Consider the following 57,671-nt stretch of genomic DNA (forward strand, 5'->3'; position numbering starts at 1 on the left):
AGTGCAATCGTTATTAGCTACGATATACGCCCTTCTTTTTACTGGGTAGTCACTGGGGCAATATATCTTGACCCAGAAAATTTATGGCTTACCCCTTCTGAGCGTGACAGTATTAATGAAGCACCTGATTATCGAAGTGATTTTGGTAATGATTTGCAGTTTTTAATGCCTTGGCGTTATGTAAAAAACAATCAATATGCATATTCATCATATCCCTACGAAAACCGCAGTAATCGCACTATTGAAGACTTTACACCGCGATTAGCCTCGTTGCTTTATCATGAATTAGCCCATGCTAATGATTTTTTTCCGCGCAGTGTTCATGCTGATATTCAAGGCCCGACATTATTAGATGATTTTTATAAGCGTACCAATAACAAAGCACTAATATCTGATCAGCTTAGTAATTTATCACCTCTGCAAAGCAGCGAAATGTATGGTTTAGCGAATGTCAGCTTTAAAGGTGAAATAGCCAATGCAACCCAGAAATCATATGTACCAAGTGACGTAACTAGCTTCTTTAAACCTGATCACGCTTCAGACTATTATGCTTATTCTTCAACAAGAGAAGATGTCGCCATGTTATTTGAAGAAGCTCTAATGAGTCATAGATATACTATTTTACGTGATGTTGCAGTTACCGATGCACCTGAAAATGCATCAGGATCGACGATAACCGTTAATTGGGGGCAGCGGGGACGAATTGGCGAATCAACTATCAAACCTCGAGCCGAATTTGTCATTACAGAAATACTACCTGAAGTGGATAGCGCTAACTTAATAAATAATTTGCCTGCACCTTTAGCACTCACTCCTGGAAGGTCATGGCTAGAGAACTTAACTTTAATATCAAATAATGGCTTTGCACCACAAAAAGTCAATCACGTTCAACAGGATATAAGTTTGCACGAAAGACCGTTAGAGCTTAGCGGCAGTCAGCATAGATAGTATATAAGGAAGATGATATCAATGGATAACCTAACCCAGTAGGGTTAGGTTATTACAATCGGAGCATTTCTTTAATAAAAGGTATCGTTAATTTACGTTGATGTACCATTGATGCTTTATCTAATTTATCAAGTACGTCAAATAGTGTTCTCAAGTCTCGCGCCATGCGTGTCAGTAAGAATCGCCCGACTTCATCAGATAACTGTAAGCCACGCATTGCTGCACGTCGCTGCAAGGCAACTAATTTTTCATCATCAGCCATTGGCTGCAAATGATAAATTAACCCCCACTGCATACGAGAGACTAAATCAGGTAACGCAAAACTTGCTTCTATTGGCGATGCACTCGCACTCACAATTAAGCGGCAGTCTTGTTGTTCTGCTATCCGATTATATAAATGAAACAGCGCTTCTTCCCAAACTGGATGACCAGCAACCGCATCGATATCATCGATACAGATTAAGTTTAAGGCCTCAACACCTTCAAACAGTGCGGGTGAAATACTGGCATGAATACCTAATGGCACATATAGAGAACGTCGGTCTAAATCATTAGCATGTGCACATGCAGCATGCATCAAATGCGTTCGACCAGATTTTTGCGGACCATATAAATACAAAGATGAGGTCAGATTTCCCTCAGCACAAGCTTGAAGCTTTTGGATCAGTTCATCGTTACCTGACGCAGGATAATAACTATTAAAAGTTTCATCATCAGGTAAATAAACGGGCAAAGATAATTGTCGTGGAGAGGATTGGGTCACTCAAATTTCTCAAAAATAAACACAAAGCGGCTGTAATCATATCATAAATGCACCCGAGGTAAAAACACTAGGGCCTGTTGATCTTTGCTGATTGAGTTTTGTTCGAGTTAAAAACGTTTTAATTGAAGCGAATGGATTGATGCCAAGTCATCTAAGCACTCTTTGTTCGCCCAAAACTCATTCAACAAAGAGTAAAACGTTTTTAGCCGAACCCTTCAGGCCGCATTTGTTGGCCATTTGTACTGCGTTATCGACTTATTATGTAGAATAACTACACCACAAATTCTCTGCCTTGTATAAATGACCAACAATTCGCTGCAAAAATAACCTTGAAAAATCAACAGGTCCTAGCGACTATTGGCTTTTCCATTCATAAATTAATGATGCATTATCATTTGTTTGCGGCGTTAAATATGAGTTAGCATCGCCCAGTGTATCTATTTGAGATAAACGAGTATCAATACTAAGTAAGCGCTGTAAATCTTCCACACTGCTAAATAAACCCAGTTTGTAGGTAATGGTCTCTTTACTAAGTTGACTAACGGCAACCTCTTTTACTGCACTGAGTTGTTTGAGATATTTTTCAATTTCAACAATCTGTTTCATGCTAGAAACACCAGTAAAACTCACTGACGTTTCAAGATTATTTCCCGAAGATGCTATTGCATATTGGCTAATATAGTAATCGGCGAGCAAAGTAACAATGCGTTTGGTTGCAGCAGTGACATCCACAGCTTCGCCTTGTTGCATGATAATTGGCTGTAATAACGTGCCTGAATGCGACTTATTATATAAAGCGAGTTGAAATCTTACTTTGTCTGGAGATTCACCAATATCGACCATGGCAAAATAATCGGCTTGATAACGACTAGACGCGATATTAACAGGATTAATAAACATGCCTTTGACATCGGTTGGCGTTACAGCCATTAAATCGTCTAAATCCATCAACGGCAGTAATACTGGGATCCCTTTATTGCTCGACTCTGTGGCAAAGTCGTTTCTTAAAGGGTTTTGGCTTGAATCAGACAAAATCACAGTATCGTTATTTTCAGCCATTGTGACCCATAATAACGTCAGTGGACGCTGAGCACCCCATACAGGCAGATTAGCCTGACGCAGAATATTAATCACACCTTGGTGATCAAAACTAGCTTTGAATACTAAGTCTTCATTTACCTGACTGTAACCGTATTGAATCAATAGCGCTTCAGGGTTATCAATTTGTGCTTTAACCATAGGGTTCATTACCACGCTAGGGCTTCCAGAGTTCTTAAGAAAGACACTTGCCAATGCCTCCTTTAAGGCACTAGAACGAGCACTATCTGTACGAGAAGCGACCACAATATCGGCTTCATCAAGTTTCAATACCTCAGCAGCAAATGCCTGAGCATGAGAAAAAGACAAAGTCATGAATATAAAAGTAAGTAATTTTTTTAGCATTAGGTGACGTAAACGCAATCAAAATAAGTGGTGAAAGTGTAACATAATAAAAATCTATCGAGTATGGTCTTTAGTCACTCTTTTTATCTGATTCTATTAGCATAAAAATCAGGCAACGGGACAACTCGATAGACATAATAAATATAATGGAGTTTACCTTATGAATCGCTTGTCAATCCCACTACAAGGTGCACAAATGCTATTTGTGGCCTTTGGTGCCCTTGTACTCATGCCTCTACTAACCGGGCTAGATACCCGTGTAGCCCTATTCACGGCAGGTATCGGTACCCTATTGTTTCAACTCGTTACAAAACGCCAAGTTCCCATCTTTCTCGCATCTTCTTTTGCATTTATAGCCCCGATTTTATACGGGGTGCAAACATGGGGGATCCCTGCGACCATGGGGGGACTGATGGTGGCGGGATTTGTTTATGTATTATTAGGCCTAACGGTAAAAATAAGAGGCATTGGTTTTATTAATAAATTACTGCCTCCAGTGGTAGTTGGCCCGGTGATCATGATTATCGGATTGGGCTTAGCGCCTATGGCCGTTAACATGGCAATCGGAAAAACCGGAGATGGTTCAATTGAATTAATTAACTCAAATACTGCGTTAATTATTTCATTAGCTTCTTTATCGACCACTATTTTAGTGGCAACTTTTGCTAAAGGTCTTGCTAAATTAATGCCTATTTTAGCGGGTATTATCGTGGGTTACGGTTTGAGCTTATTGTTTGGAGTGGTTGATTTCACCCCTGTTCACCAAGCCGCTTGGTTATCGATACCTGATTTTGTTGCTCCTGAATTTCACTGGCAAGCAATTTTGTTTATGATCCCGGTGGCGATAGCCCCTGCGGTTGAACATATTGGTGATATTCTTGCCATATCCAATGTCACGGGTAAAGATTACATGAAAAAGCCTGGCTTACATCGTACTTTAACAGGTGATGGTATTGCGACTATGGCGGCATCGGCATTTGGTGGCCCACCAAACACCACTTATTCAGAAGTCACTGGCGCGGTCACGTTAACAAAAAGTTTTGATCCACGCATTATGACCTGGACTGCGATAACAGCCATTATTCTAGCCTTTGTTGGCAAATTAGGCGCACTGCTACAAACTATCCCTGTGCCAGTAATGGGAGGGATTATGTGTTTGCTATTTGGCTCTATCGCTGCCGTTGGCCTTAATACCCTCATTCGAAATCAAGTTGATTTATCTGAGCCAAGAAACCTCAGTATTGTTGCGGTCACATTGGTATTTGGTATTGGAGGAATGGCATTTGGGATCGGTTCATTCAGTTTAACGGGTATCAGTTTATGTGGCATCATAGCTATTTTAATGAACTTAGTACTACCTAAAACCCCAGAAGATCATCATTCAGCACATTAATTTGTATGCTAGCCATCCTTGGTGATGGCTATTGTTCCAATTATCTATCAAGCCATTAAAACTTAAATGGGCGTTGACGATTTAACGCCCTAAACTGTAATTCGGTTAGTAGCAAAAATTTTTGTTCATTCGTCATGGTATGCCAACCTAGGATTTCATCTAATGTACGATGGCAACCCAAACAAATATCTTGCTCATCTAAACTGCAATGACGGATACAAGGAGAAACAACATCTTTGGATTCAGCCATGACGATTACTCAGACCACACCGCATATTCGCTTCCATTAATATCAAGAAACTGAAAACGCCTCCCACCGGGGAAATTAAATATTGGTTTATTAATGTGTCCGCCATGTTCAATCACACGACTTTGCGACTGCTCGAGTGATGAACTGTATAAGACGATCAAAGGTGAGCCTTTTCCAGTTGTAAACACTGTGTCTGACTCAAAGAAGCCTCCAGTGATACCGACATCCAAAAAACAGCTATATTTCGGTCCATAGTCTTGAAATTGCCAACCAAACACATGGTTGAAAAACGTTTTTGTTCTAGCAATATCTTTAACCGGAATTTCGAGATAATTAATATGATGATGAGACATGGCGATAACTTTCAATAAAAAAGGTTATCCACAGTATAGCGAATAACCTTATTTTACCCAATTAGCCGTGGTTAAATTCGATCTGAGTAACAGCTAATGATCTACGAGATCTTATTGATACATATAACAGGGATGATTTTTATTAACTGATTAATGCGGCAAATGCACCGATTAGCCCACCAAATACGCCCCCCCAAACCACTAACCACCCAAGATGTTGTTTGATCATTTCTTGAATAATTTGTTTCACTAACTCCGGAGTTAATTCATTCAATCTTTGGTCAACAATATTAGCGACTTTAGCTTGAATGTCAGCAATCACATTAGGCTGCTCTAATTCGTTCAAGAGTATTTGATTAAACTGTTCACTTTCAGACAACTCAACTAATGATTGCTTCATCTTCTCAATAAAAGGCACTTTTAATGGCAGTAATGCTTCAGTGCCACCAAACATGGCGAGCATCGGACCAAGCGACGATTTTTCAACGGTAGACACTAACGCATCGAAAGAAGGTGCCAAATCCACTTTATCAATCACAGGGGCTAAATTAATGGCTTTACTGTCACTTACGGTGAGAAATCTATCGATATTTTCCTCCGTAAAAAACTGCACCATCATAAGATGTTTTATTCCCGCTTTGAATTCTTCAAAACGATTAGGCACAACACCTGAACCATATAAACCAGGCACTTTTTCAAATAACATGTAAACAGCCAGCCAATTGGTTACCGCACCTGAAAGCGCAAATAAACCAACCGTTAATATCAATGGTTGCGTCATAAAATAACCCACAACAACAAATGAAGCGGCAATCATGTTAGTTAACAAACTCTTATTCAACCTATCATCTCCAGATACCAAAACCCCCAGTATTTTAACAGTAAAATACTGGGGGCCGTAAACTATTCGTTGAAGCGTAAACCTAAACTCGCAAGCTTTGCTCGCGATGCCCATCAATTAATTTTACCTGAGCACTTTTTGCAAGCACACCAGCACGAGCAATCATTTGGCTAGCAATACCTTGGTTTCGATACTTTGGTAAAACAAACGCATCTTCAAAATACCAGACAGGTTGTAACATTAATGAAGAAAAAGAAGGATAAAGTTGAATAAAACCGAGAATAATTTCACTTTCAAATGCAACAAAAATAATTGAATCATTTTCAGATAAGCGCTGACTTAAAAAAGTATAACATCCATTTATATCACTAGGATGGTCACAGGATTGGCGGTAATGATCGAAAAGATGACTCAGTGGCTGTAAATCAGCATCGACAGCAAGACGTATGTGCATATTTCATCCTTGAATTACATATTGATTGGCTTATTTTGTTAAATCTACACTCACAGCTAAAAACCATAAACTTATTAAAACCATGAATTACAGAAGTTTACATGTAAATAGTACAAATGTCTATTTGTTGACTATTGGAAAAATAACAAAGAAAAACCTCTCAATCATGCTCATTTTTGGTTAAAATAGTACTATCTTCTTTTACGGCAAAGAGCACCGTATGGCTTCCCTATATTCTCATTTTTCACAACGCCCCCTTTATCAAAAGAGCCTATTTATCGCCTTTTGCTGCTATGCACTATTTTGTTTGATTTTGGGTTTACTTGCTCCCTATATTGCACTTAAAAAAGTACCAGAGCTTATCACAGGGCAAACCGGCCGAGAGAGCCAAATTGAAGATATTCGGTTTAACCCTTTTACCTTCGAGCTGATAGTTGACCGCCTATTAATGGCAGAGAAAGATCCTCAAAACACCTTTGTTGGCTTTGAGAAACTCTATGTCAATTTATCGCCATGGGAGTCTTTGCTTAACCTCGATGTCAATGTGCAAACGATTAAGATTAATAAACCAACTATTAATCTGGCACGAATCACCGAACAGGAATTTAACTTTTCCGATATTATTGCGTTCATCGAAAATAATGCAACGCCGCAATCACAAACTCCTCAGCCGGAACAAACAGGCCTTCCATTTGGGATCCGTATAGATAAAATTGCCATTGAACAAGGTGCAATTTCACTTAGCGATGCTGTCAGTAATAGCCAGGTTGTCTACCCTAGTATTAATCTAGAATTCAATCAATTTGATAGTTTAGCCAAAGTGGTTAAGTCGGCCGAAAACGTGCTTAACAAGATGAATAACTACAAATTAATTCTTAATGACGAACATAATAGCCAGTTAACTTTAGCAGGTCAGTTTCAATTATTTCCGTTTACATTAGACGTAGAACTTGCGCTGAGTGATTTCAACCTTGAGAAATATTGGCAATTTATTGATGAGCATTTCGATATTCAACTCAATCAAGGCAAATTGAATGTCGTGAGTCATATTGCATTAGCAATCGATCCGACCGTCGAAACCCCTTTGCTATTCAACGTATCTAAAACAAACATCGATTTGTCTGGCATTGTCGCTTCACATGCAAATGAACAAAAAATTGCCATCGGGGCAATAAAGCTAAATAACCTAGAAATAGACAGCCAAAGCAAGCAAATTAACATTGCCAGTTTTGAAACTAACCAGGGTGAAATTGCATTAAAGGTTTCACCGACTGGCGCAGATTTAATGACCCTGTTAATGCCCAAAAACCTTACTGATTTAGCAACCGACACAACAGATTCCACCATTGAGCAACCTACTGGGGAGCCAGAATCGCCTTGGCTGGTTACCTTAAGTAAAATAGACATTGCAGAGTATGAATTACACCTAGGTGAGTCTATTGCCAGTGAAAATGTTATTTTATGGAAAATGGATAAAATCAATATTGAAACCGGTGCAATAAAATCAGACTTATCCATACCTTTAACTTATCAAATTTCAGCTCAAATAAATCAAAGCAGCTTGCTAGATTCATCGGGGATATTCAATCTAGAGACTCAATCTTTGGAGGCTGATTTTAGCTACCAGAATATGTACTTACCTAATTTACAGCCTTACATTGAACCCTTTGTAAATATCACCATTGAAGATGGCGTTTTCAATACTAAAGGTAAGCTGACTGTAGATAGTGAAAAGAACTTAATTTATCAAGGCGAAGCTTGGCTTGATAAATTAAATATCAAAGATAATTTACTTAAGCAACCGCTGGTGAGTTGGAAGAGTATGGCAATCAATTCATTGGAATTTGATCGTCAAAAAAGCCAAGTTAATATAGATGAAATTTTATTCGATGAGCTATTTTCTAGAATTATTATCTCAGAAGATAGAACTACTAATATTTCACATTTATTAAAATCTTCAACCACTAATGCTTCAGCGGATAACAGCACAAAACCAAATGCTGATTTAACTGCAAAACAAGAACAAAAATCTGAAAACGTCAACCTTGATATCGATAGTACAGAAACCGCAAATGTCAGCCCAAGTATTGAAATTAACCGTATATCCTTGAAGAATAGTTCTGCATTTTTTGCTGATAATTCATTAACACCTAATTTCGCGTCTGGAATCGAATTACTTAACGGCCACATCAGTAAGCTCTCCACAAACCCTGAAACAATCGCTTCGGTTGATTTAGCAGGTAAGATTGATAAATATGCACCAGTCACCTTAAAAGGTGACATAAATCCTCTATTAGCACAGCCCTATTTAGACTTAAATCTTATCTTTAAAAATGTTGAATTGACCTCGGTTAACCCTTATTCGGGAACTTATGCTGGTTACTACATTGATAAAGGGCAAATTTCATTAGACTTAACCTATAAGCTAAAAAATAATGCTTTAGTGGGTTCAAACCATGTCGTTATTGATCAATTACAGCTTGGTAAACCAAGTAACAGTGACTTAGCAACCAGTTTACCAGTGACATTAGCAGTAGCATTATTACAGGACCGACATGGAGTAATTGATTTAGGCGTTGATGTAGAAGGAGATTTAAACTCACCAAGTTTTAGTTTTGGTAGCATAATTTGGGGGGCGCTCGGAAACATCATTACTAAAGCAATCACAGCGCCATTTAGCTTGCTAGCCAATCTGATAGGTTCTGACGAACCGATGAATAACGTCACCTTTGAATACGGTGATAGTAAGATTAGTGACAGCCAAGGTAAGCATTTATTGGCGTTAACTGAAGCGTTAATCGATCGCCCGCTGCTCATTGTCAACGTTAAAGGTGATATAGACGCTATCAATGATAGCCAAGCTCTTGCTGAACAAAGCTTAAAAATTAAACTTGCCAAAACATCAGCAATCGACATTACTGAATTTCCAGCAAATTTATCAGCAAGTCAATTCCCTACCTCAGGCCCGTTAAGCGACGCACTGCATCAGCTATACAGTACTGAAATGGGGCAAGACCCAGACGAGGTAAGACAAAGCATCATTACTGAAAGCCAAACCAAGTTGCCAAAAGAAGACTTAACGGATAACGAGGTGATGATTCGTTGGCATATTGCTTTATACAACTTACTTAAGAATTCACAAATTGTTGATTCTGCAGATTTAGGTATTTTGGCTCAAAAAAGAGCCAAAGCGGTTAAATCATTTTTAGTAGACCAAGGAAAAATAGAAAGCCAAAGAATATTCGTTATGGAAAGCCGTATTAATGCCAAGCAACAAGCGGCGCAGGTTGAGCTAGAGCTTCAAGCAAACTAAGTTGAACTTGGTTTAAAAATCTATTTTCAGCGACTATGGTCAACGCTAACTGCGTAGGATAGCATTGCAATTGCCACATAAACTTTCCTTGTTAGCGATGCAAAGATCATATTTAACGGGTAAATAGATGAAAGTTAATTTTCTCAATCCGGCTAATTCATCAATTGACCTGATAGAGGTTAACTAAAATAGTTAAAAGTGACATTAATGATAGAGGGATTCTTCACTAGCGCCTTTTATCTGAATCTCCAATAAAGTAAAATTACATTTTACTGATATGCCAACAGTATTTTTACACACCAATGAGGTTTTTATGTTTGTAGTACGCTGGATTTTGGGTCGAATTATTCTTTTACTCAATTTTATTTTTGCCCCAAAGAAACGTCAACGGTCTTTAGATGACCAACAACAAGTTGACAAAAAAGCACAATCTTTGAGTCTTTATCAGTACAATGCCTGCCCTTTTTGCGTTAAAGTTCGCCGTGAGATGCGTCGCCAGAATTTAAATATCAATTTAGTTGATGCAAAACAAGATAATAATAAGCAGGAATTAATATCAGAAGGCGGCAAACTACAAGTGCCGTGTTTAAAAATTAGTAACAATGGCAAAGTTGAATGGTTATATGAATCAAAAGCCATTATGAATTATCTTAATTCAGAGTTTGCTTAATTTTGTAAATGAGTAAAGTGAAATATTATTCGTCTTAACTCTATTTTACTTTGCAAATCACTTAAGTCTTCCCAAACAATCAATGATATTTGTTGTTGAACTATAAGGTCATTTCAGTGTTTAAAATTTTTATGTCGACTTCCATAATCCTTCTCCTGACAGCTTGTAGCGCTAAAGCCATCGATCCGATGGAGTTTGCGGGTCAGTTTAAAGATAAATTTAGCACCGAAATTAAAGGAGATGGCATAAAGCTGTTTGTTTATAGTGCAAAATTAGCTACCGCAGCAGACCGTAATGTTACCGACGCCTCAGCAAACCGACCACCAATTGATCGTCGTAAACAAGATGCTCGCAGTTATACGCAAGAAATGCGTGATAAACAAGAGTTTCTTGAACTGTGGACTCAGCAGGTGCAAGTTGGATTAGACAAAACCATTGCAATGACAGGTTATTGCAAGCAAGGCTTTATCGAGTTAAGCCGCTACATTGAACCTGAACGAGGTGAGATTCGTGGTGAATGTAATGATGGCGCCACGGATGAAGATATCAATACATTTGGACGTTAGGGGTTTTAGCCAACTTAGGCTAAAATGACGTTATGAATTTTTGCGATTGCTTGAAGCTATCGAATATCAGCCATTGAAGATGTATTATGAATAAAAAACAGCAAATGATTAAAAAATTGGCCAAGCGTGCCAAGGCGAGACAAAATAAAGTTGTTCCAGACAACCCAAGCTCCAAGCCAAAAGAACGCTATATCTCCAAAGCTGAGCGTGCAAAATTAGCATTAGAACAAGAGTCACCAGCAGAAACCCTTGTTGAAACCCAAACAGCTTCAGCTGATTAGTGATTGAATGTCTAATAAAAACGCCAATCAAATGATTGGCGTTTTTATTTTCAAAATATAACTTGAGACTTAACTATTGTCATGCGCAATTTCTGCAGGCATATCATCTCGTAATTTCTGCCACATTTTGCCGCTTTCAATACCGTTTAATCGCATCAATGCTGGTACGGCTTGATAATTCTTATCGCGAGCAAGTTTTTCTAATTCAACATAAAAATTAAACGCTAATTTACGTGCATCTTTGCTTGAAAAATAATAACGCCCTACTCGGCTATAAAGGCCTTTAAATCCATTCAAAATTAGAACGTATAGCGGATTTCCAGAGGCGAAAGCTAAAGTATGATGTAGGCGATAATCAAAATCTGCATACGCTTCTGCATCATCCGATAAAAGATGAACTGTCGATAATATCTCTTGCGCTTTTTCAGGGTTATGGCGGAATGAGGCTCTAAAATAGATAGTGCTAACATTGGCGCGAGCAGACATCAATTGATCAACCAATAATGGAAAGCCATCTGGGTTTAAATCAGCAATCGTTTCTAAAATATTTAATCCTGAGGTTTCCCAGAAATTATTAACCTGTGTTGGCTTGCCATGTTGAATTTTCAACCAACCATCACGTGCTAATCTCTGTAACACTTCACGAAGTGTTGTACGAGTAACACCGATAAGTTCTGAAAGCTCACGTTCCGCAGGCAATATTGAGCCTGGTGGAAATTTGTTGTCCCAAATTGAACGAACAATGTATTTCTCTGCAAAACTTGCAGGACCTTTGGCATTGATAATCATCAGCCTAAATTTCCTATACTTAACTTGGCGGTTGTAGCTGACAAGCTACTTGAATTAAAACTGATCATACCAGAGAAGTGGAAAATAAAAACATTTGTTTAATCACAACACATTCGATGGCTATTTAATAACCAGCTACTTGTTAAGATGTCTTGAAAATTCAACTGTTTTTATGATGCAGCTCAAGCTTTTGAATTACAATTAAGCTTTATTTAAGCTAAACTAGCGCGAAATTACAGAACCGAATTAAGAATTAATGCCTTACTCGTTAAGATAAAGGTATTTAAATAAGTTCATTATGATGAGTTTAACGTTACTGAACCACAGCAGAACTCAGTCAAATTAATACCCGTTAATTTAGCGTGTTAAAATATTTGACTGCAGAAAAAAACATCCGCTTTGTTATCAGTTTTACATTACGCCAAAGCTTAATGATGCTTAATTTGGGCAAAAAAATCATAACATAACAATATCGGAGTGGCGAATATGCCAGCAACCCAAGCTCAAGCGATGTTTAGTAACTTTTTAGGTCACTCGCCTAAATGGTACAAACTAGCCATTGTGTCATTTCTTGTAATCAACCCATTATTATTTTTTTATGTCAGCCCATTTATCGCAGGCTGGGTATTAGTCATAGAATTCATTTTTACCCTAGCGATGGCATTAAAGTGTTATCCACTGCAACCTGGCGGATTACTTGCTATCCAAGCTGTAATTATCGGTATGACCTCCCCCTCGCAAGTATTACATGAAATAGAAGCCAACCTGGAAGTCTTGTTGCTGCTTATCTTTATGGTGGCAGGCATCTATTTTATGAAGCAATTATTACTATTCGCTTTCACTAAGATGATCACCAAGATCCGCTCTAAAATTGTCGTTTCTTTGATGTTTTGCGCAGCATCGGCATTTTTATCAGCGTTTTTAGATGCGTTAACGGTTATTGCCGTCATCATTGCTGTCGCTGTAGGTTTTTACTCTATTTACCACAAAGTGGCTTCAGGCAAAGACTTTAGCTCTAACCACGACCACACAAATGAAGAAAGCAGCCCGCAATTAAATAATCAAGAATTGGAAGATTTTCGCGCCTTTTTACGTAATCTACTGATGCATTCTGGTGTAGGTACTGCACTTGGTGGTGTTTGTACCATGGTGGGCGAGCCTCAAAACTTAATCATTGCAGCACAAGCACATTGGAACTTTGGTGAATTCTTTATTCGTATGGCTCCTGTAACTATGCCGGTACTATTTGCAGGTATCTTTACTTGTTTCATGGTTGAGAAATTAAAATGGTTTGGTTATGGTGCTCAACTTCCTGAAGCGGTTCACCGCATTCTCACCGACTATGCTAATTACGAAGACCAGCATCGTACAAGACAAGACAAAGCAAAATTATTCATTCAAGCTTTAGTCGGTATTTGGTTAATCGCAGGTTTAGCATTACACCTTGCTTCTGTGGGCTTAATAGGTCTTTCTGTGATTATTTTAACCACAGCCTTTAATGGCATTACAGATGAACATCAAATCGGTAAAGCATTTGAAGAAGCATTACCCTTTACTGCGTTACTCGCGGTTTTCTTTGCCATTGTTGCAGTAATTATTGATCAACATTTATTTGCCCCCGTCATTCAATGGGCTCTTAGTTATCAAGGCAATACTCAATTGGTTATCTTCTATATAGCCAACGGTTTATTATCTATGGTTAGTGATAACGTGTTTGTTGGTACGGTTTATATTAATGAGGTCAAAGCGGCGTTAGTTTCTGGGCAAATTACCCGTGATCAGTTTGATTTATTAGCTGTGGCGATTAATACTGGTACAAACCTACCATCTGTTGCCACACCAAATGGACAAGCCGCATTCCTATTCTTGCTCACATCGGCACTTGCACCGCTTATCCGTTTATCTTACGGACGTATGGTATGGATGGCTTTACCTTATACCATCGTATTATCTATAGTGGGTGTAACCATGATTGAATCAGGATTTTTAGCCGATATGACGACGTATTTCTATGATAATGCTTGGTTGATACATCACTCAGCTAAGGACATAGGCGGCGCCGTTTCAGGTCATTAACATCTGTTAATCGTAATATCTTAAGATAGACAATAATATAGAAATATTTTATGGTCTAACCCAACTTGAAACACCCTCTTTATGAGGGTGTTTTTATCTATCGTATACAGGGAATTATTTTGACAGCATTACAACGTTTTTGTCATCAGCGTACTTCATGGGCACTATTATTTGTTTCTGGCTTAGCGCTAGAGTTAGCTGCACTGTATTTTCAATATGTATTGAATTTTGATCCTTGTGTTATGTGTATCTATATTCGAGTTGCTGTCTTGGGGATCATGCTATCTGCTTTAGTTGGTTTAATAATGCCACAATATTGGATAGTTCGTTTTCTAGGTATGGGGGGATGGTTGGTCTCTTCGGTATGGGGAGTCAAGCTGGCGATTGAGCTAAATGAGATGCAAGTTAACCCTTCTCCTTTTTCTACCTGTTCATTTTTCCCAGAGTTTCCTAACTTTATGCCACTAGATAAGTGGCTACCACAAGTGTTCTCACCTACTGGAATGTGTGGAGAGTCCGTGTGGTCATTTATGTCAATTAGTATGGTGCAATGGATGATAATCGGATTTGTTGTTTACTGCTTACTCTGGCTAGTCATGGTGTTGCCTGCGTTAACGCCAAAACGCTAACGGGCTTATCGTCAAATAAAAAAAACAGACCTCATGGTCTGTTTTTATTTTAGTTTACCGCCGTTTAATCAACGTCTTGAAGTGGCCATAACACAATATTATCGTCAAGATATCTGACTTTCATTTCATTAACTGTTTTAGCCTTAACAGACATGCCCGCAAGATGCATGGCTTCTTTTGATCCAGTGATTAATGGATGCCAGCTTGGTAAGTCCCTACCTACAAATAAACGTCGGTAAGCACAGCTATCCGGTAACCAATTCAATTCAGGTAAGTTTTCTAAACTGATCACAGTACACTCTGGCACATAGTTAAACCGTTCAGGATAGCGTCGACATTGGCAACTATCGTCATCAAGAAGATGACAGGCGGCATTGGTGTAATACAGCTCTTCTGTTTCATCATCAATAATTTTGTTTAAGCAACACTTACCGCATCCATCGCATAAGGATTCCCATTGCTCGGATGTCATATCTTTTAAAGCTGTTGTTTCCCAAAATCGCATAGCACATTCATCTCTTAATACATATCAACAAATAAGCTGTTTATTACTTACTTTCAAAGTTGATACTGGCTTTATGTTGTTCAAGTAAGTTTTCTGTTGGAGGCGGAAGTTGTAAATAATAGCCTTTGGCTTTTAATTCACTTTTCACTTTATCGATATCAGCTAATGCTAAAGAATCCCTTTTAGATAAAGGTACTAACATCACTAATTTTGGCGTGCCGAACATTTCCATTAATGGTTGAGGAACTTCATCAAAAACATCACGTTTTTCAACAAAAAGGTATGTATCGGTCTTGCGACTGCTTTTATATACTGTACAAATCATTTTAGTGTAAATTTCCGCTGGTTGAAACTTGATAGTCCACTACGCACACTATAACATGGTGACCCAATAAAATAATTGTAATTCAGAATACAAGCATAAAAATTTGGAGAATCACGACGAGATGGCTAAACAAAATCTCGAGTTGAAAGCCACATCTTTTACTCTATCAGTGCTTTATATCAATAATGCAAATCTTGATATTATTGCTGCAGAACTTGATAAAAAACTGGCCCAAGCTCCGCAATTTTTTCTAGGCGCCCCCTTAATATTAAATTTAAGCGCTTTAGATGATACGCCGGTAGATTTAGCAGCATTAAGAGCATTACTTATTGAACGTCAATTAGTGATTGTTGGTATTACCGAAGCTTCTATTCCTTTTTCTGTTCAAGCAAAAGATTTAGGATTAGCTGTGGTAAAATCAGGTAAGCAGGCAGCCACTGCCGCAATACCACCGCGAGGAACTAAAATTGTTAAACAAAATATTCGCTCGGGCCAACAAATTTATGCCAAAGACGCCGATTTAATTGTTTTTGGTGCTGTAGGTAATGGCGCTGAGGTGATTGCTGATGGTAGCATTCATGTCTATGGGGCATTACGGGGTAAAGCTATGGCAGGCGCTGGCGGTGACACACAAAGTGTTATTATTGCAAGCTCACTTGAAGCCGAGTTGGTATCCGTTGCTGGACAATATTGGCTTGCAGAAAACCTGCAACAACATTGCCAAGCTCAAAGAGGTTGTGTGCGCCTAGAAGGCGAATCTCTCACTGTTGAACTATTGCCATAAATAAGGCAAATTTTAAGGATAAATATCATCATGGCACAAATTATTGTTGTCACTTCAGGTAAAGGCGGTGTGGGTAAGACAACCTCAAGTGCTGCTATCGCTACTGGTCTTGCGTTAAAAGGTAAAAAAACCGTTGTTATCGATTTTGATATTGGATTACGTAATCTCGATTTAATTATGGGATGTGAGCGCCGTGTTGTTTATGATTTTGTTAACGTTATCAACGGTGAAGCAAACTTGAACCAGGCAATGATAAAAGATAAGCGCTGTGATAAGTTATTTGTTTTACCCGCTTCACAAACCCGTGACAAAGATGCACTGACTAAAGAAGGTGTAGGTAAAGTTTTAGAAGATTTGGCAAAAGACTTTGATTTCATTGTGTGTGATTCACCAGCAGGTATCGAACAAGGTGCAATGATGGCACTTTATTTTGCTGATATCGCGATTGTCACCACCAATCCTGAAGTGAGCTCAGTTCGTGACTCAGACCGTATTTTAGGCATGTTACAAAGCCGCTCACGCCGTGCAGAGCAGAACCTTGAGCCGATAAAAGAGTATTTATTATTAACGCGCTACTCTCCTTCGCGTGTTAAAAGTGGCGAAATGCTGAGTGTTGAAGATGTTAAAGAAATTTTGGCCATTGAGCTTTTAGGGGTAATTCCGGAATCTCAGTCAGTGTTGAAAGCATCTAACTCGGGAGTGCCAGTGATTATTGACCAAGAAAGCGATGCTGGCTTGGCATACAGTGACACCGTTGATCGTTTACTTGGTGAAGATGTTCCAGTACGTTTTATCACCGAAGAAAAGAAAGGGTTCCTAAAAAGGATATTTGGTAGCTAATTATGTCCATACTTGATTATTTCAGAAGTACTAAAAAAACCAACACAGCCTCTTTAGCCAAAGAGCGCTTACAAATCATCGTAGCTCACCAACGTGGAGAACGTGACGCGCCGGATTACTTGCCAAGAATGAAGCAAGAAATTATCGAGGTGATCCGCAAATACGTGCAAATTTCCGATGAACAGGTCAGTGTTCAGCTTGAACAAAACGATGATAATTTATCTGTATTGGAATTAAATGTGACCTTACCAGAAGGTAAGTAATCTTGACCAATAAGATACTCAATAAAAAAGGATATGATTAATCATATCCTTTTTTATTTTAATTAGATGAGGTCTAATCGAGCATTCAAGGCTAGTTTGCAACTAAGTTCTACAAGTAAAAAAGCTACTCGGCTTTAAATACGATATCATCCAGCTTATTGCCAACTAATTCACCACGCCAGCCTTGCAGAACAAGTGGGTGTTCCCCTTGCTTATCATTAAATAGCCACAATAAGAATTGATGAATTAATCTTTTAGAACCAATAAACTCCAAAGGCACAAGCTTAGTTTCACTAATATCATTCATACGAGTTTTAATTGTTTTAAATGCAGATTTATAGCCAGACTTGAGTGCAATTACATCAACTTCTTCTGGCGGATTATCAATATCAGCAGTGGACAAGACTTTCAATAAATCTTTACCATGAAAACGTTTTTCCTGCTCAGTTAAATCGTTCAATTGATTGAGTTCTGCTAAGGTTTTAGGGGCTTTTTTGGCTAAGGCGATCAATGCATGATCTTTTATGACAAAACCTAATGCTAAATTTCTCGCCACGGCTTTTTCAAGTCGCCATGCCGCCATGACTTTTAAGCTGGCCAGCTGAGAGCGAGTTAATTGAAAAGCATTTTTTACTTTTAGGTAAGCTTCTTCAGGATCAGCGCCTAACAAGCGCCCTTCTGTTATACGCACACCTTCTTCGTATAACCAATCCAAACGATTCTGTTCGGTGAGCTTTTGTAAGATTTGCGGGTACAATTGATAAAGGTATGACACATCATTTGCGGCATATTGGAGCTGGGCATCCGTTAACGGTCGTTTCATCCAGTCGGTACGCGACTCGCCTTTATCTAGATCTATACTTAAACATTGCTCAACCAACTTAGCATAACCTAATCCGTGGCCCATACCGGCTAAACTAGCAGCTATTTGACTATCAAATAATGGCGTGGGTTGGCATTCACCATAGTGTGCAAACACCTCAAGATCTTCACTGCAAGAATGCAGTAACTTAATGATATTTTTATTGGTGAGTAATGCCCAAAATGGTGATAAATCTTTAATAGCCACAGGGTCAATTAGCGCTAATGTTTTACCATCATACGCTTGAATTAAGCCTAACTTTGCGTAATAAGTACGGGTACGAACAAACTCGGTGTCTAACACCAGTAATGGTGCTTGTTCATATTGGGCCACTAACGATGCTAATGCATTCTCATTACTTATATACTCAAACGCTAACACAGCTTACTCCATTTATTTTTTAGGGTAAAAAAAACCGGCTTATGCCGGTTTCAATATTACGCTTTTTTGGCTTCATCTCGAAGCTGACGGCGTAAAATTTTACCCACATTGGTCTTTGGTAATTCGTCACGGAATTCTACCAGTTTTGGTACCTTATATCCCGTTAAATGATGGCGACAATGCTCAATCAGATCTTTTTCAGTCAAAGACTTATCTTTTGCGACCACAAATATTTTAACTAATTCACCACTGGCATCATTAGGAACACCAACAGCAGCAACCTCAATAACTTTCGGGTGCAGTGCAACCACATCTTCAACTTCATTTGGGAATACGTTAAAACCCGAAACCAAAATCATGTCTTTTTTACGATCCACAATGAAGAAAAATCCCTTTTCATCCATATAACCGATATCACCAGTGGCTAACCAGCCATCTTTATCAATCACTTTGGCTGTTTCTTCAGGACGTTGCCAGTATCCCTGCATCACTTGTGGGCCTTTTGCGTATAGCTCACCCGTTTCACCTTGTGCTAATACCTTGCCATCATCATCACGAACTTGGATAAAGGTTGATGGAGCTGGAAATCCAATAGAGCCATTGTAACCATCTAAATTATAAGGACAGCATGTCACTAGAGGCGAAGCTTCAGTTAAACCATAACCTTCTAACAAGCGTGTTTTAGTAATCGATTGCCATTTGTCTGCAACCGCTTTTTGAACCGCCATACCACCGCCAATCGATAACTTTAACCCACTAAAATCGAGAGCTTTAAAATCTTCATTGTTGACTAAGGCATTAAATAAAGTATTTACACCCGTTAGTGCTGTAAACGGATAACGTTTCAGTTCGCCGACAAAAGCTGGTATGTCTCTTGGATTGGTAATTAACAGGTTTTTACTGCCTTTATGTAAAAACAGCAGACAATTCACTGTCAACGCAAAAATATGATAAAGCGGCAAAGCTGTAACAACGAATTCAGTGCCATCATCTAGTGCAGGAGAATAAGCGCCATTAGCTTGCAGAACATTAGCTACAACATTCCGATGCGTCAACATAGCGCCTTTAGAAACACCCGTTGTCCCGCCTGTGTATTGCAAAAATGCGAGATCATCACCGGTAACTTGTGGTTTGACATACTGTAAGCGTCGACCTTTGGATAAAGTATCTCTAAAAGAGCGCGCGTGAGGTAGGTCGTATTTAGGTACCATTTTCTTGATGTACTTAACGACGAAGTTCACTAGCGTACGTTTGGGTGCGCTTAATTGATCACCCAAGCGAGTAATAATGACTGATTTAACCGGCGTCTGGTCAACAACTTCTTCTAATGTATTTGCAAAATTAGACACCACGACAATGGCTTTTGAACCAGAATCAACCAACTGATGTTTTAATTCTCTTGGGGTGTAAAGAGGGTTTACATTGACCACCACCATGCCAGCACGAAGGACACCAAACAGGGCAATCGGGTATTGTAGTAAGTTAGGCATCATCAAAGCGACTCGATCGCCTTTTTCTAGCTTAAGATCATTTTGTAAATATGCAGCAAAAGCACGGCTTCTTTCTTCAAGCTTACGATAGGTCATCGTTGCGCCCATGTTGATAAAAGCAGGCTGATCAGCGTATTTCGCGACTGCATCTTCAAACATAGCCACCAAAGAAGGAAATTGATTTGGGTCTATCTCAGCCGGTACATTGGCTGGTAAGTTATTAATCCAAGGCTGGTCCACGGGTGTCTCCTATAATGGCCACTGTGCTAAGACGTGCATTCCCCGTCAGCGGCTAAAACGTATCACTATTAGTTGCTCTTGTTATGATTTGGCAATAATCAGTCTACGTGTTGTTATCGTTATCGCCTGTGATGAAAATCATACAAGCGTTTTAATTTTGAACATAATCACATAATTGAAAGCAAAATAATAGCGGTTTAAGCGATACACAGCTTATTTTAGAATAAATGCTCGAATCAAGTTGATTAACTCCCCTGCATTACTCATATGCAAATGGTGATCACCGTCGATTTCTGCTAGCTGTAAACGTTTAAACCATATGCTAGCCTGCTGTTTAGCTAATTTTAACTGCTTAAAACCTGCATGACCTAGCACTAATAACGTTTGTGTCTCGCTTTGGTTCATTAATGCATCGACTTGTGCAAAAGTCATTCGATATGCTGAGTCTAACTTTAACCTTGGATCGCTGCGCCAATAATATAACCCGTCAATGAACACTAGGTTTCTGGAAGAAATTAATCGACACCATTTTTCATCCATCCCGGTTAATTGTTGCCTGGCCTTTACCACCACATCAACAGAGGCGTATCCTCTTGGTTTATTCGATTCAGGTTTGTTAAATAATCCCCGATGTTGTTTAAAGCACCGCTTAAGCCTAGCTGAATTTAGGTTTGCATCTTCAAACAAAGGAGATAATGCTTCTATGAGGATGAGTTGTGCAACACGCTCAGGAAAACTGGCGTTGTAAGCACTGGCGACGATGCCGCCTAAGGAATGTCCCAGTAAAATAATTTTCTGATTAGGATCTGGAATAAAATAGTTAACCACTGCATCTAAGTCATATAGATAATCAACCCAATGTAACGGATAACAACCTTGCCTATGTGCCGATAGTCCATGCCCTGGCCAGTCGAAGGTAATTAATTGAAAATGTAAAGCCAGTTCTGATTGTAAAAATGCCTCCGCTAGTGGAACAAAACTCTGTAAATTATCAAGCCAACCATGGCATGCTAAAATAATTGGCTTGTCATCATGCCCATAACGTATAGCAGACAGAGGTAAATGAGCCAAAGGGATCGTCAGAGGCTCTCCTTGAAAAGCGAGAGATGAATGTTGCTTTGACTCATTTGATGGCATAGATTATTTAGCTTTCTTGATAAACTTCAACGTCATGCGATCACTTTCACCAATATCTAAATATTTTTGTTTATCCTGTTCACCCATTGCTAGGCGAGGAGGTAAAGTCCACACACCCTTGGGATAATCTTTAGTGTCTTTGGGATTGGCATTCACCTCGGAACTAGCAAGCAATTCAAAACCTGCTTTTTTGGCTAATTCGACCATTTGATTTTGTTCCATATAGCCACTTTCAGCAGCCATGCCGATATTGGCTCTATGTTCAACAACACCGAAGGACCCACCCTCTTTTAATACGGCATAAGCCGCATTAAATACGCCTTCTAGCTGGCCTTTCATTGCCCAGTTATGCAGGTTTCTGAACGTTAACACATGATCAGCAGAGTTATCTTCACCCAACTTGAATTTTTCTGGTGGACTTAACGTGACAAATTGTACATTGCCCACAGTCGCTTTATTATCTTCAACCCACTTTTCAAACTTTAGTCCGGCTGATTTATAGTACTCTGTTTGACGGGTGTCTTCTGCCGGTTTTGTTTCAAAATTTGCCGCTACATATTGACCACTTTTAGCCAAATACGGTGCTAAAATTTCTGCATACCAACCGCCACCAGGCCAAAGTTCAATAACCGTTTGGTCAGCTTTAACATCTAAAAAAGCTAACGTTTGTGCAGGGTTTCGATATGTATCCCTTAATTTATTGGTGTCAGAGCGAAAATCACTGGCAACTGCTGCAGCAAGTGCATCATTGACTTTAATCTCTTCTGCTTGAGCTGTAATTGGGGCAGAATACAGACCCACTGTTGCAAAACTCATCATGATTGCTAACGCTAATTTACGTTTCATTTAATACTCCCTTTTGTTGAATCGACTTTTTGCCAACTGAGCCATAGCATACAGCAACTAACCGCTAACCAAATTACCACCCAGCACCATGCAGGTATCCAGGTCATTTGTGCTAAAGCTACAGCATCACCTTGCCCAGCTAAACCAAACAACACCATAGGACTAGCCATGGCATTTAGTATTATCATCAAGCCTAATATACGCAGTAAACTGTTTAAAGGACGACTATTTTTTAATTTAAGTGGTAACAAAATAAGTCCACTTAGACAGAGTAAAATAGCGATAGTAAGCAGGTCTCGTGCCCATAAAACCACCGAAGCTAGAATAGTCAGAGCCAAAATGGACAAAGTAAAACGTATACCATTACGCCAGGTTGCAAGTAAAAAAATCAAGTAGCCCCAAACCGCAGCCCCCAAGTAGCCCGAAAATGCAATCAACACAGCATTGCCACCCTGGCTATAACAAAGTCCTGCACCATTGGGAAATAGTTCAATATGGCTAACAATCCCGCCAGTCAATAGAGTTGCTATCCCATGGGATAATTCATGAAAATAACTTTCAAACCATTTAAAAGGCACGCTTATATAAGGCAAACGTGTTAATAAAAATGCGGCAATAAGTTCTAGAACAAAACGCCCTCTACTGGGTGTTCCACAAGATTGAGTTAACAGATTATTTCGGTTTACATTAGACATTACAACTTAAGTAACCTAACAAAAATGATTAATGGGTTTAGTTAATCAGAATTAAGTCGGTGAGGGAATGGCTATTAAACATTAAGATACAAACTATTTATATTCTGATTAAATACAGCCCAAAATGTTAATAGCAATGACAATGCTGCACAGCGTGCTTAGCGCATGTCAGAGATATAAAAATATCCATGCTGATTAGGGTTTGAGTGGCAATTGAAAGTAATTAGGCAAAGTAAAGTAAAGTAAATGGACTGGCTCCTCAAAAAGCAGCTCAATTACTGATAACGCTTATACGTATAAATCGATACCGACCATTTGTTGTATCTCATCACGCTGAGCGGCATGTTGTGTCATCATATACATCTGTATGGCGCCACGGTTCATCTCAATATCTGTATCATATTGTATTTTTGCGCTTTTGTTATCAGTACCATTGGAAGCTAAATCGTATCGGGGACTTTTTCCGGTAAACTCAAATAAGCCCGAATCTGTTACAGCTTGTTCTATTTCATTTTGACTTAATAGATTTTGCTCAAGCGGTTGAGGAATGGACTGTGTATAGGAAGAAACATTATTGGGTGCAGGCGGGTTTATCTGTTTAATGTCATCCACAGAGCCTGACGGGCGATTACCCGCAACAGCTTGGCTCAATGTGGTTTTCACCATGGGTTGAGATACTGTCTTTTGAATCGATGTAGAATTAATTTGCATTGATGTTTATCTCACAAGACTTTATACACCGAAAATGTTAATGCGTTATTGTGAAGTATTTATACCATCGTTGAAAAATAACGCACAGCATTTATCAATATTATTCTCGTCCGGGTAGTTTTTTCCACGTAACTGTGTCACGTAAATAAACTGGCGCTAAATCATCTACAGATGTTTGCATGCCTTGGCTTACGCCGAACTCCGCAAGTGCTAGCATAGCTTTAGCATCGGGAAATTTTATCGCTTCAACAACCTCTATAGAGACAGCTAATTCAGTTAATGTTGGATAAGCGTCAAATCCTGTACCACAGGCTTTGATAGATTTGGATGCATCTAAGTGTAGTTCAACATCTGCGGGTAGGCAGACTTGTTCAGTTCCAACTAACGTTGCTATACCATTTTCAGCAATAAATTGACCGACATAAACTTCATTCATTCGTGCATCTATGGCACAAAATACTTGTTCTGCACCATGCTCTGTTATTGCCATTTGCGCCATAGCGGCCAATGTAGAAATACCTATCACGGGTAAATCACAACCTAATGCGAGCCCTTGCGTCATGCTAGTACAAATACGGATGCCAGTAAAACTACCTGGACCTCGTCCGTATGCAATCACATCGATATCAGCAAGTGTAATTTTGGCTTCCTTAAGCACTTCGTCAACCATAGGTAGTAAACGTTGGCTGTGTTCGCGCGGAGCATCTGCAATACGAGTAAATAAGTTTCCGTCAACACAAAGGGCTGCAGAACAAGATTCTGTGCAAGTATCAAGTGCGAGTACACGTAATGGAGAATGAAAAGTCATGTTTACAACCCGTTTGGTTTGGGATCAAAATTAGGGCGCTATGATAACTTAAGGGATTTGTTTTAAAAAGTGTAACGCACTATCTAAATCACGGGTACGGTGCATTGGGGGTAAAGAATTGATAAAAGCTTGTCCATAAGCACGATTTACAATGCGATTATCACACAGTATCAGTACTCCCCGATCTTTTTCATCACGGATCAACCGCCCTACCCCTTGCTTTAATGCTATTACAGCTTGTGGTAACGAAATCGCGGCAAAAGGATCGCCACCCTGACGTTCAATATTTGTCGCCCTTGCCCGATATAAAGCATCATCTGGCGATACAAAAGGTAATTTATCGATAATCACGCAGCTCAATAGCTTACCTCTTACGTCGACGCCTTCCCAAAAGCTGCCTGTACCCAACAACACAGCATTGCCCAATTGTCGAAACTTATTAAGTAAACTTTGCTTACTTGCTTGTCCTTGAACAAGTAACGGATAATTCACTTGGCTTCGCAATAAACTGGCAACCTGTTCCAACATGCTATGACTGGTAAATAGAATAAATGTTCGCCCTTGTGCGGCGTTAATTGCTTGCACACACACATCAACAAGTTGCTTTGCACTAAATTGTGTTTGGCCTACTTTGCCTAAATGCCTTGGGACACAAAACATAGCTTGGTTTGGGTAATCAAAAGGACTGTCTAAAATGACTTGTGTTGCATTTTGTAAGCCTAATTCTTTTGCAAAATGGCTTAGCTGGCGATTGACTTGTAAAGTGGCAGAGGTAAAAATCCAAGAGGTTTTAGGAGTAAACAACTGCTCACATTGCTTGGCAACATTAATAGGTGAAGCGCGCAGTGTAATAAACCTAGGTCCATATTCAACACTATATGCCGCTTGTGGATCTTGGCATTCAAAATATATTTTTAATCTATCGTTTAGACTAACAAGTTGTTCAAATGCATTGTCTAGATCATCATCCCGCCCCAAGTGGTGCGTAACAAGCTGACCTAATTCAGCTAAAGATTGATGTAATTCCCATGAGCTTACTATCAAAGATTTTGTCGCTAGCACTTGACGCCAATCTGTCTGAGCACTATCAAACATGGCATTATGCCAATGGTTTAAAGCCATTATAGCTCGATTAGCTAAATGTTCTATTTGAATGCTGTCACGAATGTTTTTTTTATGAATAGAAATAAAAAGGCTAAGCAACTTATCAATCTCGCGACTGCCTATTTGACTTCCAAAATAACTGATGCAAATATCAGGAACTAAATGTGCTTCATCAAATACCACCACATCAGGATCAGGCAACAGCTCAGCAAATCCGGTGTCCTTTAATAATCTATCTGCGAAAAATAAGTGGTGGTTTACCACAACAAGCTTTGCTTCCATCGCTTTTAAGCGGGCTTTACGTGTAAAACACACATCATAAAAGTCACATTTTTTCCCTGTGCAGCTTTCTTTTGTACTCACCACACCGGGAATAACAGACGAGTGTTCTGACACTGAGGTTAAATTACCAATATCGCCATCTTTACTGAGCGTTGCCCATTGATTAATTTTCAACAAATCATCTAATGCTTGCTCTCGATACTGACTTGCATACTGCATTTGCTTGTCTAAACGAAGCTGGCATAAATAATTACTACGACCTTTTAGCAAGGCAATTCGTGGGGTGATATCCAACATTGAAAGCAACGCGGGTAAATCTTTTAAAAACAATTGTTCTTGTAAGTTCTTACTGCCAGTACTCACAACCACTTGTTTGCCACTTAATAATGCAGGGATCAAGTATGCAAATGTTTTTCCAACACCTGTACCAGCCTCTAGAATTAAGTTTGTCTTTTTTATCATAGCTTCGCTTACTGCAACGGCCATATCTGTTTGCACCTGGCGACTACGATATTGGTGTACATGTTGAGATAGAGACCCACCTTCACCAAACTCATCAATAACAAGTGAAGAAAGACTGGATAATTTAGGTGATATTGATGATCGAGTGTTATTCACAGTGTGTTGAATGCTCTTGATTAATTTCTATTAAATTTAATAATCAAATCATTAAATAACAGTGCCCTTGTGGCAAGCCGTCAAAGCTTACGCCAGAATAACGTTAAGAATAACACTCAATCAATGCCCTCTGCTAATGATTATCAATGCATATCAAAAAGATCGTTGCCCGTTAACAGTGTTATTTTTTACTGAGGTATTCTTACAACAGGCGAGCTATGCAGAGTCAATTGACCTTGTTATTAAATACAACGTTAACGTGTAATTAGAAAGCGACCAATCATAGTTTTACCCAATAAAGACATTTACCTACTGCAATAATTAAGTTTGTTAAGCCACTAAAATAGTGCTGGTTTAAGATCATTCCCATTTCATTTTTAGTTGGTCTTTCGGTATGACTGCTTCACCTTATAAACCAGAGATAATTAGGTTGATCATAGAATTTCTCGGCAGTAAATCAGCAATTACTTTATCAGCGGCATGCATACTGCTGTAGCTCAAATAATAGTTAAGCATAATGTTGTAGAAAATTGCTCCAGGATGCGTTCTAGCTTTGTTAATTTCCATCCTGTTTTACATGGGAGCTACCAGTATTTTAACAATGCGTTTCAAATTGAAAGAACTAAGTCAATCTAATGGTTCACCTCACTAATGACTTGGGTATAAACTGGCTAGAATACACTTACCATCGTCAAAAGTTTTTAAAATTTAGTCATAAAAAAAGGAACCCGAAGGTTCCTCTTTTCAAAGCCGACTAACTAATTACTTAGTTAAAGCTTCTTTTGCTTTTTCAACTAACGTTGCAAATACAACTTTGTCGAATACAGCGATGTCAGCCAAAATCTTACGATCGATTTCGATAGACGCCTTTTTCAAACCGTTGATGAAACGGCTGTAAGACAGACCATTTTGACGAGAAGCCGCATTGATACGTGCAATCCATAATTGACGGAATTGACGTTTCTTTTGACGACGGTCACGGTAAGCATATTGACCAGCTTTAGTTACTGCTTGAACAGCAACACGGAAAGTACGGCTACGAGCGCCATAATAACCTTTAGCTAATTTAAGTACTTTCTTGTGACGAGCACGAGCGGTTACACCACGCTTAACTCTAGGCATTGTTCATTGCTCCTTTAATTAAGCGTATGGTAGTTGACGTGCAATTGCTGGCACATCAGACTTAGCTACTAAACATTTAGCACGTAAGTGACGTTTACGCTTAGTGCTCTTCTTGGTCAAAATGTGACGTAAGTGTGCTTGTTTACGCTTGAAACCATTAGCGGTTTTTCTGAAGCGTTTTTGTACACCCTTGTCTGTTTTCATTTTAGGCATTTCTAAAACTCCGCATTGGGACGTTAATAAAACGTAAGGCGAGCGAAGTCCTCAAAAGAGTCTTCGCTACTTTTTAATTGGTTGCCCTACTATTTCTTTTTAGGTGCTAGCACCATAATTGCTTGTCTACCTTCCATTTTCGGGAAAGATTCAACAACCGCATATACTTCCAAATCAGCCTTGATACGGTTCAAAAGATCCATACCTAGGTTTTGGTGTGCCATTTCGCGACCACGGAAACGCAGCGTAATTTTCGCTTTGTCCCCATCTTCCAGAAAACGAATCAGGTTGCGTAGTTTTACCTGATAGTCGTTTTCATCAGTGCCAGGACGGAATTTAATTTCCTTAACCTGAACCTGTTTTTGCTTCTTCTTTTGTTCTTTTTGGGCTTTAGCCTTATCAAAAAGGAACTTACCGTAGTCCATTATGCGACAAACTGGAGGCTCAGCATTAGGGCTGATTTCTACAAGGTCTACCCCTGCTTCATCTGCTACACTCTGGGCTTCTTTAATGCTAACGATACCAATTGGCTCACCATCTAAACCCGATAAACGGACTTCAGGAACACCGGTGATTTCATCATTGATTCTATTAGGCGCTGGTTGTCGCCCTGCTGCTCTCTTGATCTTTATGACCTATTCCTCCAACAATTTTAGACTACGGAGCGAAATCTGTTGACGTATCTTGGTAGCAAAATCTTCTAATTTTAGCTTACCTAAATCGATACCATCACGGGTACGCACCGCAACTTCCTTATTTTCCATTTCTTGATCACCTACGACCAATAAATAAGGCACACGTCTTAAGGTGTGTTCGCGTATTTTAAAGCCTATTTTCTCATTCCTCAAGTCAAAAGATGCACGAATGCCCTGTTCTTTGAAGAATTTAACGATTTCTTCAACATATTCAGACTGTTTGTCAGTAATATTCATTACAACAACTTGCATTGGTGCAAGCCATGTTGGGAATTTACCAGCATATTCTTCAATCAAAATACCGAGGAAACGTTCTAACGAGCCTAAAATAGCACGATGGATCATTACCGGTGTCTGGCGACTATTGTCTTCAGCAACATAAGTTGCCCCTAGACGAGACGGTAACGCGTAATCTAATTGTACAGTACCACACTGCCAAGCGCGATCTAAACAATCATGTAATGTGAACTCAATCTTAGGTCCGTAGAACGCACCTTCACCAGGTAATATTTCAAATTCAATATTATTGGCTTTAAGCGCTTGCTTTAATGCTTCTTCCGCACGATCCCACATATCGTCATCACCAATACGCTTTTCTGGGCGTGTTGATAATTTCACAACAATGTTTTCAAAACCAAATGTGGCATAAGTGTCATATACCATTTGGATACATGCACTCACTTCTTTTTGGACTTGATCGTCCGTACAGAAAATGTGTGCATCGTCTTGTGTAAAACCACGTACTCGCATCAATCCATGTAATGAACCTGATGGCTCATTACGATGACAGCAACCAAATTCAGCCATACGTAATGGCAAGTCACGGTAAGATTTAAGCCCTTGGTTAAAAATTTGCACGTGACCTGGGCAGTTCATTGGCTTAACGGCATATTCACGGTTTTCACTTTTAGTGGTGAACATGGCTTCTGAGTATTTATCCCAGTGACCTGAACGCTCCCACAACACACGGTCCATCATTAATGGACCTTTCACTTCTTGATAAGTGTATTGACCTAGTTTTTGACGAATGAACTTTTCTAACTCTAAGAATAAGCTCCAACCATCATTATGCCAGAATACCATTCCAGGTGCTTCTTCTTGCATATGGTACAAATCTAATTGCTTACCAATTTTACGGTGGTCACGTTTTGCCGCTTCTTCTAAACGGGTTAAATGTGTTTTAAGGGCTTTTTTATCTGCCCATGCTGTACCATAGACACGTTGCAGCATTTTATTGTCAGAGTTACCACGCCAATATGCACCCGCAACACTCATTAATTTAAAGTGTTGGCAAAAACGCATGTTAGGTACGTGAGGACCACGACACATGTCGGTATATTCTTCGTGATGATATAAAGCAGGCGTTGCATCTTTGCTGATATTCTCATCTAAGATGGCTATTTTGTATTCTTCACCACGTTCGCTGAATGCGTCACGGGCTTCTTGCCAAGACACGACTCGTTTAACCACATCATAATTTGTTTTGGCTAAGTCCATCATGCGTTTTTCTAGCGCATCAATATCTTCTTGAGTCAGTTTATGGTCTAAATCAATATCATAATAAAAGCCGTTATCGATAACAGGACCAATAGCCATTTTGGTTTGAGGCCATAATTGCTTAATAGCATGCCCCAACAAATGCGCACAAGAATGGCGAAGAATTTCAACACCTTCTTCATCTTTAGCCGTGATGATAGATAAATCCGCATCGGTAGAAATAATGTCACAGGCGTCTTTTAGTTCGCCATTAACGCGACCAGCAATACAGGCTTTGGCTAAGCCAGGACCAATGTCAGCTGCAACATCGAGAGTAGATACAGGATTGGCAAACTCACGTTTGCTGCCATCAGGCAATGTAATAATAGGCATGAAAATTCCTTGGCCAGTGGTGACCCACACGTAGGGCCACTTGGTTTAATTTAAAATAAGTGATGAACATTAATGGAATAAAGACAGTACAAGAGTCTTAATGACCCAAAAATGTAGCCGTCAATTGTATGTGACAACCTTAAGGGGAATCAACCTTTAACATTGGTAAAAATCAGCTCCGAACGGTTTAATATAATACCTTGCACTGAATGCAGATTATTACTGGGCGACTATATTTATAAATGACAGCCAACCAAATGAGATAACTGGGTGTCATACTCATACTGCAAAGGCGTTTAGGAGAGAAATGATGAAGCTTTTATCTAAGGCTATAAGTTGCCCCCACTGCGGGCATCATCAACATGTCACGATTGATGCTAGCTGTGGCGATCAGGATTATTATGATGATTGTCGAATCTGTTGTAATCCAATCCATATAAAAATGCATTTAGATGACAACAGGCGCACAATACAACTGTTTATTGATTCTGATGATGAGCAAATATATTAGGGACTGTGGCTCTCTGTTGGTGTAGTTGTTTGAGATAAAACCAATAAAGCTCGACAACTGGAGTGCTGCCTAGCTGTAGCAAAATTCACTTAACACGATTTATTAATGTGTTTTCGGCCGTTCCCTTCGGACAGCGTCTGTTGGCCATTTTAACTGCGTGCGATATCATCTTGTTACCTAAAGTCACTAGACTGTAAAGCCCCTGCCTTGTATCAATGGCCAATAATTCACATCAAAGACAACCTAAAAGGTTATACGGTCCCTAGTCACTATCAATATAATGACTTGGCATTAGCCTAATTGCTTTTTAGCCAGAATACGTTCAACTGTGTCAACAATAACTTGAGTTTGACTATCAATCTCGATATTCATTTTGTCACCAACTGCTTGCAAATCAAGATTAGTTAAGCGCAATGTTTCTGGAATAAGATGAAGTTTAAAACCGCGTTCCGTTAATTGCCCAACAGTCAAACTACAACCATTAACTGCAACAAAGCCTTTATAAAAAATATAATCCCTCCACTTTGCATCGACAGCAAGCTCGATATCGTAATGCTCAGGTGTATCACTAATAGATACAATTTGGGCTTGGGTATGAATATGCCCTGATAATATATGGCCACCTATTTCACTGCCGAAGGTGAGTGAACGCTCAATGTTAACTTGATCACCCTCTTGAACTTTGTCTAAGTTTGTCAGGCTTAATGTTTCTTCCATTACATCGAAGAAAACCTTATCATTCGCTATCTTAGTTACCGTTAAGCAAACGCCATTGGTGGCAACACTTGCCCCAATCTGCAAACGGTCAAGCAATTCAGGCTTTAGCGCAATTTCAAAACGTTTCAATCCAGCTTGCTGTTGAATCGAAACCACTTCACATGTGGCTTGTACAATTCCTGTAAACATAACATAACTCTCGTTTAATGATGGGCTAAATATGAACAACACCGGCTTTCAGGCCAAGCGATTAATACAACTTGCCTTACCTATTTTAATAGCACAAGTCACCCAAACCATGATGGGATTTATTGATACCGTTATGGCAGGACGCGTCAGTGCTGTCGATATGGCTGCAGTGGCTGTCGGCACCAGTTTGTGGTTACCAGCAATATTATTTGTGCAAGGCTTATTAATGGCATTCACTCCAGTATTTTCGCAGCATCATGGCGCGAATAATCAAAAGGTGATCCCAAATTTACTTTTTCAAGCTGGCTATATTGCCATAATTGGAGCTTTAGGTGTGATGTTCTTTTTAGCCTCTTCCAGTTATATTCTGGCGTTTATGGATTTAGAGCCCGAATTACATCGCCTCACGGTCGGCTATATTGATGGGATATTGTGGGGTGCACCAGCATTTGCTTTATATCAAGTACTTAGGGGTTGTAGTGAAGGTATTTCTTACACTATGCCAACCATGATCATTGGTTTTGTCGGTTTAGCGGTGAATATTCCTGCCAATTACATCTTTATCTACGGTGAGTTAGGAGTGCCGGCGATGGGTGGTGCTGGTTGTGGTGTGGCGACCGCTATGGTGTTTTGGGCGATGTTTATCTCAATGGCAATCTACATGTTAGTGGATAAAAAATTCATTGAGATTGCTCCTTTTAAACATTTTTTTGCCCCAAAATGGTCAACAATGAAGTCCATGAGTAAATTAGGATTCCCTATTGCTATGGCGCTGTTTTTTGAAGTCAGCTTGTTTGCCGTCATTGCGCTATTTTTGGCGCCATTAGGGGCTAACGTTGTTGCAAGCCATCAAATAGCACTTAACTTTTCATCTATGGTGTTCATGTTGCCATTATCAATTGGTATTGCCGCATCCATTCGTATCGGCTATTACCTTGGACGTGAGCGAACGGATATCGCCAAACTAGTCACCTATGTTGCCCTCGCCTTATCTTTGTCTCTAGCAATGATAACAGCAATATTAACTGTGATATTCAGACAAGAAATCGCCCTGCTATACAATGATAACCCTGCTGTGGTTGCTTTAGCAGGTAGCTTGATGTTAATGGCAGCACTGTATCAAATATCCGATTCAATTCAGGTTGTAGCTGCAGGAGCATTAAGAGGCTATAAAGACACCCGCAGCGCATTTTATATTACCCTCTTTTCATATTGGTTTGTCGGTATGACATTGGGTTATGTGCTTGCATACACAGACATTATTGTACCTGCTATGGGTGCACATGGTTTCTGGGCTGGCTTAATCGCGGGGTTAACTTCAGCAGCATTTTTATTTGGCGGAAGGCTAATCTACATCCAGCGCAAAGGGATCGTATTTGTTGAGTTAGATTAAGTTCGGCCTAATGCCAATTGTTGAATATCGTTAAAGCTAAAAATACGATAAATCAACTCAACAATTTGCCTTCTAGGCAGGCCAAGCATTAACAAACGTGGCTGTTTGCAACGCTTGTTAATGCTTCATTTTTTGAAACTTGTTTTTTTGTTAGCTTTATAGGTCCTTTTGGGTTTATAAGGTTTGCCCTTTCCTTTCAAACCAGTGAAAGTCACGACTTTAACCTCATTAATTAACTCATCTATGCTTTGAGTTATAGGGTCCATAAAGTGTGCATACTTGATTTCTTTTTGGCTAATAGCTTCAAGCTGTGACTCCCAATGTGCTGTCATATCGGGAATTGTCATCCGTGTTGGTAGAGAACAAATTAACTGGGTGCCGACCTCTGTCGCGCGAATATCTTTCCCCTTACGGGTCAGAAACTGCCTTTTAAATAATAACTCGATGATGCCTGCACGAGTCGCCTCTGTGCCCAGACCGTCCGTATCCCGCAATACCTTTTTAATAGAAGCATCAGTGACATAACGCGCAATACCTGTCATTGCAGCAAGCAAGGTTGCATCGGTAAAAAACTTAGGTGGCGTTGTTTGCTTTTCTTTGAGCTCAGCTTGCTGGCAGTCTACTTGATCGCCTTTTTCAACATAGGGCAAACTCGTTGCAGAAAACTCACCGTCACCTTGTGTGTTTGGCTTTGTGGGAAACAAGCTTTTCCAGCCTTGTGATACAACGTCCTTTTGCTTGGCAATAAATAATCCGCCTGATACCTCTGTATCAATTTGCTTATCGACATACTCAAATGGAGGATAAAACTGAATCAAATATTGGCGTGCGACGAGTTCATAAATGTTGTTTTCTGCCGCAGAAAGACGGCTCATATCGATTGATTTTGATGTTGGAATAATCGCGTGGTGAGCACTTACCTTAGCATCATTCCACGCCTTACTTTGTAAACTTAAATTAGCATTTTTAGCTGCACCATTTAATGCGGCGCATGAATGAGCAATGGCGTTAATTACCTGCGGAACATCATTTAAATGCTCTTTGGGCAGATAACGGCAATCTGAACGCGGGTAGGTAATTAATTTATGGCGTTCATATAATTGCTGACACGTATCAAGCACAGTTTGAGCACTCATTCCATACCGTTTAGCAGCGTCAATTTGCAAAGCAGATAAACTATAAGGCAACGGCGCAGGTGTAGATTTTTTATCTTGTGAGACCTTAACAATTTTGCCTGTTTGTCCTTGCACTCTGGAGATGACATTCATAGCTAACGCTTTAGACAAAACACGATTGTCTTCATCCATATAGGGCTCACAGGCTTTGCTGGGAAGCCACTTAGCTTGATAAAACTCTCCAGACGGGGTTTTAAATTGACACACGACTTCATAGAAGGGTTTAGAGATAAAATTGGCGATTTCAAGATCACGGTGCACCACCAACCCAAGCACGGGTGTTTGAACCCGGCCAATAGACAACACACCGTTATAGCCTGACTGACGCCCTTGTAGCGTACATAAGCGAGTCATGTTGATACCATATAGCCAATCAGCTCTGGCTCTGGCTAAGGCTGATGTGGCTAATGGAATAAAGTCGGTATTTTTACGCAGATTGTTTAGGGCTTTTGTTACCGCGGCTGGATTTAGGTCGCTAATCAAACACCGCATCACTTGAGCTTTTTGGGCTTTAGACACACCACAATGATTGATGACCTCATCAATTAGGATCTGACCAACACGATCTGGATCGCCCATATTAACAAGTACATCAGCCTGTTTAATGAGCTTTTTAACCACAGTGAATTGCTTTTTGGTACTGGCTTTAACAACCAACTTCCATTCTGTAGGCACGATTGGTAGATGCTCTACCGCCCACTTTTTATAATCGGGGTTATATGCTTCGGGTTCGGCCTGCTCGAGCAAATGGCCGATGCACCAAGTGACCACATCACCATTAGCCGCTTTAATAAAACCATCATTTTTTTGGTGTGGTTTGGGTAAGACATCGACTAATGCCCGACCAAGACTCGGTTTTTCTGCAATAAATAATCTCAAATTGGTTTACCTACCATCATCGGATTAGTTTTATACATTTGCAGCACTGATATTCATGCGGATATGCATCGTTTATCGATACAAAAAACCATAACTGAATTTCACGAATATAAAATACGCCAACAAAACACTGTATATAATAACAGTAAAATAACTGAGCGGTTTAGTTTTAGCAAGCGCAGATAACTAAAAACTCACTCCAATGCCTGTAGAATGGCGATTTAATTAATCTCAGCTCGGAAGACTAAATCGATATCAAATAGCCACTTGCACTGCTAACAGTGTTGAATTTAGTGGTAATAGGCCAGCTATTGGCTCGTAAATTGTGCCTTGTTACCAGCACAAAGTGCAAACTTGGCCGTGATAAGTAGTTGAATATAGATATTTAAATATTGCTTATTGATATCTCAAGTTCTAGTTGCGGTTAATGATTAATTGAGGATAGCGGATCAGCCATTGTTTTTGTCCGACTCTTTGCTCAAAGACGGTTAATAAACGTCTAGGGTTGTGGGATAACGTCAGATTAAACAAATGCTCAATACCAAAGGCAAAAATAAACATTAATTTTAACGGCGGATGAAATGCATCAACTGTAGTCAATTGAACAGAATAATGTTGTTCATTGACGATACTATCTATTAGTTTAACCGCTACCGCCGTTTGTTTTTCAGGCCAATACTCCATCGCATCAAGGCAACAAAGATAAGGTGCATCGCCATTACGAATATGCATTCTTGCCTGATTTTTTACCGACCAATTCAGCGTAATAATGTCATTCAATAATTGCTGAATGAACAATTCAGTGTGCTCACTCAAATCGGAAGCACAGAAGTAAATCACATCAATGTCATTTAGAGCACTGGTTGCAAATCCGTGTAGTTTATCCCAGACTAAATTTCTGACAAACCCTGCAGCAATTGCCCAATCTTTAATGTTTAAGCGATTAAAAACCACAGAGCAGGCGGTTAATGCCTGCATGCGCATCTCATCTTGCTCAAACCAAGTGGTTAATAAAGCCAACTGGGTTTGGGAGGAATGATTGTTGGATAGCGGTGTTTTGTCATCAGTTAACATCAATAGAAATTAACTCGCATCAGCTTGCTGTTCTGGAGCGGCTTGAATAAAGGCATCTAATTGATGGCAGTTTTCCCAAATACGCACAATATTAGGATAGGCGGCTAAAGGCACATTAAAGCGCTTGGCATTATATACTTGTGGGATCAAACAAATATCAGCCAAAGTCACTTTATTTCCAAAGCAATACTCGCCCGCATAACGCTCGAGTTGAGTTTCCAACGCGCTAAAGCCTAAATGGATCCAATGAGCATACCATTGCATTTTTTGGCCTTCATCTATGCCCATTTCTTTTACCAAATATTGTAAAACCCTTAGATTATCCAGTGGATGAATTTCACAGGCTATCGCTTGTGCCATGCCTCTAACGACGGCTTTGTCTTCAAGATTTGTCGGCAACACATTAATTTTCGGGTACTTCTCTTCTAAATACTCAATGATCGCTAATGATTGGTTTAAACTAAATTCACCCAGCTCATTACTATCAACTAAGGTAGGCACGAGATGTTGAGGGTTCAGGTGGTGATATGATTCACTATGCTGTTCGCCACCATTGTTGACTAAGTGCACTGAAATATGATCGGCAGATAACTGCTTTAGATTAAGCGCAATACGTACACGATAAGCAGCACTCGAACGCCAATAGCCATATAATTTCATATCATTTCCCCTATAAAAAAGGCAATAACACTGCTGTTATTGCCCTAAATTTTCACAATTGACTAAGGTGTTACCCTTTGTACTCGACAACTTTTTGATCAATAGAACCGAAAATGCTGACATTGTTCTCATCAAACATTTCAATACGAACGGTATCACCAAAACGCATGAAAGGAGTACTTGCCTTGCCATCTGCGATAATTTCAAGCATACGCTTCTCCGCTAAACAGCTTGAACCCGCACTGCGATCATAATTAGAAATCGTGCCCGAACCAATAATCGCGCCAGCACCTAATGGACGAGTTTTTGCGACATGAGACACTAATTGACTAAAATCAAAGGTCATGTCGACCCCCGCATTAGGACGACCAAATAATTCACTGTTTAAGTGTGTCACTAATGGTAGGTGTACTTTGCTGTCTTGCCACTTATCGCCAAGTTCATCTGGGGTAATAGCAACAGGAGAAAAAGCACTAGACGGTTTTGATTGGAAAAAGCCAAAACCTTTGGCAAGTTCACCAGGAATAAGGTTACGTAATGACACGTCGTTAACCAGCATCAGTAATTTAATGTGTTTGGCGGCGTTTTCGCTGCTAACACCCATAGCAACATCATCAGTGATAACTGCAATTTCAGACTCAAAATCGATACCGTATTCTTCGCTGGCCATTTCGATATCGGCTTTAGGAGCAATAAAGCTGTCAGAGCCACCTTGATAAACCAATGGATCTGTCCAGAAGGTTTCAGGCATTGCAGCGCCACGGGCTTTACGTACTAATTCAACGTGATTGACATAGGCACTGCCATCAGCCCATTGGTAAGCTCGTGGTAATGGCGACAAACATTTAGACTCATCAAATGCGATGGCATTGTCCATTTGACCGGCATTTAATGCTTCGTACAATTCTTGCAGTTGTGGGTTTAATAAATCCCACGCATCAAGTAGCTGCTGCATAGTGTGAGCAATTGCAGGTACAGCAACAGCTTTAGTTAAATCTTTGCTTACCAACATCAGTTGGCCATCACGACGACCATTATTATAACTTGCAAGTTTCATTATTGCTCCTAAATTCAAAACATCTGTTAGCCATAAAGAAGGCGGGCTAAATCAGACAATGACAGCTTGATTAATGATAGAAATAACCGATATCCCACACAATAAATAGCTTATGCGCTGAATCACATTTTTTATCTTTAACCCCTATTTTGTAAATATTTATATACACTTATAATCAAGGCCTGAAAATGATGATTTTCAAGCCTTGCTTTGTTCAGATTGTCAGCAAAAAATTGGCATTAAAACGTTACACCATTTTATTACGCCTCGATTAGCGCTTTTTTGAAATACTATAATCACGCAATTTATTGGCAATTGCAGTATGTGAAACGCCAAGCTTTTTAGCTAATTGCCTTGTGCTTGGATAAGCAGGATACAAACGACGTAACAAATTAGCTTCGTACTCTTTCATGGCCTCATCTAATGTGCCTTCAAACTCTTCATCAAAATAGCCAAAACCTTCCGCATAAGAAGGAAGCTTTAGCTGTTCTACTGTTAATTCAGCCGAACCATCCCACATTGAAACCGCCCGGAAAATGGCATTTTTTAACTGACGCACATTTCCAGGCCAGGCATAAGTGAACAGATAATCACGACATGAGGCAGAAATACGGCGTAACGGGCTAGAAAGTTGCTGGCTGTAATGCTCTAAAAACATTTCTGTTAGTGGAATGACATCCACTTTACGCTCACGCAATGATGGCATGTGATAACTAAGCACATGAATTCGATAATATAAATCTTCTCTAAACTCACCCGCTTGGCAAAGTTCAGCCAGATTTTTTTGAGTAGAACAAATGATCCTTACATCGGCGCGTACTTCTTCATCCCCGCCCATGCGTCTAAAAGCACCATCTTGCAGTAAACGTAATAATTTAACCTGAGCAGCCTTAGACATTTCGGCTATTTCATCTAAAAAGACTGTGCCGCCTTTAGCTTCTTCAAAAAAGCCCCGCTTGACCACTTGACCATTACTGACAAAACCAAATAACTCTTCTTCTGCCACACTGTCAGGCAGCGCCGCACAGTTAATCGCAATAAAAGGATGTTCTCTACGCATACTGGCATCATGGCTAGCACGTGCCATTAACTCTTTGCCGGTACCCGTTTCGCCGGTAATTAATAACGGTGCATCAAGTTGAGCCATACGTTTAGCTTGCTTAAGCACGTCTTTCATCTTGTCGCTCACCGCTAACACATTATCAAAACCTGTAGTTTGGTTTTGTAATGCATTGAACTGTTTACCAACTCTGGCAGGTGATTTAAGAGAAACTACCGCGCCTGCAAGAATGGTTTTATCATTATCATCAGGCAAGTAAATAGGTAGCATTTCAGCTAAATATTCATTGGAATTAATAGTCACACGGGATGCAACAGCGGGAACTTGAGGTTCACTTAGCCAACGGGAAAAATTGAAACCTTGCACCCAATGATTAAGCGATTCATCAACCACTTCATGCTCAGCCATATTTAGGGTTAACAATGCCGATTCATTCACAATCCGTATGCGCCCTTTTGAGTTAAGCGAAAAAACAGAATCAGGTAAGGTTTTGAGTAAGGTTTTTAATGCATAATGCTCTTGCTCTGATGGCATAAATGACACAGTACGCACATCGTGCACACTTTCCACTTTACGAATAAGTGGCATCAGTTCTCGCAGCATTTCAAAACTGATTTCGGCAAATTGTAAATACAAAAAACCTTTGTTGCTGGCATCAATGGCAATCAAATTTATGCCATATTTTTCAAGTACGACGAGGATGTCTTTCGCGAGGCCGACGCGATCGTTACAGCTCACTTCCAAACGCATAATGCTTTGATTCCCTAATTTATTAGTGTTTTCTTTGGAAACTGAGCATACGGTAGTGTGTTATGTGGGTGGTGGCAAGTGAAGTTTACAGCAGAATTGTAACAGAGAAAGAATTCAGCACATTACGTTAACGTAACATGCTGAATTGAAATGTCTTGTTGTTAATCTAGTAACTGGTCGGTCTTGGCAGCCATAATGAAATCATTCTTGTGCAGACCTTTAATTGAATGTGACCACCAAGTCACAGTAACCTTACCCCATTCGGTAAAAATTCCTGGATGATGAAATTCTTCTTCTGCTAAATCAGCTAATTTATTACTGAACGCCATTGCTAATTTAAAGTTTTTAAATTTATATACACGTTCTAATTGCATCACGCCATCACGCACTTGTACTGCCCAATCAGGGATCATTCTAACCAATTCGGCAAGCTCTGCATCGGTTACTTTTGGGGCATCAGCTTGACAAGCTTCGCATTTCATTTCGGATAGTGCGGTCATTGGAACTCCTAAATACATCTTAATTTACTGTTTATTTTGAAAAAAACTATTTAACTGATAGACAAGTTAACTGCTAGCCACTTTTACTTTGGGGGCAAATGTAGGTTCAAACATCCCTAACTCACGGGCTTGCTTTACGTAAGCCATGATGTCCATTTTGGCTATTTCATCCAAGTAATCAATGTGTTCAATCACATAATATATTGGCTGCATAATATCGATACGGTAAGGGGTGCGCAGTACATCTAATAAATCAAATGGACGTCGTTCAGGCTTATCACCCAGTGCATATAATGTTTCGCCTGGCGAACTTAAAATGCCACCGCCATATATGTTCAATGGCCCCTCTTTAGCTTGCATCAAACCAAATTCAACCGTGAACCAATATAAACGTGCCAGAAATACGCGATCTTCTTTTGAGGCGGCTAAACCTAATTGTCCATACATATGCGAAAAATTTGCAAACGCGGGATTAGTCAGTAAGGGACAATGGCCGAATACTTCATGGAAAACATCTGGCTCTTGCAAATAATCAAATTCTTCCTTAGTACGGATAAACGTCGCTACAGGGAATTGCTTACTTGCCAATAATTCAAAAAACTTACCAAAAGAAATCAATGCCGGCACAGCGGCCGTTTTCCAGCCAGTGGTGTTGGTTAAAACACGATCTAAATCCGGTAATTGTGGGATTTTATCCACTGACATATTAAGCGCATCAATTCCTTGTAAATAGGCATCACACGCACGCCCTGGCAAGTTAGTTATTTGGCGCTGATACAGCTGCTGCCAAAGGTCGTGTTCTTGCTCAGAATAATTAATATATCCTTGGCTATCAGGTTGGTGAGAAATATACTTTGCTGCGTTACTCATAATTCCACTTTACGTCAACTTCACTGCATTCATATTGTGTCATCCGAACAATTTTGTTAACTACCTCACAGTTTATAGTCCGTGCAGCAACAAGCTTGAATTGTAAACATATAAATACAGATTGCACATAAAACTAAAAATGAACAATAAAATCAGCACTATACTTTGGATAAGTATTGTTCCATCTGGTGACAACATGTCGCTAAAACCAATTAAATTTAACTTAAATACTGGGTTTTTATAGTAATTCTAGTCAGCTGAATTACAATAACTGTAATAGAACACCTCAATGCTCAATACTTTTTAGGAATTAAACATGGCAATTTTGGTTACTGGCGGTGCAGGCTATATCGGCACTCATACCGTGGTGGAATTATTAGCTATCGGACAGGATGTCATCGTTATAGACAATCTTTCAAATTCAAGAATCGAAGCCCTAAAGCGTGCTGAAAAAATCAGCCATAAACCAATCACCTTTTATCAAGGCGATGTGCTTAATAAAGCCTTATTACAAAAAATATTTGCAGATCACGTTATTGATTCAGTCATTCACTTCGCTGGCCTAAAGGCTGTTGGAGAATCGGTTGCCAAACCACTTAAATATTATGAAAACAATGTCACCGGCACCATAGTCTTATGTCAGGTTATGGCTGAGTATCGTGTGAAAAACTTGGTATTTAGCTCTTCAGCGACAGTTTATGGTGAACCCGCTAGTTTGCCCATTAAAGAAGACTTTCCTACAGGAGCAACCAGTCCTTACGGTCAGTCTAAATTAATGGTTGAACATATTTTGACAGATCTCTACCGCTCTGATCAGGAATGGAACATTGCCTGCTTACGTTACTTTAACCCCGTTGGTGCCCATGACAGTGGATTAATTGGTGAAGATCCAAACGATATACCCAATAATCTTATGCCATTTATCTCACAAGTTGCTGTCGGTAAACGCGACAAACTAAGTGTATTTGGTGGCGATTATGACACGCCAGATGGCACTGGAGTGCGTGATTATATTCATGTTGTCGACTTAGCAATGGGGCACTTAAAAGCTTTAGATAAACTGAATACGCAACCTGGGCTGGTAACATATAATTTAGGTACAGGCGTAGGTTACAGTGTTTTAGATATGGTTAAGGCATTCGAAAAAGCCTGCGGTAAAGCAATTGCATACGAGATAACTGACCGAAGAGCTGGCGATATTGCAGAATATTATGCCGATCCCAATTTTGCGGCAAAAGAATTAGCTTGGACCGCAACACATTCAATTGAAGATATGGCAAGCAGTACCTGGAAATGGCAATCAAATAACCCAAACGGTTACAAACCTAACTAATTTTCTGTTTAATTGCCTGTTATTTTGGCAAGGAGTGACAATGAGTCAAATCGACCAAGGTCGTCGACGTTTATTTAACCGTCGGAATAGTTCAGCATTAAGACCTCCTTGGGTAAAAGCTGATATTGAATTTACCGATATTTGCACTCGTTGTGACAATTGCATAAAAGCTTGCGAGACCCATATCATCAAACGCGGTGATGGAGGGTTTCCTGAGGTTGATTTTACTATTGATGAATGCACTTTTTGTCAAAAGTGTGTAACGGCTTGCAAAGAACCTATATTTGATGCTCAACAATCTGTGCCTTGGACAATTACCGCGTCAATTAAGGATTCTTGTTTAACGAACACGGGTGTATGGTGTCAAAGTTGTAAAGATGCCTGTGACCCAAGAGCGATCAGCTTCGTTATGGCTGTTGGCCAAGTGCCTAAACCCGTTATTGACGTGAGTGCCTGCACAGGCTGCGGTGCCTGTGTATCACCCTGCCCTTCTGATGCGGTTACTTTGGCAAGCACCTGACAAAACACATGTTCAAGACTGCTTGGATATGATTTTTTATTTACATGCCAGTCAAAATGATGATACAAAATCAATTACAAGATTGAAGCTAACAACACGTCAATAATAACAAGAGTTTTAACATGTTCACTCAAAAAAAAGACAGTCCGCAACTGAGTTTTATTGCCCAAGGCTGTGAACTAACAGGTGATTTTAATTTTAACGGTGATGTAATGATCAGCGGGAAAATACTTGGAGACATATTTACGCAAGGCAATTTGGTTGTTGAAGCTGGCGGCGAAATCAACGGTGATATCCAATGTCAGGATATAAGTATTACCGGTTTGGTTAAAGGCACAGTGCAATGCCAAAAACTGCACATATCATCGACCGGGCTATTTGAAGGCGATGCCTACTGTGAAAAGCTAGAAGTCATTGATGGTGGACAATTTTTAGGCCAACGTCATCGTGATGCTAAATTGAATATTGCTTAATGTTGATAACTTAATTTCACTTCGTTTTAGCAAGTAGAAACTACAGTCTTGCTTGAGGATAACGCGAACATTTATCTTCAAGTGCCAACCAAGTCACCTGGTTGTCAGTGAAAATATGATAGTTTGGCGTCACTAGATTGGGGTTATCTAATGTGGCAATAGAGAGCGTGAGATAATCAGGGTGATCCATATGACGATAGCTAACACTGCAGCCACATTGCTGACAAAATCCTCGGCGGATTTTTTCGGATGAAGCAAACTCAGTCACATTACCCTTTAACCAGTTCACTTGCTGATGCTTAAAATCCATCCACACCATCATCACTGCACCGGATGACAACTGACATTGGCGACAATGACAGTAATCTGCATCAAACGGCGCTCCGTCTATTTGATAGCGGATCGCACCGCATAAACACCCACCTAGCAAAATTTCATTGGTTTTCATCATCTCCCCTTAAACTAAGCCTAAAACAGAAAACCCATAAAAGATAAGCCACTAAAGCGACTTCAAATGAGTTGAAGAACCTAAAGGCAAGTGGCAGTTTGCTGATTGAATCGATTCATTTTTGAAAATATCTAAGTCACTCCATCGGCATCGGCATCGGCATCGGCATCGGCATCGGCATCGGCATCGGCATCGGCATCGCAGCAATTACATCCGCGATTTAATCGTTTTAAGCAAGCAAATATCTTAAGTGTTGTTGATTGTTGCCTGTTGTTGCCACTCACGAAGTAAACTCACCATCTGCTTAGGATCTCTATCAAGGGCATCGTGTGAAATGTACAAATGGTAGCCCAAATTTTCTGCTAAGGTTTCACTGCGACGCCCAAACATAGCTAATACGCCGCGATAGCGCTCACCATGACTGACAAAAGGGTTAAACTCTGCACCTATGTAACGTTCTAAACTTTGTAAGTCTTCATCGTGAGTGGCGGCTGTCATCAACAATGGGCGTTGCTCTGTTAACAGTCCAGTTGCTAACCGAGGCGAAATAGAATCTAAAATAGGATTCATCTTTTTCACTTTAAAGCCAAGATAGGGCAATTCGAATAATTCCATATTTTGAGTAACACGTGCATTATCCAGTCGTTGAATATTATCCCACCCTATTGTGAATTGACCTCGACGATGAAAATACGTCAATCCAGCCTTAGTCAATTCAAGACTCACAGCAGGCTCATTTAACTTAGCAATGCCCAATAAAAGCCCTACAATCGACAAGCCGAAAATAACTAAAGAAAAAGCGAATAAATGGCTTAGCTTTATAAATAAAATCAGACTCAATAATAATCCTACCGCTCCTGATATCGCGAGTGTAAGGCCATTACGCTTGGTTTGCGGATGAATCGTTAACGTCTCACTCATTTATATCCGCCTTAGGCATCACAACCTGATTCACCATTTGATCTGCTGACACGCCTTTTATTTGAATCCACAGCATACCGAGATATTCATGAATACTTTTCTGAGAATTAAGTAAGTTATCGGCATCAAGTCGCCACCATAACCCTTTATTAGCAATAAAGTTTCCCGGCGCGGCTTCTGCTTGCATACCTAACGAGTTGAAAATCATCATCGAACGAGGCATATGAGTAGCAGATGTGACTAACCGAAAAGGCTGTTGACCTACTAAAGAGTATAAAAATATGGCTTCTTCTATCGTATCTTTGGCATCGGGGAAAGTGGTTATTTTATTGGGATTAATCCCTAGCTCAATGGCGGCCTGTTTCATGACATTGGCATGAGCCGATTGCATAAAACCGCCATTCCAGCCACTAACAACCAATTGGCAATCTTTACCAAGCGATAATTGGCGTATGCCTTCCATTAATCGGCCTAATGCCACAGAGGATAATTGTTGTACTGCTGTCAAATCGGCTTTATCACTGTGACCAGAGCCAAGCACCATTACCCAACAAGCGGAATGAGGTGTAAAAGCTTGTGAATTAATCGGGTATTGAGACTCTAGCGAGTCCGCTAAAAAATAGCTAATGTTTGTTTGACTTAACCCACCCAGTAAAATCATCGCGCCACAAAAGCACAACCAAGCCAACGACTTGAGTTTTAACGATGAAAAACGCCAAAGCGCCACGGCTAAAAGCATCAGTAATATCGTAAGTGGAATGGGCATAAATAACTGTGAAACGATTTTTTTAACCCAGAACATCTAAACCAGTCCTCTTGACAACAATCGCAATAGTGTAACGATTTGATTGATATATAGCGAAACCATTTTGCTTGTGACAAACAAAAATGCCATTGATGATTCAATGGCATTTAACATGAGAAGTCAGTTTGGTTATTACTTACCCCATAACCAAGCTGCACCTCGGACACCTGATGATGCACCAAACAGGTTTTTAACCACTGGCGTGCGGCACTCTCGGCCTACTACATATTGAGGTAAGACTTTTGGCAGCTCGGTATAAATGGCATCTATGTTAGACACACCACCACCCAACACAATCATGTCTGGGTCCATCATATTAATAACGTGAGCCAAAGACCTTGCTAAGCGGTCAATGAAACGATCAAAAGCTTGTTTAGCAAATTCGTCACCATCTGCCATCATTTGCGCAATTTGAATACCGCTTGAGGCTTCACCGCCCGCGGCACGAAAGTCACGCACAAAGCCCGTTCCTGAAATAAAGGTTTCGATGCAATCCTTATTACCACAAAAACAGTCGGTAGAATTATGTTCTTCAGCAGTCATCCATGGCAGTGGATTATGACCCCATTCACCACCAATACCATTCCCGCCTTCATGTACCCGACCATTAATCGCGATGCCTGCACCACATCCAGTACCAATAATGCCACCAAATACCACGCCTTTTCCGGCAGCGGCTCCATCAACAGCTTCAGAAACTGCAAAACAATTGGCATCATTGGCTACACGAACTTCACGATCTAAACGTGAACCTAAATCTTTATCTAAAGGATGACCGTTAATCCAGGTTGAATTGGAGTTTTTGACTAATCCAGTAAAAGGCGAAATAACCCCTGGGATCCCAACACCTACAGAGCCTGTTTCTGCTAAATTAGCTTCAGCCTCGTTGACCAGACCGATAATGGCATCAAGCGTCTCTGGATAATTGCGGGGGGTAGGAATACGTTTACGAAAAAGTTCATCACCGTTATCAGCCAATGCCACTAATTCAATTTTAGTCCCACCAAGATCGACGCCCATACGCATCATAACTTGTCTCTCCATTTGATTATTATTAATTAGATTCCATATTGGCCAAGGTAAAAAACGCAGTTATTTACGCTCAAACCATGCTGCTGAAGCAGCAATAAAATACGGGTTTAAAATGTTTTCTTTTTGGTTGTACTGTAATGGCGTCAATGCCGGGTATTCCATTACAAGACCACCAGCTGCCTCTAACACGGCTTGAGCGGCTGCGGTATCCCACTCACTTGTTAGTCCCAATCTTGGATACACATCGGCTTGGCCTTCAGCCACCATACAAAATTTCAATGAACTGCCCACACTGAGCATTTGATGCTCGCCAACGGTATCTAAATATTCAGCCACATCTGGACTTATGTGCGAGCGGCTTCCCACTACAACAGGAATAGATTGGATAATACGCTGACTAATATCTAAATTTTCAACTTGTCCTTGATGTGCAAGCCAAGCGCCTTCGCCTAAAATACCGTAATAACATTTATCTAAAACTGGCGCGTAAACAACGCCTGCTATGGCTTTACCTTGATGAATTAATGCAATATTAACGGTAAATTCACCATTACGTTTTATAAACTCTTTAGTGCCATCTAATGGATCAATAAGCCAATAAGTTTGCCAGTTTTTACGGGTTGCCCAATCAATATTGGCATCTTCTTCGCTCATGATCGCAATATCTGAAAAGTTTCTCGCTAAGCCATTAACAATGACATTATGACTAGCAATATCAGCGGCCGTCACGGGGCTATCGTCCTGCTTAACCTCAACCTGCAAATCTGTTTGCGCATAAACAGCCATAATGGCATCACCAGCTTGTCGAGCAATAGTGACTATTTGCTGTAATTCAGCTTGAGAAAATTCAAAAATAGACAAATTAAATCCTTAGCAAAACATCGATAAAATATGAAAACGTAATAAATATTATGCCACTGTTAATGCTATTGATTTATAACTATTTGATTGCACTTCAATCAAAAACAACTAAAACCGATGTTAACCTTGCATTCTCCCAAATGAATACATTCGATTAACATCCATAAAAGAGATATTAAGCTAACCGTCCAAACAGGCAAAGGAAACAGTGCATCCTGCATTCGTATTCAACGTAAGTGATGCAATCAGACACACTGAATTTAAAGCTTCAAAGTCATTAATGAATCAGTTTGATATTGTCGATTTGCAGTACAACCCCTTGTTGATCGCCCCATTTGGGGAAAATAACAATCGGCGTATCCACTTTGGTTAAATCTAGGGTCGATCCGCTATTAGCCAACAAATCTGTTAGGGCAATATCATAATGGGTCCAAATACCCAGCTCCGGCGCGCTAATATCAAAATCCCCAGAACTACAGGGTGTTTGGCAATCCATTTTAATTTTCATGCTGCGTACATCTCGAGGATCAGCCACCACATTCAAATCAAATGACAAAGTATTAAAACCACTAAAATCCATTACCGAACCCGTGCTTTGGTAAAAGCCAACGGCTTCATTGGTATTAAAAGTCAGCTGGGTTACTATTTTGTGTTCGCCACCAACATCAACTTGCTCTTCAATTAACTGACCCGATGCCGCAAATAAACCAAAAGCATAAGGAGCAATCGCTTTATCATCGTAAACAATTACATTGGCTTGTTGTGCAACTTGATATTCGTAACGAATATTATCAAGTTTAAGTACCACAGCGCCTGTAGGCTCAATCACAAATGGGTTTACAACATCAGCCAAGTTAACCGTGCTTCCAGGGGAAAAGCGGTTGCCGTTTGTTACCAGACTTGCCAATGGCACTCGCACTTGCTGCCACTCGTTTAAGTTAGAAGGTAATGCAATACTGGTGTCACCAACGTTTGGCCAACCGCTGTCGACTTTTATCAAAACTTCAGTGCCTTGAGCCATTGACACAATATTGATGTCAAAAACTAACTCACCTAACGCCTGCCAATGGGCTAAATTTGCCCGCTGTGGATATTCAAAAAATAGATTGCCATTGGCGCCTGTTTTGCTAATTTCAAGTATTTCACCTCTTACTTCATCTGTAACGACAGCGTGGCTGATTGCACCATCTGGATTATAACTACCAAAAGACAATCCGCTTGCCAATGCGGAAGAATCGCCATGGCTAAATAAACTAAAAATGGGGCCTTTACCAAATTCATTGCTTGACACTAAAATTTCAGGCGCCTGATGACCCGGTACCAGAATTGCTTCTTCGCCTACACTCGCACAGCCCTCCCCCGTATTAGGATAATCTGCACATTCATACACCCGCACATAATCTATTAACATTGACTGTGGGAAAATACTGTCATCAATACCGGTATTATTGACATTACCCGCCCAAGATCCTCCTACAGCAAGATTCAACAGCATATGAAATGGCTGATTAAAAGGTGCATCTCCGGGCGCATTGACTAAATCACCATTATCATCGATATATTGACTATACCAACCAGAAGATCTTTGGGTTGCATAGTGAATGTCGTCGACATACCAACGAATTTCATCTTGTTGCCACTCTAATGCGTAAACATGAAAATCATCGGCGGGATTCTGCTCGTTCGGTAAATGGTAATCTTGGCCACTATAAACATTGTTTGGCCATGACTTGCCAAAATGTAATGTGCCATGCACTTTAGATTCTGGCGCTTGATTATTGGTAACCGTCTTTAAATTGACCGCTTCCATAATATCAATCTCACCCGAACCAGCCCAAGGACCATAAACCGCATCGGTTGGTAACATCCAAATGGCCGGCCATGTACCTTGCCCTTGAGGTAATTTGGCGCGAATTTCAAAACGACCATACTTCCAATCTCCTTTATTTTTAGACAGTAATCTGGCCGAGGTATAATCAAGGGTTTTAGAAGAATCTAGAGGATCATAATTAGGATCTGCATCATTTACAGCCGGCCCTGAAAAGGTTTCCTTATGCGCTGTTATGGTGAGTAAACCATCAGAAACGGTCGTGTTTTCCGGTCTATCGGTATAACACTGCGCCTCTCCATTACCGCCACCATAGCAATCAACGGCAAAACTCCACTTACTACTATCAACACTGCTACCATCAAATTCATCTTGCCATACCATTTGCCAGCCAGTTAGGGCTGGGGGGACTACCACTGGAGTTTCATCAACACTGATACTGTCAGAACCACAGCCAATCAAAAATAAACTAGACAAGGCAATCGTTGTGAAATTTAAGGCCAATTTTTTACGAGTGTTATTATGCTTCATTATTGCTCCTAAACGGATGAATATCGCGCATGGTAGATAACAAACCTCTGACATAGGGTTCATCAACAGCTTACTTAGCACAAATCTTGAATGAGTTTGGCTAAGCTTTCCTTTTGTGAGGAAAGCTTGCCAGGGTAAAAACAAATTGATGTTGCGTTATTTACACCGCATGTTTGCTATGACGTTAATCGCATTGCACGGTATTGAGTTGCTGTTTAGCTTGGATCACCACATCGCTAAAGCTCAGTTGCACTTTTGCAGCCGTAGCGAGGTAAAATGGCGACACGATTTTACTGAAATCCATAGTGTCTTGATTAAAACACCTTAATGACACACTAATATTTTGCCACTCGCTAGGTTTCACTAACCCAGCAATATCGAACTGCGGACGGCACTCACCTTCGCAAGCCATACCAAGCCACAGGGGATGTGTTAAGTCATTATCCACCTTGATACTCAATGACAATGCAGCCTCAGAGTCACTAAATGCGCGAAAATCTCGAGGAAAATTACTGATTAAGCCAACAGTACCAAGCTCTGCGCCATTAAATTTAACTAAACGGGCATCTTCTTGGACCACTCTATCCATAGTGCGAATGGTTAATGCGCTATTACTTGCTACACTGCTGGATAATCCCTCACGTTCAGTTGGAGTAGCAATGAACATTGACCATGGCGATTTTACCGCTCGTTCAAATAAAGCTAAATCTTCCAGTGTTTGAGCTGATGATAAATTGTCTTCAGATAAACCCTCTAAGGTAATATGCTCAGAGAGGTTTGATTGGTAACTTAAACCGTAGCCATAGGGTAATAAAGGTAAATAGACTGTTGAGGCTGCACCACTTTGATGATCTAAAGGTCGATTAACAGTCGTTTGCTGTGGCGTTGCAGGCCATGAAAACGATAGCTTACCCTTAAAGTCATATTGAACCTTGCCTTCAGCATTAGTAAATAATACATCTGCTACCCCATTACCTTCAGAGCCTGGCAACCACGCTGCAACAAATGCATCAGATTGATTAAATTCAGCATTCACCCACATCGGGCGACCACTGATAAATACTGACACCACAGGAATACCTTGTGAGGTCAACTTTTTTAGTAAAGCAAGGTCGCGTTTATCACCACGTTGATACTCTAAGTTATCAATGTCACCGTTCCCTTCTGCATAAGGCTCTTCGCCAAAAACCACAATTGCGACATCTGGTTTGTTAGCAACATCAAAATCACCATTAACGTTCAATGTGGCAGTGCCGCCGGCTTGATTTACCGTGGCGTTAATGCCAGAAAATATTGAACTAGCACCAGGAAAATCACTATTTTGATTGTCTGTTCCTTGCCATGTAATGGTCCAACCGCCTGATTGCTTGCCGATATTATCAGCAGCATCGCCTGCCACTAATACATTTAATTTGGGTGATAATGGCAATAAATTTTGCTTGTTTTTAAGTAGCACTAATGACTCACGTACAGCTTGTCTTGCTACTTCACGATGACTCTGTTGACCAATCAGTTCAGTTTTACCAGACAGTGGACGTTTTGCAGGACTTGGTTTATCAAATAATCCTGCACGAAACTTAACCCGTAAAATACGACTCACTGCGTCATCAATTCTTGATAAAGCAATATCGCCGCGCTTAACTTGCTCGATAGTATTATTGTATAAAGGCTTCCAAGCTGCTGTCGGCACCATAAATATGTCTAAACCCGCATTAACCGCTTGGGCGCATGATTCATTTGTACAGCCATCCACTTGTCCGTGACCGTTCCAATCACCAACAACAAAGCCATCAAAAGCAAAACGACCTTTTAATACATCGGTAAGAAGATACTGATTACCATGTATTTTTTCACCATTCCAGCTATTAAATGACGCCATAACAGATTGCGCGCCAGCCGATAGTCCGCCAACATAACCTTGAGCGTGAATAGCATAGAGGTCATGTTCACTGGCAATATTATTGCCTTGATCGACGCCCTTTTCAGTACCACCATCGCCAAGGAAATGCTTCACCGTAGATAACACGTGTTGATCTGTTAAAAAGTCACCCTCTACTGCACCTTGTAAACCTTCAACAATTGCAAAAGAATACTCTCTCACTATACGGGGATCTTCTGAATAGCCTTCATAAGTGCGGCCCCAGCGGTCATCTCGCACGACGGCAACGGTTGGCGCAAATACCCAATCAATGCCGGTGACCATCACTTCTTTTGCGGTAATGGCAGCAATTTGCTCAATCAACTTTGGATTATCAGCTGCGCCTAAACCAATATTATGTGGAAATAACGTCGCGCCAATAACATTGTTATGGCCATGAACCGCATCCGTACCCCACATAGTGGGTATCGAACTACCGTCTAGCGAATCATCAATCGAAGCCTGATAAAAACTTTCAGCCAGAGCAATCCAGTCGGCTGGAGTCGCATGTTTATCATTGTTTGGATACGCACCACCACCATTTAGGTATGAACCAAAACCATATTTACGCATATCTTCAACCGTAATATCACGTATCTCAGGTTGGATCATCTGTGCCACTTTTTGCTCTAATGTCATCGTGGCAAGTAATGCTGCAATTTTCTGTTCTAGTTCAGGGTCAACTTTAATCGCCGGTGCTTGTTGCGGCCAAATATTAATATCTTTGACCACTTTAGCCGTGGCAACTTCATTAACGTTAATTGCCGCAGAGGGTTGGGTACTTACCTCTTCATTCAGCACTTTTGAGCGAGTTTCACCTTGTTGGCCACAAGCTGATAACCCCATGACTAATGCAGCAGAAACCATGATAGCTGCTCGGGTTACTGGTAGTACATTCATTAAAGTATTACCTAAGCCATCATAATTTGTCGTTATTGTTGTTCGCATTTTATGCCCCTATCAAACTGATGTGCTTGGACGTTTAGCATCACAGCCAATCAATCCGTAGTAACAAATAAAACCATAACAAATTAGCGGCAACACAAAGGCTAATTGGATCCCTAATGAGTCAGCAAGCATACCCTGTAATAATGGCACTATCGCCCCTCCGACAATGGCTAAACACAAAATACCTGAACCTTGGCTGGTGTGCTGTTTAAGATCTTGCAACGCCAAACTAAAAATGGTTGGAAACATAATTGAGTTACATAATCCCACTAATAACAATGCCCACATTGCGGTTGTACCCGCTGAAAACATAGCCGTCGCGACGAGTAAACAAGCACATACGGCATTAAACGCTAACACCTTGCCGGCTTTGACTTTTTGCATGACTAATGCGCCGATGAAGCGGCCAACCATGGCACCACCAAAATAATACGCGATATAATTTGCCGCTTGAGACTCGGTTAACCCACCGATTTCGTCTTGAGTTAAAAAGTTAATGAGAAAGCTACCAATGCCAACTTCGGCGCCAACATACACAAAAATACCAACCGCCCCCAAGGTTAAATGCGGAAAACGCCACGCACTACCTGAAATCGGTTGTAGGTTTGCTGAAGTGTCTTTTTTGCCAAGAAGAGGTAGTTTTAAAAATAAAAACAGAATCGCTAACATGAATAAAGCCGCAGCCAAAATCAAATAGGGTACCTGAACAGTGCTAGCCTGCTCTACCGCGGATAATGAGCTAATCGCTTGATCTAACTCAGTAACTGAATCGGGATGTTCAATGGTTGACAAAATTAACCAACTACCAAAAAATGGCGCAACCGTTGTGCCCAGAGAGTTAAAGGCTTGAGTCATAGTCAGGCGAGATGAAGCCGTTTCAGCGGGTCCTAGTGCACTCACATACGGATTCGCTGATACTTGTAATATAGTAATACCTGAAGCTAATACAAAAAAAGCGAATAAAAACATATTGTAAGAGGCAAAGCTGGCTGAAGGATAAAACAATAAACATCCAACGCAGGCAATAACAAGTCCGGTAATAATCCCTTTTTGATACCCAATCTTTCCAACTAAATTACCGGCTGGAATAGACACAATAAAATATGCGCCAAAGAAGCAAAATTGTACCAACATCGCCTGGGTGTAATTCAACTCGAACATGTTTTTAAGGTAAGGGATTAAAATATCATTTAAGCATGTTAAAAAACCCCACATAAAAAATAGCGAGGTCAATGCGAACAACGCAAAACGATAATTTCCACCTTGGTGTGCAGCATCTTGTGTCGCATCAACTTGAATTGATGCATCAGTTGTGGGCCCAGCCATATGTTTTCATCCATTTTATAGTTATATGTTTATTGCGAAATCTTACATCAAGCAAGGCATCGCGCTTTAGCGTCTAAAACTTGTGTTGACCTTTTATCAATTTATCACTAGTCTCAATGTAAGCGCTTTCATTTTTAACATAACGATAACTGTTGTCAACGATTTTTGATGACAACTAAACAATTTTTAAAGTGCTAACTGAACCGAAAAGATAAACAATGAAGTGAATTTGAACTGAGTTTTAAATACGTTAGCATCAGAATGACCTCAATTTGAACTTGGCCACTTTACAAAAACTAAGTGAATTTAAATATGAAAATAACCTTACCACCCGAATCTCCAATGCTATCAAAAGACTTTACCTTTGGTGTTGCAACGGCTTCATTCCAAATTGAGGGCGCTGCCGATACTCGCCTACCTTGTATTTGGGATACCTTTTGTGCCCAAGCGGGTAATATTCGTGATGGTTCTGATGGCAAGCAAGCATGTGAGCACGTTAAGTTATGGCAGGAAGACGTTGAACTTATCGAATCACTGAGTGTAGATGCTTATCGATTTTCTATTTCATGGCCTAGAGTGATCAAACAAGATGGAAGCCTAAATCAAGACGGCGTTGATTTTTACATTCATTTATTAGACCGACTTAATGCGAAAGGCATTAAGCCTTATGTCACGTTATATCACTGGGATTTGCCGCAACATATTGAAGATGAAGGTGGCTGGCTTAACCGTAAAACGGCATTTTTATTCCAAGACTATGTGGAAAAAATCGTTATCGCATTGGGTGATAGAGTTTATTCTTACGCTACATTCAATGAACCTTTCTGTAGCGCATTTTTAGGCTACGAAATTGGTATTCACGCCCCAGGAAAAACTAAGGTCGCCTTCGGACGCCAAGCTGCCCATCATATATTGCTTGCCCATGGATTAGGCATGCAAGTATTACAACAACTCAGCCCTAATACTGAAAATGGCATAGTGCTAAACTTTACGCCATGTTACCCGCACACACAGACACCTAAAGATATCACCGCGGCTAGAAAAGCTGATGAGTATATGAATCAGTGGTATATCAAACCTTTATTCGATAAGTGTTATCCAGAGATTATTAACGACCTAGCGCAAGCCGACCGTCCGATTGTTGAACCTGGTGACTTTGATATCATTGCACAAAAAATTGATTTTCTTGGGATAAACTTTTATACCCGAGCGGTATATGAAGCAAACCCAGATACCCTCTATGCCCAAATTGATATGCTAAACGCCCCTAAAACTGACATAGGGTGGGAAATATACCCACAGGCATTTACTGACTTATTAGTCTCTCTCCACAATTCATATAATCTGCCGCCAATTTTTATAACCGAAAATGGCGCAGCAATGGCAGATAAGATTATTGATGGCAAGGTTATGGATACTGATCGCATCGACTATTATCAATCTCATTTAAACGCCGTCAATAATGCAATCACACAAGGTGTAAATGTGAAAGGTTATTTTGCCTGGAGCTTAATGGATAACTTTGAATGGGCTGAGGGTTATTTAAAACGTTTCGGTATTGTATATGTTGATTATCAAACCCAACAACGTACCATAAAAGCCAGCGGTCTAGCTTACCGTGACTTAATCGGTTCCCGTTAACGGCTCCCGATAACATAGTCAAAACTCATAAGAATAAGAGGCTAAAATGGTCAGCATAAAAGAAAAAATCGCCTACGGACTTGGTGACACTGCCAGTAATATTGTGTTTCAAACAGTGATGTTATTCCTCACTTTTTTCTACACCGACATTTTTGGGATCTCACCTGCATTTGTGGGCACCATGTTTTTAGCGGTCAGATTAATTGATGCTGTCACCGACCCCTTGATGGGTGCGCTTGCAGATAGAACCAATACCAAATGGGGAAAATTCCGCCCCTATTTGCTTTGGTTTGCCCTGCCCTTTGGAATAATCAGTGTTTTAGCCTTTACCACGCCAGATTTAGGTGAAGAAGGCAAAATGATCTATGCGTTTGTTACCTATACTGCGCTGATGATGGTTTATACCGCGATTAATATACCATACTGTGCCTTGGGCGGTGTCTTAACTGCGGATCCTAAAGAGCGTGTATCAATTCAATCCTATCGATTTGTATTTGCTATGTTAGGCGGTTTATTAGTTTCAGGCTTAACCTTGCCATTGGTCGACTTCTTAGGCCAGGGTGATAAAGCTAAGGGCTATCAACTGACAATAGCAGCCATGAGTATTCTTGGCGTGGCGATGTTTTTAACTTGCTTTTGGGGAACCAAAGAACGCTTACATCCTCCGGTTGATCAGCAATCAAGCTTCAAGCAAGATTTAGGATTTTTACTCAAAAATGACCAGTGGCGCATACTGTCTATCGCTGCTGTGTGTTTGCTGTCAGGTATGGTATTAAGAACCAGTCTCGCCATCTATTACGTCAAATATTTTTTAAACATGCCTGACTCAATAACCTTATTTATAACCTTAGGTATGTTAGGCAATATTTTTGGTTGTATGTTGGCACAACCTTTAGCTAAAAGAGTGTGTAAAGTAAAAGCCTACATTAGCTTACAACTAATTGCGGCAGCATTATGTGTTGCCAGCTACTTTGTGGCTGCCGACCAAACCATGTTAGCCTTTGCCATGTTTATTCTTTGGGGATTCACCTTCAATATGGCCACACCATTGCTGTGGGCGAAAATGGCCGATGCCGTTGACTACGGTCAATATAAAACTGGCGTACGTATTACCGGAATGATTTATTCGTCAATTATTTTCTTTATTAAGCTAGGCGTTGCTGTTGGTGGCGCGGCTGCGGGTTGGTTGCTTTCTGGCTATGGATATCAAGCGGACACAACACAAACGGCTGAAGCGTTAAATGGTATTTTACTGTCATTTACCCTTTATCCTGCGCTAGGTTCGATACTGGTTGCAATTGTCATGCGCTGGTATGTTTTAGATTCAAATAAAGTGGATGAAGTACATTTAGCGTTGAATAAACAACATTAAATTAAACGCTATTTTCTCAAAAACAAACTTGGCTTAAGGAACTGACATAGCACACCAGAAGACTTAAGCCTTAGTTATTGCCAGGATATGTTATTGAGGAATTTATTGGCTAATGTTCCTAATTAAAGATAAATCATGGTAATCTTCTGCCGATTTTAACAAATACAAGAATCAAGCAATTATGGCTACAATTTACGACGTTTCTGTGTTGGCTGGTGTGTCTCTCGCAACGGTATCGCGAGTGATGAATAACAACACTAAAGTCAGCGACAAAACACGCCAAAAAGTATTAGATGCGATGGCCTCATTAGGTTATCGCC

Annotated in this window: 57 protein-coding genes (2 of these 57 cut by a window edge); 19 read left to right on the plus strand and 38 right to left on the minus strand. The window is 40.2% G+C overall.

The window, feature by feature from the left end; translation table 11 throughout:
- Positions 1-948, plus strand: the 3' portion of a protein-coding gene (locus NE535_RS00480) for a PKD domain-containing protein (protein ID WP_261296738.1). The gene continues 987 nt to the left of window position 1, outside the view; only the last 948 of its 1,935 coding nucleotides appear in the window; the start codon falls outside the window, past its left edge; its stop codon occupies positions 946-948.
- 52 nt (positions 949-1,000) lie between these two features.
- Here NE535_RS00480 and hda read toward each other — a convergent pair whose 3' ends face one another.
- The gene (gene hda / locus NE535_RS00485; RefSeq protein WP_261296739.1) at positions 1,001-1,711 is read right to left on the minus strand and encodes a DnaA inactivator Hda; all 711 of its coding nucleotides are present in this window, start codon (positions 1,709-1,711) and stop codon (positions 1,001-1,003) included.
- Positions 1,712-2,065: 354 nt separating this feature from the next.
- Positions 2,066-3,154, minus strand: a complete 1,089-nt coding sequence (locus tag NE535_RS00490) for a DUF2066 domain-containing protein (protein ID WP_261296740.1) — start codon at positions 3,152-3,154, stop codon at positions 2,066-2,068.
- A gap of 160 nt (positions 3,155-3,314) precedes the next feature.
- Here NE535_RS00490 and NE535_RS00495 point away from each other — a divergent pair, with 160 nt between their 5' ends.
- On the plus strand, positions 3,315-4,547 hold the full coding sequence (locus tag NE535_RS00495) for a uracil-xanthine permease family protein (RefSeq protein ID WP_261296741.1): 1,233 nt from the start codon (positions 3,315-3,317) through the stop codon (positions 4,545-4,547).
- A gap of 55 nt (positions 4,548-4,602) precedes the next feature.
- On the opposite strand, the gene NE535_RS00500 is transcribed toward NE535_RS00495, so the two are convergent.
- The 4 genes from NE535_RS00500 to NE535_RS00515 all read right to left on the minus strand — a co-directional run bounded on the left by NE535_RS00500 (position 4,603) and on the right by NE535_RS00515 (position 6,445).
- Positions 4,603-4,797, minus strand: coding sequence for a DUF1289 domain-containing protein (locus NE535_RS00500; RefSeq protein WP_261296742.1), 195 nt, complete (start codon positions 4,795-4,797; stop codon positions 4,603-4,605).
- 5 nt (positions 4,798-4,802) lie between these two features.
- Positions 4,803-5,150: a VOC family protein gene (locus tag NE535_RS00505; RefSeq protein ID WP_261296940.1), complete on the minus strand. Its 348-nt coding sequence runs from the start codon at positions 5,148-5,150 to the stop codon at positions 4,803-4,805.
- A gap of 142 nt (positions 5,151-5,292) precedes the next feature.
- Positions 5,293-5,991: a DUF445 domain-containing protein gene (locus tag NE535_RS00510; RefSeq protein WP_261296743.1), complete on the minus strand. Its 699-nt coding sequence runs from the start codon at positions 5,989-5,991 to the stop codon at positions 5,293-5,295.
- An 82-nt stretch (positions 5,992-6,073) separates the two neighbouring features.
- Positions 6,074-6,445 carry a GNAT family N-acetyltransferase gene (locus tag NE535_RS00515; protein WP_261296744.1) on the minus strand — a complete coding sequence of 124 codons (372 nt, stop codon included), beginning with the start codon at positions 6,443-6,445 and terminating at the stop codon, positions 6,074-6,076.
- A gap of 220 nt (positions 6,446-6,665) precedes the next feature.
- Here NE535_RS00515 and NE535_RS00520 point away from each other — a divergent pair, with 220 nt between their 5' ends.
- From NE535_RS00520 to NE535_RS00535, 4 genes are all read left to right on the plus strand, one after another.
- Complete coding sequence (locus NE535_RS00520) at positions 6,666-9,758, plus strand: DUF748 domain-containing protein (RefSeq protein ID WP_261296745.1); 3,093 nt, start codon at positions 6,666-6,668, stop codon at positions 9,756-9,758.
- A gap of 313 nt (positions 9,759-10,071) precedes the next feature.
- Entirely contained in the window at positions 10,072-10,428 is a 357-nt protein-coding gene (locus NE535_RS00525) for a glutathione S-transferase N-terminal domain-containing protein (protein WP_261296746.1), read from the plus strand.
- 116 nt (positions 10,429-10,544) lie between these two features.
- On the plus strand, positions 10,545-10,994 hold the full coding sequence (locus NE535_RS00530; protein ID WP_261296747.1) for a hypothetical protein: 450 nt from the start codon (positions 10,545-10,547) through the stop codon (positions 10,992-10,994).
- An 86-nt stretch (positions 10,995-11,080) separates the two neighbouring features.
- Positions 11,081-11,275: a DUF2986 domain-containing protein gene (locus tag NE535_RS00535; protein ID WP_261296748.1), complete on the plus strand. Its 195-nt coding sequence runs from the start codon at positions 11,081-11,083 to the stop codon at positions 11,273-11,275.
- Between the two features lie 69 nt (positions 11,276-11,344).
- On the opposite strand, the gene fadR is transcribed toward NE535_RS00535, so the two are convergent.
- Positions 11,345-12,064: a fatty acid metabolism transcriptional regulator FadR gene (gene fadR / locus NE535_RS00540; protein WP_261296749.1), complete on the minus strand. Its 720-nt coding sequence runs from the start codon at positions 12,062-12,064 to the stop codon at positions 11,345-11,347.
- Positions 12,065-12,550: 486 nt separating this feature from the next.
- Here fadR and nhaB point away from each other — a divergent pair, with 486 nt between their 5' ends.
- Both nhaB and dsbB read left to right on the plus strand, forming a co-directional pair.
- Positions 12,551-14,140, plus strand: coding sequence for a sodium/proton antiporter NhaB (nhaB, locus tag NE535_RS00545; RefSeq protein WP_261296750.1), 1,590 nt, complete (start codon positions 12,551-12,553; stop codon positions 14,138-14,140).
- A gap of 119 nt (positions 14,141-14,259) precedes the next feature.
- Positions 14,260-14,769: a disulfide bond formation protein DsbB gene (dsbB, locus tag NE535_RS00550; RefSeq protein WP_261296751.1), complete on the plus strand. Its 510-nt coding sequence runs from the start codon at positions 14,260-14,262 to the stop codon at positions 14,767-14,769.
- A gap of 64 nt (positions 14,770-14,833) precedes the next feature.
- On the opposite strand, the gene NE535_RS00555 is transcribed toward dsbB, so the two are convergent.
- Positions 14,834-15,274, minus strand: a complete 441-nt coding sequence (locus NE535_RS00555) for a YcgN family cysteine cluster protein (RefSeq protein WP_261296752.1) — start codon at positions 15,272-15,274, stop codon at positions 14,834-14,836.
- 43 nt (positions 15,275-15,317) lie between these two features.
- Positions 15,318-15,599, minus strand: a complete 282-nt coding sequence (locus NE535_RS00560; RefSeq protein ID WP_261296753.1) for a YcgL domain-containing protein — start codon at positions 15,597-15,599, stop codon at positions 15,318-15,320.
- A gap of 121 nt (positions 15,600-15,720) precedes the next feature.
- Here NE535_RS00560 and minC point away from each other — a divergent pair, with 121 nt between their 5' ends.
- Genes minC through minE form a run of 3 tightly spaced genes read left to right on the plus strand, consistent with a single transcriptional unit; the run spans position 15,721 to position 17,486 of the window.
- On the plus strand, positions 15,721-16,383 hold the full coding sequence (minC, locus tag NE535_RS00565; protein ID WP_261296754.1) for a septum site-determining protein MinC: 663 nt from the start codon (positions 15,721-15,723) through the stop codon (positions 16,381-16,383).
- 30 nt (positions 16,384-16,413) lie between these two features.
- The gene (gene minD / locus NE535_RS00570; RefSeq protein WP_261296755.1) at positions 16,414-17,223 is read left to right on the plus strand and encodes a septum site-determining protein MinD; all 810 of its coding nucleotides are present in this window, start codon (positions 16,414-16,416) and stop codon (positions 17,221-17,223) included.
- A gap of 2 nt (positions 17,224-17,225) precedes the next feature.
- Positions 17,226-17,486, plus strand: a complete 261-nt coding sequence (minE, locus tag NE535_RS00575; protein ID WP_261296756.1) for a cell division topological specificity factor MinE — start codon at positions 17,226-17,228, stop codon at positions 17,484-17,486.
- A 124-nt stretch (positions 17,487-17,610) separates the two neighbouring features.
- On the opposite strand, the gene rnd is transcribed toward minE, so the two are convergent.
- The 12 genes from rnd to thrS form a co-directional block, all read right to left on the minus strand.
- Entirely contained in the window at positions 17,611-18,729 is a 1,119-nt protein-coding gene (gene rnd, locus NE535_RS00580) for a ribonuclease D (RefSeq protein ID WP_261296757.1), read from the minus strand.
- Positions 18,730-18,785: 56 nt separating this feature from the next.
- A complete protein-coding gene (gene fadD, locus NE535_RS00585; protein ID WP_261296758.1) occupies positions 18,786-20,459 on the minus strand; it encodes a long-chain-fatty-acid--CoA ligase FadD in 1,674 nt (557 codons plus the stop codon).
- 213 nt (positions 20,460-20,672) lie between these two features.
- Complete coding sequence (locus tag NE535_RS00590; protein ID WP_261296759.1) at positions 20,673-21,596, minus strand: alpha/beta hydrolase; 924 nt, start codon at positions 21,594-21,596, stop codon at positions 20,673-20,675.
- A gap of 3 nt (positions 21,597-21,599) precedes the next feature.
- On the minus strand, positions 21,600-22,442 hold the full coding sequence (locus NE535_RS00595) for a class I SAM-dependent methyltransferase (RefSeq protein ID WP_261296760.1): 843 nt from the start codon (positions 22,440-22,442) through the stop codon (positions 21,600-21,602).
- Positions 22,439-23,137, minus strand: coding sequence for a M50 family metallopeptidase (locus NE535_RS00600; protein ID WP_261296761.1), 699 nt, complete (start codon positions 23,135-23,137; stop codon positions 22,439-22,441). Before NE535_RS00600 ends, NE535_RS00595 begins: the two co-directional genes overlap by 4 nt.
- A 288-nt stretch (positions 23,138-23,425) precedes the next feature.
- Positions 23,426-23,848: a hypothetical protein gene (locus NE535_RS00605; protein ID WP_261296762.1), complete on the minus strand. Its 423-nt coding sequence runs from the start codon at positions 23,846-23,848 to the stop codon at positions 23,426-23,428.
- A 100-nt stretch (positions 23,849-23,948) separates the two neighbouring features.
- Positions 23,949-24,656 (minus strand): tRNA (adenosine(37)-N6)-threonylcarbamoyltransferase complex dimerization subunit type 1 TsaB, encoded by a 708-nt coding sequence (gene tsaB, locus NE535_RS00610; RefSeq protein ID WP_261296763.1) that lies wholly within the window; start codon positions 24,654-24,656, stop codon positions 23,949-23,951.
- 48 nt (positions 24,657-24,704) lie between these two features.
- On the minus strand, positions 24,705-26,660 hold the full coding sequence (gene yoaA, locus NE535_RS00615; protein ID WP_425347428.1) for a DNA repair helicase YoaA: 1,956 nt from the start codon (positions 26,658-26,660) through the stop codon (positions 24,705-24,707).
- Between the two features lie 762 nt (positions 26,661-27,422).
- Positions 27,423-27,782: a 50S ribosomal protein L20 gene (gene rplT, locus NE535_RS00620; RefSeq protein WP_188839453.1), complete on the minus strand. Its 360-nt coding sequence runs from the start codon at positions 27,780-27,782 to the stop codon at positions 27,423-27,425.
- A gap of 18 nt (positions 27,783-27,800) precedes the next feature.
- Positions 27,801-27,995, minus strand: coding sequence for a 50S ribosomal protein L35 (gene rpmI / locus NE535_RS00625; protein WP_055023949.1), 195 nt, complete (start codon positions 27,993-27,995; stop codon positions 27,801-27,803).
- A gap of 89 nt (positions 27,996-28,084) precedes the next feature.
- Positions 28,085-28,627 carry a translation initiation factor IF-3 gene (gene infC, locus NE535_RS00630; protein ID WP_248986376.1) on the minus strand — a complete coding sequence of 181 codons (543 nt, stop codon included), beginning with the start codon at positions 28,625-28,627 and terminating at the stop codon, positions 28,085-28,087.
- Between the two features lie 3 nt (positions 28,628-28,630).
- Positions 28,631-30,559, minus strand: a complete 1,929-nt coding sequence (gene thrS / locus NE535_RS00635) for a threonine--tRNA ligase (RefSeq protein ID WP_261296764.1) — start codon at positions 30,557-30,559, stop codon at positions 28,631-28,633.
- Positions 30,560-30,869: 310 nt separating this feature from the next.
- Between thrS and NE535_RS00640 the strand changes: the two genes are divergently transcribed.
- A complete protein-coding gene (locus NE535_RS00640) occupies positions 30,870-31,070 on the plus strand; it encodes a CPXCG motif-containing cysteine-rich protein (RefSeq protein WP_261296942.1) in 201 nt (66 codons plus the stop codon).
- A gap of 291 nt (positions 31,071-31,361) precedes the next feature.
- On the opposite strand, the gene NE535_RS00645 is transcribed toward NE535_RS00640, so the two are convergent.
- Positions 31,362-31,976, minus strand: coding sequence for a riboflavin synthase subunit alpha (locus tag NE535_RS00645; protein WP_261296765.1), 615 nt, complete (start codon positions 31,974-31,976; stop codon positions 31,362-31,364).
- Positions 31,977-32,007: 31 nt separating this feature from the next.
- Between NE535_RS00645 and NE535_RS00650 the strand changes: the two genes are divergently transcribed.
- Positions 32,008-33,369, plus strand: a complete 1,362-nt coding sequence (locus tag NE535_RS00650) for an MATE family efflux transporter (RefSeq protein ID WP_261296766.1) — start codon at positions 32,008-32,010, stop codon at positions 33,367-33,369.
- A 125-nt stretch (positions 33,370-33,494) separates the two neighbouring features.
- On the opposite strand, the gene NE535_RS00655 is transcribed toward NE535_RS00650, so the two are convergent.
- From NE535_RS00655 to phhA, 7 genes are all read right to left on the minus strand, one after another.
- Positions 33,495-35,423 carry a DNA topoisomerase III gene (locus NE535_RS00655; protein ID WP_261296767.1) on the minus strand — a complete coding sequence of 643 codons (1,929 nt, stop codon included), beginning with the start codon at positions 35,421-35,423 and terminating at the stop codon, positions 33,495-33,497.
- A 414-nt stretch (positions 35,424-35,837) separates the two neighbouring features.
- Positions 35,838-36,497 (minus strand): nucleotidyltransferase family protein, encoded by a 660-nt coding sequence (locus tag NE535_RS00660; RefSeq protein ID WP_261296943.1) that lies wholly within the window; start codon positions 36,495-36,497, stop codon positions 35,838-35,840.
- A gap of 9 nt (positions 36,498-36,506) precedes the next feature.
- Complete coding sequence (maiA, locus tag NE535_RS00665) at positions 36,507-37,157, minus strand: maleylacetoacetate isomerase (RefSeq protein ID WP_261296768.1); 651 nt, start codon at positions 37,155-37,157, stop codon at positions 36,507-36,509.
- A gap of 70 nt (positions 37,158-37,227) precedes the next feature.
- Positions 37,228-38,214 carry a fumarylacetoacetate hydrolase family protein gene (locus NE535_RS00670; RefSeq protein WP_261296769.1) on the minus strand — a complete coding sequence of 329 codons (987 nt, stop codon included), beginning with the start codon at positions 38,212-38,214 and terminating at the stop codon, positions 37,228-37,230.
- Between the two features lie 271 nt (positions 38,215-38,485).
- Positions 38,486-40,024 carry a transcriptional regulator TyrR gene (gene tyrR / locus NE535_RS00675; protein WP_261296770.1) on the minus strand — a complete coding sequence of 513 codons (1,539 nt, stop codon included), beginning with the start codon at positions 40,022-40,024 and terminating at the stop codon, positions 38,486-38,488.
- 161 nt (positions 40,025-40,185) lie between these two features.
- Positions 40,186-40,524, minus strand: coding sequence for a 4a-hydroxytetrahydrobiopterin dehydratase (locus NE535_RS00680; RefSeq protein WP_188839443.1), 339 nt, complete (start codon positions 40,522-40,524; stop codon positions 40,186-40,188).
- Between the two features lie 66 nt (positions 40,525-40,590).
- Positions 40,591-41,394 carry a phenylalanine 4-monooxygenase gene (phhA, locus tag NE535_RS00685; RefSeq protein ID WP_261296771.1) on the minus strand — a complete coding sequence of 268 codons (804 nt, stop codon included), beginning with the start codon at positions 41,392-41,394 and terminating at the stop codon, positions 40,591-40,593.
- 316 nt (positions 41,395-41,710) lie between these two features.
- On the opposite strand from phhA, the gene galE reads away from it, so the two are divergent.
- The 3 genes from galE (at position 41,711) to NE535_RS00700 (ending at position 43,720) form a co-directional block, all read left to right on the plus strand.
- Positions 41,711-42,727, plus strand: coding sequence for a UDP-glucose 4-epimerase GalE (gene galE, locus NE535_RS00690; RefSeq protein WP_261296772.1), 1,017 nt, complete (start codon positions 41,711-41,713; stop codon positions 42,725-42,727).
- A 40-nt stretch (positions 42,728-42,767) separates the two neighbouring features.
- A complete protein-coding gene (napF, locus tag NE535_RS00695; RefSeq protein WP_261296773.1) occupies positions 42,768-43,247 on the plus strand; it encodes a ferredoxin-type protein NapF in 480 nt (159 codons plus the stop codon).
- A gap of 122 nt (positions 43,248-43,369) precedes the next feature.
- Positions 43,370-43,720 (plus strand): bactofilin family protein, encoded by a 351-nt coding sequence (locus NE535_RS00700; protein WP_261296774.1) that lies wholly within the window; start codon positions 43,370-43,372, stop codon positions 43,718-43,720.
- Positions 43,721-43,760: 40 nt separating this feature from the next.
- Here the strand turns inward: NE535_RS00700 and NE535_RS00705 are convergent, their stop codons facing one another.
- From NE535_RS00705 to fucP, 9 genes are all read right to left on the minus strand, one after another.
- A complete protein-coding gene (locus NE535_RS00705; protein WP_261296775.1) occupies positions 43,761-44,168 on the minus strand; it encodes a GFA family protein in 408 nt (135 codons plus the stop codon).
- A 131-nt stretch (positions 44,169-44,299) separates the two neighbouring features.
- Positions 44,300-44,452, minus strand: coding sequence for a hypothetical protein (locus tag NE535_RS00710; protein WP_261296776.1), 153 nt, complete (start codon positions 44,450-44,452; stop codon positions 44,300-44,302).
- Entirely contained in the window at positions 44,415-45,089 is a 675-nt protein-coding gene (locus tag NE535_RS00715; protein WP_261296777.1) for a DUF2982 domain-containing protein, read from the minus strand. Before NE535_RS00715 ends, NE535_RS00710 begins: the two co-directional genes overlap by 38 nt.
- Positions 45,082-45,891 carry a YdcF family protein gene (locus NE535_RS00720; protein WP_261296778.1) on the minus strand — a complete coding sequence of 270 codons (810 nt, stop codon included), beginning with the start codon at positions 45,889-45,891 and terminating at the stop codon, positions 45,082-45,084. The genes NE535_RS00715 and NE535_RS00720 overlap by 8 nt, the downstream gene beginning before the upstream one ends.
- A gap of 135 nt (positions 45,892-46,026) precedes the next feature.
- Positions 46,027-46,923, minus strand: a complete 897-nt coding sequence (gene mak, locus NE535_RS00725; RefSeq protein ID WP_261296779.1) for a fructokinase — start codon at positions 46,921-46,923, stop codon at positions 46,027-46,029.
- A gap of 63 nt (positions 46,924-46,986) precedes the next feature.
- Positions 46,987-47,787 (minus strand): 3'(2'),5'-bisphosphate nucleotidase CysQ, encoded by an 801-nt coding sequence (cysQ, locus tag NE535_RS00730; RefSeq protein ID WP_261296780.1) that lies wholly within the window; start codon positions 47,785-47,787, stop codon positions 46,987-46,989.
- A 277-nt stretch (positions 47,788-48,064) separates the two neighbouring features.
- On the minus strand, positions 48,065-50,146 hold the full coding sequence (locus tag NE535_RS00735) for a glycoside hydrolase family 16 protein (protein WP_261296781.1): 2,082 nt from the start codon (positions 50,144-50,146) through the stop codon (positions 48,065-48,067).
- A gap of 184 nt (positions 50,147-50,330) precedes the next feature.
- Positions 50,331-53,012, minus strand: a complete 2,682-nt coding sequence (locus tag NE535_RS00740) for a glycoside hydrolase family 3 protein (protein ID WP_261296782.1) — start codon at positions 53,010-53,012, stop codon at positions 50,331-50,333.
- 12 nt (positions 53,013-53,024) lie between these two features.
- A complete protein-coding gene (fucP, locus tag NE535_RS00745) occupies positions 53,025-54,338 on the minus strand; it encodes an L-fucose:H+ symporter permease (protein WP_261296783.1) in 1,314 nt (437 codons plus the stop codon).
- Positions 54,339-54,650: 312 nt separating this feature from the next.
- On the opposite strand from fucP, the gene NE535_RS00750 reads away from it, so the two are divergent.
- The 3 genes from NE535_RS00750 to NE535_RS00760 form a co-directional block, all read left to right on the plus strand.
- Positions 54,651-55,979: a GH1 family beta-glucosidase gene (locus NE535_RS00750; protein ID WP_261296784.1), complete on the plus strand. Its 1,329-nt coding sequence runs from the start codon at positions 54,651-54,653 to the stop codon at positions 55,977-55,979.
- Positions 55,980-56,025: 46 nt separating this feature from the next.
- Complete coding sequence (locus tag NE535_RS00755; RefSeq protein ID WP_261296785.1) at positions 56,026-57,351, plus strand: glycoside-pentoside-hexuronide (GPH):cation symporter; 1,326 nt, start codon at positions 56,026-56,028, stop codon at positions 57,349-57,351.
- A gap of 181 nt (positions 57,352-57,532) precedes the next feature.
- Positions 57,533-57,671 carry the start of a LacI family DNA-binding transcriptional regulator gene (locus NE535_RS00760; RefSeq protein ID WP_261296786.1) on the plus strand. It continues 863 nt past the right edge of the window, so only the first 139 of its 1,002 coding nucleotides appear in the window; the start codon lies at positions 57,533-57,535; its stop codon lies off the right edge, out of view.

It is taken from the genome of Shewanella holmiensis (assembly GCF_025370255.1).
In the GTDB taxonomy this organism is placed as follows: Bacteria; Pseudomonadota; Gammaproteobacteria; order Enterobacterales; family Shewanellaceae; genus Shewanella; species Shewanella holmiensis.

Bases quoted from the DNA above. Each gene is read 5' to 3' on its own strand.
- NE535_RS00490 (WP_261296740.1), bottom strand. From the start codon at position 3,154: ATGCTAAAAAAATTACTTACTTTTATATTCATGACTTTGTCTTTTTCT.
- NE535_RS00495 (WP_261296741.1), top strand. From the start codon at position 3,315: ATGAATCGCTTGTCAATCCCACTACAAGGTGCACAAATGCTATTTGTG.
- NE535_RS00500 (WP_261296742.1), bottom strand. From the start codon at position 4,797: ATGGCTGAATCCAAAGATGTTGTTTCTCCTTGTATCCGTCATTGCAGT.
- NE535_RS00505 (WP_261296940.1), bottom strand. From the start codon at position 5,150: ATGTCTCATCATCATATTAATTATCTCGAAATTCCGGTTAAAGATATT.
- NE535_RS00515 (WP_261296744.1), bottom strand. From the start codon at position 6,445: ATGCACATACGTCTTGCTGTCGATGCTGATTTACAGCCACTGAGTCAT.
- NE535_RS00520 (WP_261296745.1), top strand. From the start codon at position 6,666: ATGGCTTCCCTATATTCTCATTTTTCACAACGCCCCCTTTATCAAAAG.
- NE535_RS00525 (WP_261296746.1), top strand. From the start codon at position 10,072: ATGTTTGTAGTACGCTGGATTTTGGGTCGAATTATTCTTTTACTCAAT.
- NE535_RS00535 (WP_261296748.1), top strand. From the start codon at position 11,081: ATGAATAAAAAACAGCAAATGATTAAAAAATTGGCCAAGCGTGCCAAG.
- fadR (WP_261296749.1), bottom strand. From the start codon at position 12,064: ATGATTATCAATGCCAAAGGTCCTGCAAGTTTTGCAGAGAAATACATT.
- nhaB (WP_261296750.1), top strand. From the start codon at position 12,551: ATGCCAGCAACCCAAGCTCAAGCGATGTTTAGTAACTTTTTAGGTCAC.
- NE535_RS00555 (WP_261296752.1), bottom strand. From the start codon at position 15,274: ATGCGATTTTGGGAAACAACAGCTTTAAAAGATATGACATCCGAGCAA.
- NE535_RS00560 (WP_261296753.1), bottom strand. From the start codon at position 15,599: ATGATTTGTACAGTATATAAAAGCAGTCGCAAGACCGATACATACCTT.
- minC (WP_261296754.1), top strand. From the start codon at position 15,721: ATGGCTAAACAAAATCTCGAGTTGAAAGCCACATCTTTTACTCTATCA.
- minD (WP_261296755.1), top strand. From the start codon at position 16,414: ATGGCACAAATTATTGTTGTCACTTCAGGTAAAGGCGGTGTGGGTAAG.
- minE (WP_261296756.1), top strand. From the start codon at position 17,226: ATGTCCATACTTGATTATTTCAGAAGTACTAAAAAAACCAACACAGCC.
- NE535_RS00590 (WP_261296759.1), bottom strand. From the start codon at position 21,596: ATGCCATCAAATGAGTCAAAGCAACATTCATCTCTCGCTTTTCAAGGA.
- NE535_RS00595 (WP_261296760.1), bottom strand. From the start codon at position 22,442: ATGAAACGTAAATTAGCGTTAGCAATCATGATGAGTTTTGCAACAGTG.
- NE535_RS00600 (WP_261296761.1), bottom strand. From the start codon at position 23,137: ATGTCTAATGTAAACCGAAATAATCTGTTAACTCAATCTTGTGGAACA.
- NE535_RS00605 (WP_261296762.1), bottom strand. From the start codon at position 23,848: ATGCAAATTAATTCTACATCGATTCAAAAGACAGTATCTCAACCCATG.
- tsaB (WP_261296763.1), bottom strand. From the start codon at position 24,656: ATGACTTTTCATTCTCCATTACGTGTACTCGCACTTGATACTTGCACA.
- rplT (WP_188839453.1), bottom strand. From the start codon at position 27,782: ATGCCTAGAGTTAAGCGTGGTGTAACCGCTCGTGCTCGTCACAAGAAA.
- rpmI (WP_055023949.1), bottom strand. From the start codon at position 27,995: ATGCCTAAAATGAAAACAGACAAGGGTGTACAAAAACGCTTCAGAAAA.
- thrS (WP_261296764.1), bottom strand. From the start codon at position 30,559: ATGCCTATTATTACATTGCCTGATGGCAGCAAACGTGAGTTTGCCAAT.
- NE535_RS00640 (WP_261296942.1), top strand. From the start codon at position 30,870: ATGAAGCTTTTATCTAAGGCTATAAGTTGCCCCCACTGCGGGCATCAT.
- NE535_RS00645 (WP_261296765.1), bottom strand. From the start codon at position 31,976: ATGTTTACAGGAATTGTACAAGCCACATGTGAAGTGGTTTCGATTCAA.
- NE535_RS00650 (WP_261296766.1), top strand. From the start codon at position 32,008: ATGAACAACACCGGCTTTCAGGCCAAGCGATTAATACAACTTGCCTTA.
- NE535_RS00660 (WP_261296943.1), bottom strand. From the start codon at position 36,497: ATGTTAACTGATGACAAAACACCGCTATCCAACAATCATTCCTCCCAA.
- maiA (WP_261296768.1), bottom strand. From the start codon at position 37,157: ATGAAATTATATGGCTATTGGCGTTCGAGTGCTGCTTATCGTGTACGT.
- NE535_RS00670 (WP_261296769.1), bottom strand. From the start codon at position 38,214: ATGAAACTTGCAAGTTATAATAATGGTCGTCGTGATGGCCAACTGATG.
- tyrR (WP_261296770.1), bottom strand. From the start codon at position 40,024: ATGCGTTTGGAAGTGAGCTGTAACGATCGCGTCGGCCTCGCGAAAGAC.
- NE535_RS00680 (WP_188839443.1), bottom strand. From the start codon at position 40,524: ATGACCGCACTATCCGAAATGAAATGCGAAGCTTGTCAAGCTGATGCC.
- phhA (WP_261296771.1), bottom strand. From the start codon at position 41,394: ATGAGTAACGCAGCAAAGTATATTTCTCACCAACCTGATAGCCAAGGA.
- galE (WP_261296772.1), top strand. From the start codon at position 41,711: ATGGCAATTTTGGTTACTGGCGGTGCAGGCTATATCGGCACTCATACC.
- napF (WP_261296773.1), top strand. From the start codon at position 42,768: ATGAGTCAAATCGACCAAGGTCGTCGACGTTTATTTAACCGTCGGAAT.
- NE535_RS00700 (WP_261296774.1), top strand. From the start codon at position 43,370: ATGTTCACTCAAAAAAAAGACAGTCCGCAACTGAGTTTTATTGCCCAA.
- NE535_RS00705 (WP_261296775.1), bottom strand. From the start codon at position 44,168: ATGAAAACCAATGAAATTTTGCTAGGTGGGTGTTTATGCGGTGCGATC.
- NE535_RS00715 (WP_261296777.1), bottom strand. From the start codon at position 45,089: ATGAGTGAGACGTTAACGATTCATCCGCAAACCAAGCGTAATGGCCTT.
- NE535_RS00720 (WP_261296778.1), bottom strand. From the start codon at position 45,891: ATGTTCTGGGTTAAAAAAATCGTTTCACAGTTATTTATGCCCATTCCA.
- mak (WP_261296779.1), bottom strand. From the start codon at position 46,923: ATGATGCGTATGGGCGTCGATCTTGGTGGGACTAAAATTGAATTAGTG.
- NE535_RS00735 (WP_261296781.1), bottom strand. From the start codon at position 50,146: ATGAAGCATAATAACACTCGTAAAAAATTGGCCTTAAATTTCACAACG.
- NE535_RS00740 (WP_261296782.1), bottom strand. From the start codon at position 53,012: ATGCGAACAACAATAACGACAAATTATGATGGCTTAGGTAATACTTTA.
- fucP (WP_261296783.1), bottom strand. From the start codon at position 54,338: ATGGCTGGGCCCACAACTGATGCATCAATTCAAGTTGATGCGACACAA.
- NE535_RS00750 (WP_261296784.1), top strand. From the start codon at position 54,651: ATGAAAATAACCTTACCACCCGAATCTCCAATGCTATCAAAAGACTTT.
- NE535_RS00755 (WP_261296785.1), top strand. From the start codon at position 56,026: ATGGTCAGCATAAAAGAAAAAATCGCCTACGGACTTGGTGACACTGCC.